The organism is Amycolatopsis bartoniae (genome assembly GCF_014191255.1).
Lineage (GTDB): Bacteria > Actinomycetota > Actinomycetes > Mycobacteriales > Pseudonocardiaceae > Amycolatopsis_E > Amycolatopsis_E bartoniae.
The window spans coordinates 1-57,671 of sequence record NZ_JACHWH010000016.1; the positions used below are offsets into that span (position 1 = coordinate 1).

50 protein-coding genes and 1 pseudogene (1 of these 51 running past the window's edge) are annotated in these 57,671 nt (G+C 68.6%); 20 read left to right on the forward strand and 31 right to left on the reverse strand.

All coding sequences use genetic code 11. From position 1 onward, the window contains the following. Both FHX82_RS34950 and FHX82_RS34955 read right to left on the reverse strand, forming a co-directional pair. Positions 1–388 (reverse strand): cbb3-type cytochrome c oxidase subunit I (locus tag FHX82_RS34950; protein WP_311733437.1); only part of this gene is annotated, 388 nt, incomplete at its 3' end. Then, positions 385–1,008 carry a cytochrome c oxidase subunit II gene (locus FHX82_RS34955; RefSeq protein ID WP_229880226.1) on the reverse strand — a complete coding sequence of 208 codons (624 nt, stop codon included), beginning with the start codon at positions 1,006–1,008 and terminating at the stop codon, positions 385–387. The genes FHX82_RS34950 and FHX82_RS34955, both read right to left, overlap by 4 nt. Positions 1,009–1,143: 135 nt before the next feature. On the opposite strand from FHX82_RS34955, the gene FHX82_RS34960 reads away from it, so the two are divergent. The 7 genes from FHX82_RS34960 to FHX82_RS34995 all read left to right on the forward strand — a co-directional run bounded on the left by FHX82_RS34960 (position 1,144) and on the right by FHX82_RS34995 (position 9,728). Then, positions 1,144–1,440 carry a hypothetical protein gene (locus FHX82_RS34960; protein WP_145933607.1) on the forward strand — a complete coding sequence of 99 codons (297 nt, stop codon included), beginning with the start codon at positions 1,144–1,146 and terminating at the stop codon, positions 1,438–1,440. Positions 1,441–1,443: 3 nt separating this feature from the next. Continuing rightward, positions 1,444–4,725, forward strand: a complete 3,282-nt coding sequence (gene fdh / locus FHX82_RS34970; protein WP_191303878.1) for a formate dehydrogenase — start codon at positions 1,444–1,446, stop codon at positions 4,723–4,725. Position 4,726: 1 nt separating this feature from the next. After that, positions 4,727–5,611 (forward strand): 4Fe-4S dicluster domain-containing protein, encoded by an 885-nt coding sequence (locus FHX82_RS34975; protein WP_145933610.1) that lies wholly within the window; start codon positions 4,727–4,729, stop codon positions 5,609–5,611. After that, positions 5,608–6,579 (forward strand): NrfD/PsrC family molybdoenzyme membrane anchor subunit, encoded by a 972-nt coding sequence (gene nrfD / locus FHX82_RS34980; RefSeq protein ID WP_145933611.1) that lies wholly within the window; start codon positions 5,608–5,610, stop codon positions 6,577–6,579. Before FHX82_RS34975 ends, nrfD begins: the two co-directional genes overlap by 4 nt. Positions 6,580–6,724: 145 nt before the next feature. Continuing rightward, entirely contained in the window at positions 6,725–7,942 is a 1,218-nt protein-coding gene (locus FHX82_RS34985) for a cation:proton antiporter (protein ID WP_145933612.1), read from the forward strand. Between the two features lie 39 nt (positions 7,943–7,981). Then, on the forward strand, positions 7,982–8,422 hold the full coding sequence (locus FHX82_RS34990; RefSeq protein ID WP_145933613.1) for a CBS domain-containing protein: 441 nt from the start codon (positions 7,982–7,984) through the stop codon (positions 8,420–8,422). A gap of 13 nt (positions 8,423–8,435) precedes the next feature. Next, positions 8,436–9,728: an ArsB/NhaD family transporter gene (locus tag FHX82_RS34995; protein ID WP_145933614.1), complete on the forward strand. Its 1,293-nt coding sequence runs from the start codon at positions 8,436–8,438 to the stop codon at positions 9,726–9,728. A 256-nt stretch (positions 9,729–9,984) separates the two neighbouring features. On the opposite strand, the gene FHX82_RS35000 is transcribed toward FHX82_RS34995, so the two are convergent. Next, positions 9,985–10,845, reverse strand: coding sequence for a LysR family transcriptional regulator (locus tag FHX82_RS35000; RefSeq protein WP_145933615.1), 861 nt, complete (start codon positions 10,843–10,845; stop codon positions 9,985–9,987). A gap of 68 nt (positions 10,846–10,913) precedes the next feature. Between FHX82_RS35000 and FHX82_RS35005 the strand changes: the two genes are divergently transcribed. Beyond that, positions 10,914–11,918: an EamA family transporter gene (locus tag FHX82_RS35005; protein ID WP_229880225.1), complete on the forward strand. Its 1,005-nt coding sequence runs from the start codon at positions 10,914–10,916 to the stop codon at positions 11,916–11,918. Between the two features lie 80 nt (positions 11,919–11,998). Here the strand turns inward: FHX82_RS35005 and FHX82_RS38135 are convergent. From FHX82_RS38135 to FHX82_RS35030, 5 genes and pseudogenes are all read right to left on the reverse strand, one after another. Next, positions 11,999–12,113, reverse strand: a pseudogene (locus FHX82_RS38135) (transposase family protein); the annotation flags it as partial. Between the two features lie 46 nt (positions 12,114–12,159). Then, positions 12,160–13,131 carry an alpha/beta fold hydrolase gene (locus FHX82_RS35015; RefSeq protein ID WP_308431532.1) on the reverse strand — a complete coding sequence of 324 codons (972 nt, stop codon included), beginning with the start codon at positions 13,129–13,131 and terminating at the stop codon, positions 12,160–12,162. Continuing rightward, complete coding sequence (locus FHX82_RS35020; RefSeq protein WP_145933616.1) at positions 13,128–15,347, reverse strand: alpha-N-acetylglucosaminidase; 2,220 nt, start codon at positions 15,345–15,347, stop codon at positions 13,128–13,130. The genes FHX82_RS35015 and FHX82_RS35020 overlap by 4 nt, the downstream gene beginning before the upstream one ends. Then, positions 15,344–15,910, reverse strand: a complete 567-nt coding sequence (locus FHX82_RS35025; protein WP_145933617.1) for an MFS transporter — start codon at positions 15,908–15,910, stop codon at positions 15,344–15,346. Before FHX82_RS35025 ends, FHX82_RS35020 begins: the two co-directional genes overlap by 4 nt. Then, on the reverse strand, positions 15,799–16,584 hold the full coding sequence (locus FHX82_RS35030; RefSeq protein ID WP_261377134.1) for an MFS transporter: 786 nt from the start codon (positions 16,582–16,584) through the stop codon (positions 15,799–15,801). Before FHX82_RS35030 ends, FHX82_RS35025 begins: the two co-directional genes overlap by 112 nt. A 349-nt stretch (positions 16,585–16,933) precedes the next feature. Here FHX82_RS35030 and FHX82_RS35035 point away from each other — a divergent pair, with 349 nt between their 5' ends. After that, a complete protein-coding gene (locus FHX82_RS35035) occupies positions 16,934–18,514 on the forward strand; it encodes a carbamoyltransferase C-terminal domain-containing protein (protein ID WP_145933619.1) in 1,581 nt (526 codons plus the stop codon). Between the two features lie 151 nt (positions 18,515–18,665). Here FHX82_RS35035 and rhaI read toward each other — a convergent pair whose 3' ends face one another. From rhaI to FHX82_RS35085, 10 genes are all read right to left on the reverse strand, one after another. Continuing rightward, positions 18,666–19,829 (reverse strand): L-rhamnose isomerase, encoded by a 1,164-nt coding sequence (gene rhaI, locus FHX82_RS35040; RefSeq protein WP_145933620.1) that lies wholly within the window; start codon positions 19,827–19,829, stop codon positions 18,666–18,668. A 174-nt stretch (positions 19,830–20,003) separates the two neighbouring features. Continuing rightward, positions 20,004–20,984, reverse strand: a complete 981-nt coding sequence (locus FHX82_RS35045; protein WP_183177026.1) for a Gfo/Idh/MocA family oxidoreductase — start codon at positions 20,982–20,984, stop codon at positions 20,004–20,006. Continuing rightward, positions 20,981–22,231 (reverse strand): ABC transporter substrate-binding protein, encoded by a 1,251-nt coding sequence (locus FHX82_RS35050; RefSeq protein ID WP_145933622.1) that lies wholly within the window; start codon positions 22,229–22,231, stop codon positions 20,981–20,983. The genes FHX82_RS35045 and FHX82_RS35050 overlap by 4 nt, the downstream gene beginning before the upstream one ends. Positions 22,232–22,307: 76 nt before the next feature. Then, a complete protein-coding gene (locus tag FHX82_RS35055; protein WP_183177027.1) occupies positions 22,308–23,783 on the reverse strand; it encodes an ABC transporter permease in 1,476 nt (491 codons plus the stop codon). A gap of 154 nt (positions 23,784–23,937) precedes the next feature. Beyond that, entirely contained in the window at positions 23,938–24,735 is a 798-nt protein-coding gene (locus tag FHX82_RS35060; protein WP_145933624.1) for an ABC transporter ATP-binding protein, read from the reverse strand. A gap of 24 nt (positions 24,736–24,759) precedes the next feature. Further along, positions 24,760–25,377, reverse strand: coding sequence for a helix-turn-helix domain-containing protein (locus tag FHX82_RS35065; protein ID WP_145933625.1), 618 nt, complete (start codon positions 25,375–25,377; stop codon positions 24,760–24,762). After that, positions 25,374–26,453, reverse strand: coding sequence for an ABC transporter substrate-binding protein (locus FHX82_RS35070; RefSeq protein WP_145933626.1), 1,080 nt, complete (start codon positions 26,451–26,453; stop codon positions 25,374–25,376). The genes FHX82_RS35065 and FHX82_RS35070 overlap by 4 nt, the downstream gene beginning before the upstream one ends. 11 nt (positions 26,454–26,464) lie before the next feature. Then, on the reverse strand, positions 26,465–27,538 hold the full coding sequence (add, locus tag FHX82_RS35075) for an adenosine deaminase (RefSeq protein WP_221216936.1): 1,074 nt from the start codon (positions 27,536–27,538) through the stop codon (positions 26,465–26,467). A gap of 345 nt (positions 27,539–27,883) precedes the next feature. After that, entirely contained in the window at positions 27,884–28,489 is a 606-nt protein-coding gene (locus FHX82_RS35080; RefSeq protein ID WP_145933627.1) for a TetR/AcrR family transcriptional regulator, read from the reverse strand. 180 nt (positions 28,490–28,669) lie between these two features. Next, positions 28,670–29,221: an SDR family NAD(P)-dependent oxidoreductase gene (locus tag FHX82_RS35085; protein ID WP_145933628.1), complete on the reverse strand. Its 552-nt coding sequence runs from the start codon at positions 29,219–29,221 to the stop codon at positions 28,670–28,672. Positions 29,222–29,722: 501 nt separating this feature from the next. On the opposite strand from FHX82_RS35085, the gene FHX82_RS35090 reads away from it, so the two are divergent. The 8 genes from FHX82_RS35090 (at position 29,723) to FHX82_RS35125 (ending at position 37,440) form a co-directional block, all read left to right on the forward strand. Then, entirely contained in the window at positions 29,723–30,187 is a 465-nt protein-coding gene (locus FHX82_RS35090; RefSeq protein WP_145933629.1) for a MarR family winged helix-turn-helix transcriptional regulator, read from the forward strand. Next, positions 30,184–30,999, forward strand: coding sequence for an NAD-dependent epimerase/dehydratase family protein (locus FHX82_RS35095; protein ID WP_145933630.1), 816 nt, complete (start codon positions 30,184–30,186; stop codon positions 30,997–30,999). Before FHX82_RS35090 ends, FHX82_RS35095 begins: the two co-directional genes overlap by 4 nt. 97 nt (positions 31,000–31,096) lie before the next feature. Further along, positions 31,097–31,774 carry a GntR family transcriptional regulator gene (locus FHX82_RS35100; protein ID WP_183177028.1) on the forward strand — a complete coding sequence of 226 codons (678 nt, stop codon included), beginning with the start codon at positions 31,097–31,099 and terminating at the stop codon, positions 31,772–31,774. A gap of 80 nt (positions 31,775–31,854) precedes the next feature. Beyond that, positions 31,855–32,907 carry a TauD/TfdA family dioxygenase gene (locus tag FHX82_RS35105; protein ID WP_183177029.1) on the forward strand — a complete coding sequence of 351 codons (1,053 nt, stop codon included), beginning with the start codon at positions 31,855–31,857 and terminating at the stop codon, positions 32,905–32,907. A 2-nt stretch (positions 32,908–32,909) separates the two neighbouring features. Continuing rightward, positions 32,910–34,334 (forward strand): MmgE/PrpD family protein, encoded by a 1,425-nt coding sequence (locus FHX82_RS35110; RefSeq protein ID WP_183177030.1) that lies wholly within the window; start codon positions 32,910–32,912, stop codon positions 34,332–34,334. Next, positions 34,331–35,701 carry an acyclic terpene utilization AtuA family protein gene (locus FHX82_RS35115; protein WP_145933634.1) on the forward strand — a complete coding sequence of 457 codons (1,371 nt, stop codon included), beginning with the start codon at positions 34,331–34,333 and terminating at the stop codon, positions 35,699–35,701. The genes FHX82_RS35110 and FHX82_RS35115 overlap by 4 nt, the downstream gene beginning before the upstream one ends. Then, positions 35,698–36,003 (forward strand): DUF4387 domain-containing protein, encoded by a 306-nt coding sequence (locus tag FHX82_RS35120; RefSeq protein WP_145933635.1) that lies wholly within the window; start codon positions 35,698–35,700, stop codon positions 36,001–36,003. Before FHX82_RS35115 ends, FHX82_RS35120 begins: the two co-directional genes overlap by 4 nt. 81 nt (positions 36,004–36,084) lie before the next feature. Continuing rightward, the gene (locus FHX82_RS35125; protein ID WP_145933636.1) at positions 36,085–37,440 is read left to right on the forward strand and encodes an MFS transporter; all 1,356 of its coding nucleotides are present in this window, start codon (positions 36,085–36,087) and stop codon (positions 37,438–37,440) included. 15 nt (positions 37,441–37,455) lie between these two features. Here FHX82_RS35125 and FHX82_RS35130 read toward each other — a convergent pair whose 3' ends face one another. Both FHX82_RS35130 and FHX82_RS35135 read right to left on the reverse strand, forming a co-directional pair. Then, the gene (locus FHX82_RS35130) at positions 37,456–39,018 is read right to left on the reverse strand and encodes a GMC family oxidoreductase (protein ID WP_145933637.1); all 1,563 of its coding nucleotides are present in this window, start codon (positions 39,016–39,018) and stop codon (positions 37,456–37,458) included. 119 nt (positions 39,019–39,137) lie between these two features. Next, positions 39,138–40,010, reverse strand: coding sequence for a helix-turn-helix transcriptional regulator (locus tag FHX82_RS35135; protein WP_145933638.1), 873 nt, complete (start codon positions 40,008–40,010; stop codon positions 39,138–39,140). Between the two features lie 133 nt (positions 40,011–40,143). Here FHX82_RS35135 and FHX82_RS35140 point away from each other — a divergent pair, with 133 nt between their 5' ends. Continuing rightward, a complete protein-coding gene (locus tag FHX82_RS35140) occupies positions 40,144–41,616 on the forward strand; it encodes an MFS transporter (protein ID WP_145933639.1) in 1,473 nt (490 codons plus the stop codon). A gap of 23 nt (positions 41,617–41,639) precedes the next feature. After that, a complete protein-coding gene (locus tag FHX82_RS35145) occupies positions 41,640–42,746 on the forward strand; it encodes an FAD-dependent monooxygenase (protein WP_145933640.1) in 1,107 nt (368 codons plus the stop codon). A 129-nt stretch (positions 42,747–42,875) separates the two neighbouring features. Here the strand turns inward: FHX82_RS35145 and FHX82_RS35150 are convergent, their stop codons facing one another. The 10 genes from FHX82_RS35150 to FHX82_RS35195 all read right to left on the reverse strand — a co-directional run bounded on the left by FHX82_RS35150 (position 42,876) and on the right by FHX82_RS35195 (position 55,969). Continuing rightward, positions 42,876–44,498: an AMP-binding protein gene (locus tag FHX82_RS35150; RefSeq protein WP_145933641.1), complete on the reverse strand. Its 1,623-nt coding sequence runs from the start codon at positions 44,496–44,498 to the stop codon at positions 42,876–42,878. Positions 44,499–44,505: 7 nt separating this feature from the next. Next, positions 44,506–46,221 (reverse strand): CocE/NonD family hydrolase, encoded by a 1,716-nt coding sequence (locus tag FHX82_RS35155; RefSeq protein ID WP_145933642.1) that lies wholly within the window; start codon positions 46,219–46,221, stop codon positions 44,506–44,508. A 54-nt stretch (positions 46,222–46,275) separates the two neighbouring features. After that, entirely contained in the window at positions 46,276–47,862 is a 1,587-nt protein-coding gene (locus FHX82_RS35160) for an AMP-binding protein (RefSeq protein ID WP_229880224.1), read from the reverse strand. A 68-nt stretch (positions 47,863–47,930) separates the two neighbouring features. Next, positions 47,931–49,019, reverse strand: a complete 1,089-nt coding sequence (locus FHX82_RS35165; protein WP_145933644.1) for an LLM class flavin-dependent oxidoreductase — start codon at positions 49,017–49,019, stop codon at positions 47,931–47,933. A gap of 32 nt (positions 49,020–49,051) precedes the next feature. After that, positions 49,052–50,164, reverse strand: a complete 1,113-nt coding sequence (locus FHX82_RS35170; RefSeq protein ID WP_183177032.1) for an acyl-CoA dehydrogenase family protein — start codon at positions 50,162–50,164, stop codon at positions 49,052–49,054. Further along, the gene (locus tag FHX82_RS35175) at positions 50,161–51,324 is read right to left on the reverse strand and encodes an acyl-CoA dehydrogenase family protein (protein ID WP_145933646.1); all 1,164 of its coding nucleotides are present in this window, start codon (positions 51,322–51,324) and stop codon (positions 50,161–50,163) included. Before FHX82_RS35175 ends, FHX82_RS35170 begins: the two co-directional genes overlap by 4 nt. Beyond that, the gene (locus FHX82_RS35180; RefSeq protein WP_145933647.1) at positions 51,321–52,088 is read right to left on the reverse strand and encodes an enoyl-CoA hydratase-related protein; all 768 of its coding nucleotides are present in this window, start codon (positions 52,086–52,088) and stop codon (positions 51,321–51,323) included. Before FHX82_RS35180 ends, FHX82_RS35175 begins: the two co-directional genes overlap by 4 nt. A gap of 10 nt (positions 52,089–52,098) precedes the next feature. Further along, positions 52,099–53,022, reverse strand: coding sequence for an alpha/beta hydrolase (locus FHX82_RS35185; RefSeq protein WP_145933648.1), 924 nt, complete (start codon positions 53,020–53,022; stop codon positions 52,099–52,101). 169 nt (positions 53,023–53,191) lie between these two features. Beyond that, a complete protein-coding gene (locus FHX82_RS37935) occupies positions 53,192–54,946 on the reverse strand; it encodes a sigma-54-dependent Fis family transcriptional regulator (RefSeq protein ID WP_183177033.1) in 1,755 nt (584 codons plus the stop codon). A 126-nt stretch (positions 54,947–55,072) separates the two neighbouring features. After that, positions 55,073–55,969, reverse strand: a complete 897-nt coding sequence (locus tag FHX82_RS35195; protein ID WP_183177034.1) for an SDR family NAD(P)-dependent oxidoreductase — start codon at positions 55,967–55,969, stop codon at positions 55,073–55,075. 146 nt (positions 55,970–56,115) lie between these two features. On the opposite strand from FHX82_RS35195, the gene FHX82_RS35200 reads away from it, so the two are divergent. After that, positions 56,116–57,261: an acyl-CoA dehydrogenase family protein gene (locus FHX82_RS35200; protein ID WP_145933651.1), complete on the forward strand. Its 1,146-nt coding sequence runs from the start codon at positions 56,116–56,118 to the stop codon at positions 57,259–57,261. Positions 57,262–57,351: 90 nt separating this feature from the next. Here the strand turns inward: FHX82_RS35200 and FHX82_RS35205 are convergent, their stop codons facing one another. Further along, positions 57,352–57,671, reverse strand: partial view of an aldo/keto reductase gene (locus FHX82_RS35205; RefSeq protein WP_221216937.1) — the final stretch only. Its footprint extends 601 nt past the window's final position; only the last 320 of its 921 coding nucleotides appear in the window; its start codon lies off the right edge, out of view — the gene reads right to left on this strand; its stop codon occupies positions 57,352–57,354.

The following is a 57,671-nucleotide window of genomic DNA, read 5'->3' on the forward strand; positions in this document are numbered from 1 at the left end:
TCAGGAAGCCCGACAGCTCCGTCGCGGCGCCGAACACGTACAGCCAGAACCCGAGCATCGTCAGCCGGGGCGCGGCCACGTTCGGTGCGCCGACCTGCAACGGCACCAGGTACAGCCCGATCGCGATCGCCAGCGGCGTGATGACGAGGTAGATCATGCCGGAGCCGTGCATCGTGAACAGCTCGTCGTAGGTCTCGTTGCTGATCCACTGTTCGTCCGGTTGCGCCAGCTTGGCCCGCATGACCAGCGCGAAGGCACCGAACGCGAAGAACAGCACCAGCGCCACGGCGGTCATCAGCAACGCGATGCGCTTGTGGTCGGTGGTGCTCAGCCAGGTCCGCGCCGGCTCCGGACGGCTGACGACCGCTCTCGGCTCGGTCGCCGTCACGCCTGTCCTCCCTGGGCCAGCCACTGCTGGTACTGCTGTGGCGACACCACCCGCACCCAGAAATGCATCTCGGTGTGGTAGGAGCCGCAGAACTCGGCGCACCGGCCGAGCCACTGACCCTCATGATCGAACGTGAGCGTCACCGCGTTGGTGTGGTCGGGAAAGGCGTCGACCTTCACCCGCAGGTCCGGGATCCAGAACGAGTGCTGGACGTCGCTGGAGCTGATGTTCAGCTGGACCGGTTCACCCGCCGGGACCACCAGCGTCGGCAGGTCGGTGTTCCGGTCGCCGCAACTGCCGGTGACCGACTTCTCCGGTTCGTGGTATTGGAAGCGCCAGCACCACTGGAAGGCATCCACGTCGACGCGCGCCGCCGGGGGTGTCGTCGCGGACTCGGGCTTCACCTGAGCGCTCAGGTCGTTGTTGGCCGAGGCACTGACGTAGGCGATGGCTCCCGCGATCGCAGCCAGCACCACGGCGTAACCGATCTCCACGACGGGGTGAGAGCTGCGGCGGCGCGTGTCACCCGACCGTTTGCGGCTCAGCAACAGTGCCAGCGCGACGGCGATCCCGACCAGCACGAAGACGATGCCCGCCACCAGCCCCTCGAAGCTGATCATGCGCTGGAATGCGTCGCGGAACTCCACGCCGGCCCTCCGGTTCGTGATCACATGCCGCACAGGACAAGTTTTGCGTAGGCCAAAGATAGCGGTGATACTGAGCATCGGCAGTGCGAGACAGGGACGGGAGAAGCGATGGCCACCCGGAAGCAGGTGCGGGACCTCCTCGCCTCGGGCCTGGACTTCGCCGAGATCGGTCGGCGGCTCGGAATTCCGCCCGGTCTCGCCCATCTCGTCGGTACCGGCCTGCCCGCGGACGGCTCGGACGCGCCGAGCCCCGAAGAGCGGCGCAGCCGCGGCCTTCCTCCCACGGCACAGGACCTGGTCAACCCCCCGCACGAGAACCCGACGAGCCGCGAAACGGTGCACCGCTGGATCGGCGAACGGGTACGCGCCGACGCGCAGATGCGCGCCGCGGGAAAGGAGAGCTGAGCGATGGGCCTGACTCGACGGATCCGCGACTGGCCGGTCTACCGGCAACTGGCCGAAAAGGATCTCACCGGCCGTGGTGCCGCGGCGAAGAGCCGGATCAGCCTGGAGCTCACCCCGCGCACCACCGGCGCGGACAAGGTCGTCAAGTCCGTCTGCCCCTACTGCGCGGTCGGTTGCGGGCAGAACGTCTACGTGGAGAACGACAAGGTCACCCAGATCGAGGGTGACCCGGACTCCCCCGTCAGCCGCGGCCGGCTGTGCCCGAAGGGCTCGGCGAGCCTGCAGCTGACCACCGGTTCGGCCCGGCAGCACCAGGTGCTCTACCGGCGGCCGTACGGCACGGAGTGGGAGCCGCTGGATCTGGACACCGCGATGGACATGATCGCCGAGCGCACCATCGCCGCGCGGGCGAAGGGCTGGCAGTGGGAGGTCGACGGGGCACGCACCCGGCGCACGCTCGGGATCGCGAGCCTCGGCGGCGCGACGCTGGACAACGAAGAGAACTACCTGATCAAGAAGTTGTTCACCGCGCTGGGCGCGGTGCAGATCGAGAACCAGGCCCGTATTTGACACTCCGCCACGGTTCCCAGTCTGGGAACCTCCTTCGGTCGCGGCGGGGCCACGACGTTCCAGCAGGACCTGCAGAACTCCGACTGCATCCTCATCGAGGGCTCGAACATGGCCGAGTGCCATCCGGTCGGGTTCCAGTGGGTGATGGAGGCCAAGGCGCGGGGCGCGAAGGTGATCCACGTCGACCCGCGGTTCACCCGGACGAGCGCACTCGCGGACATCCATGTGCCGCTGCGCGCCGGGACGGACATCGTGTTCCTCGGCGGGATCGTCAACCACGTGCTGCGCGAGGAGCGCTACTTCCGGGAGTACCTGCTCGCCTACACCAACGCGGCCACGATCATCGCCGAGGAGTTCGCCGACACCGAGGACCTCGACGGGGTCTTCTCGGGCCTGGACCGCGAGAACCGCAGCTACGACACCGAGACCTGGCAGTACGACGGCGCCGAGGTGCAGGCCGCGTCCGGCCAGCGGGACCAGGAGTGGAACCGGCGCACCGGTAAGGGCGCCTCGGTGAGCCAGGCGGGCCGCGGGGAGGCCCACGGCTCGGGCGGTGCCGAGATCCAGTCCGAGCCGCAGGTCGATCTCACGCTGGAGCACCCGCGGTGCGTGTTCCAGATCCTCAGGCGGCACTTCGCCCGCTACACCCCGGAGATGGTGGAGCAGATCTGCGGCGTTCCGCAGGACACCTTCCGGCAGGTGTGCGAGCTGCTGGCGGAGAACTCCGGACGCGAGCGCACCACGGCCTTCGCCTATGCCGTCGGGTGGACGCAGCACACCGTCGGTGTGCAGTACATCCGTACGGCGGCCATTCTGCAGACGCTGCTGGGCAACATCGGCCGGCCCGGCGGGGGCATTCTCGCGCTGCGCGGGCACGCGTCGATCCAGGGTTCGACGGACATCCCGACGCTGTTCAACCTGCTGCCCGGCTACATCCCGATGCCTCACGCGCACACGAACGAGGACCTGGACACGTTCGTGCAGGCCGAAGGCACCCGGAAGGGCTACTGGGGCAACCTGCGGTCGTACCTGGTGAGCCTGCTCAAGGCCTACTGGGGTCCCGCGGCCCGCCCGGACAACGACTTCTGCTTCGACTACCTGCCCCGGCTCACCGGCAGCCACAGCACCTACGAGACGGTGCTGGCGCAGCTGGAAGGCAAGTGCAAGGGCTACTTCCTGCTCGGCGAGAACCCGGCGGTCGGCTCGGGGAACGCGAAGATGCAGCGCCTGGGCATGGCGAACCTCGACTGGCTGGTGGTACGGGACTTCTCCCTCATCGAAAGCGCGACCTGGTGGAAGGACGGGCCGGAGATCGAAAGCGGGGAGCTGCGCACCGAGGACATCGCCACCGAGGTCTTCTTCCTGCCCGCCGCCGCGCACACCGAAAAGGACGGCAGCTTCACCAACACCCAGCGCATGCTGCAATGGCACCACCAGGCGGTCGAGCCGTCCGGCGACGCCCGCAGCGAGCTGTGGTTCACCTACCACCTCGGCCGCAAGATCCGCGAAAAGCTGCTGTCGGCGACGATGGACGAGTCCACATCGGACGAGCAGCGCGAGCGCGACCGGCCGGTGCTCGAACTGACGTGGGACTACCCCACCAAGGGCCCGCTGGACGAGCCGGAGGCCGAGGCCGTACTGGCCGAGATCAACGGCTGGAACGCCAAGGCCGAGCCGCTGTCCAGTTACGAACAGCTCAAGGACGACGGCTCGACCGCGTCCGGCTGCTGGATCTACTGTGGTGTCTACTCCGGCGGCGTCAACCAGGCCGCGCGGCGGAAGCCGGGCGGCGAGCAGAACTGGGTCGCCCCGGAGTGGGGCTGGGCCTGGCCCGCGAACCGCCGCATCCTCTACAACCGCGCCTCCGCCGACCCCGACGGCAAGCCGTGGAGCGAGCGCAAGGCGCTCGTGTGGTGGGATGCCGAGCAGGGCAAGTGGACCGGCCACGACGTGCCTGACTTCAAGGTCACGAAACCGCCGGACTTCCGGCCCGGCGAGGACGCCACCGGACCGGACGCACTGACCGGCACGGACGCGTTCATCATGCAGGCCGACGGCAAGGCGTGGCTGTACGTCCCGGCGGGGCTCACCGACGGTCCGCTGCCGACGCACTACGAACCGCAGGACTCGCCGTTCGACAACCTGCTGTATCCGCAGCAGCGCAACCCGGTCCGCCAGGTGCTGCCACACGAGCACAACCGCTTCCAGCCCAGCGGCACCGAGCCGGGCGCGGAGGTGTTCCCGTTCGTGCTCACCACCTACCGGCTCACCGAGCACCACACCGCGGGCGGGATGAGCCGCTGGCAGCCCTACCTCGCGGAGCTGCAACCGGAGTTGTTCTGCGAGATCTCGCCGGAGCTGGCGCGCGAACGCGGCCTGGAGCACCTGGGCTGGGCCACGATCGTCACCGCGCGCGCCGCGATCGAGGCGCGGGTCCTGGTCACCGACCGGGTGACGCCGCTGAAGATCCAGGGCCGGACGCTGCACCAGGTGGGGCTGCCGTACCACTGGGGCCCGAACGGGCTGACCACCGGCGACGCCGCCAACGAGCTGATCTCGCTCAGCCTGGACCCCAACAGCCACATCCAGGAGACGAAGGCCGCGGCGTGCGACATCCGGCCGGGCCGCCGCCCGCGGGGCCCGCGCCGGGTCGAGCTGGTGCGGGACTACCAGCGGCGCGCCGGGATCACCGCCGAGACCGGAACGGAGATGTGAGATGACCACGACCGATCCCGCCTCGGCCACCGGCTACCGCGACCACCCGCCGCGCATGGGGTTCTTCACCGACACCAGCGTGTGCATCGGCTGCAAGGCCTGCGAGGTCGCGTGCAAGGAGTGGAACGCCATTCCCGAGGACGGCATCGCTCTGTCCGGTATGTCCTACGACAACACCGTGGGGCTCGGTGCGGACACGTGGCGGCACGTCGCGTTCATCGAGCAACGCAAACCCCTCGCCCGGCAGGATCCCGGGCTGTACCACGACGTCGACGTGCTCGCGATGGCCGGCGCGGAGTCCTCTCCGGACTTCCGCTGGCTGATGGCCTCCGACGTGTGCAAGCACTGCACCGAAGCCGCCTGCCTGGACGTGTGTCCCACCGGCTCGCTGTTCCGCACCGAACTCGGCACCGTGGTGGTGCAGGAGGACATCTGCAACGGCTGCGGCTACTGCATCCCCGCCTGCCCCTACGGCGTCATCGACCAGCGCAAGGACGACGGCCGCGCCTGGAAGTGCACCCTGTGCTACGACCGCGTCGGCCAGGGTCAGGAACCCGCCTGCGCCAAGGCTTGCCCGACCGACTCCATCCAGTTCGGGCCGCTCGACGAGCTGCGCGAGCGCGCGCAGGGCCGCGTCCGGCAGCTGCGGGACGCCGGAGTCACCGACGCCCGCCTCTACGGCGAGGACCCCGGCGACGGCGTGGGCGGTGACGGCGCGTTCTTCCTGCTCCTGGACGAACCCGAGGTCTACGGCCTGCCCCCGGACCCCGAGGTCACCACCCGCGACCTGCCGGCGATGTGGCGGCACGTGGCCACCGCCGCCGCCACCCTCGCCGGCGGCGCACTGGCCGCGTTCCTTGGCACGACACTCGGAAGGCGGAAATGAACGCACGTCCTGGACGCGAAGCGCTCACCGGCGTCGCCACCGGCCGCCGGCGCGAACGCGGCGAGCAGCCGATGGTGCCGGATGCCGAATTCACCTCCTACTACGGCAAACCCGTCATCAACGCGCCCGTCTGGCACTCCCCCGACATCCCGGGCTACCTGTTCCTCGGCGGCCTGGCAGGAGCCTCATCGCTGCTGGGCGCCGGAGCGCAGGCCACGGACCGGAAGGCACTCGCGCTGGCGGCCAAGACCGGGGCGTTCGGCGCGATCAGCCTCTCGCTCGCCGCGCTCGTGCACGACCTCGGCCGCCCCGCCCGGTTCCTGAACATGCTGCGGGTACTGAAGGTGACCTCCCCGATGAACGTCGGCTCCTGGCTGCTCGCCGCGTACGGGCCGCTCGCCGGAGCCGCCGCGTTCTCCGCCGTGACCGGCAAGCTGCCCCGGATCGGCGCGCTGGCCACGGCCGGTTCGGCCACGCTGGGCCCCGCCGTCGCCGCCTACACCGCCGCGCTCGTCAGTGACACGGCCGTGCCCGCCTGGCACGACGGGTACCGCGAGATGCCGTACGTCTTCGTCGGTTCGGGCGCGAGTGCCGCGGGCGGTCTCGGTCTCCTCGCCGCACCCGGCCCGGAAAGCGCTCCCGCGCGGAACCTCGCCGTGCTCGGGGCCGCGCTCGAGATCGGCATGCTCAAGCGGATGGAGCACCGCCTGGGCATGGTCGCCGAGCCCTACCACACCGGCAAGGGCGGCAAGTACCTGCGCGCCGCCGAAATCCTGTCGGCCGCCGGGGTCACCGGCGCGGTGTTCGGCCGGGGCCTGGTGCGACGGTTGTCCGGAGCCGCGCTCATCGCCGCCTCCGCCGCGACCCGCTGGGGCATCTTCCACGCGGGCAGGGACTCCGCGAACGACCCGAAGTACACCGTCGTCCCGCAGCGGCAACGGCTGCGGGATCGCGCGACCTCCCGATGACGGAGTCCACTACCCGGGTGAGCTCCGCGGCGCGTTTGCACTGTGCAGGTTTTTGCGGCATCTTTACAGGCAGGAGTGCCGGGAAGTCTGGTCGGCGGCCCGTTCCGACCGGAGCGGGTTCTTCGCCGACGCCTGGAGCTCACTCGTGGTACTCGTTCTCGCGTTCGGCGTCGTCCTGCTGCTGAGCGTGTCGTTGTCCGGGCTCGCGGCCCGGACCGTGCTCTCGACCGCGCTGCTGTTCCTGCTCGCCGGGGCCCTGATCGGCCAGGGCGGCCTGGGCCTGATCACGGTCCATCCCGCGGATCCGCTGGTCACCTCGCTCGCCGACCTCGCGCTGTTCACCGTGCTGTTCACGGACGGCCAGCGTGCGAACCTGCCCGCGCTCCGGGAGAACTGGCGGCTCTCCGGCCGGGCCCTGGGCCTCGGGATGCCGCTCACGATGGCGGGCATCGCGATACCCGCGCACTTCCTCACCGGCCTCGACTGGCCCACGGCGTTCCTGCTCGGCGCGATCCTGTCCCCCACCGACCCGGTGTTCGCCTCGGCCATCGTGGGCCGCTCCGACGTCCCGTTGCGACTGCGCAGGCTGCTCAACGTCGAGTCCGGACTCAACGACGGGCTGGCACTGCCGTTCGTCCTGATCTTCCTCGCCACGGCGAGCCACGAGCACTCGCACCTGGGCATCGTCGCGCTCGAACTGGTCGGTGGCCTGGCCCTCGGCATCGTCGTGCCGCTCGTGGTCGCGCTGGCCTGGCGGTTGCGGATCCTCACCGCCGAACCGCGCCTGCAGGCACTCGGCCCGCTGGCGATCGCGGTGCTGCTCTACGCGACCTGCCACCTCACCGGCGCCAACCCCTACCTCGCGGCGTTCGCGGCCGGATCAGCGCTGGCGACCGTCGACAAGACCGCGGCCGAGTGCTTCGAGCCGTTCGGCGACCTGCTGTCCGAGATCACCAAGTTCGCCGCGCTGCTCGTCTTCGGCGCACTCATCACCGTCGACCGGCTCTCGCACCTCACCTTCGGCGGCTGGGGCCTCGCGGTGCTGGCGATCCTGCTCGTCCGCCCGGCCGCTCTGCTGCTGTCGTTGCTGCGCACCCCGTTGACCCGGCAGGAGCGAGTGACCGCCGCATGGTTCGGCCCGAAGGGATTCGCGTCGGTGGTGTACGGCCTGCTGGCGCTGCAGTCCGGCATCCCCGGCAGCGAGACCGTGTTCGACCTCGTGGCGGTCACCATCGCGCTGTCGATCGTGCTGCACTCCTCGACCGATGTGCCCGTGGCCCGCGCGCTCCGGGTCGAGCCGCCCGACAACCTGCCCGGGGGCCGTACCGGCAGCGACGACCTCCAGGCGAACGAAAGGAGCTGAACGTGCCGCAGGCTTGGCCGCGGGCAATACTCTGGACTCATGCACGCGAAGCAGATGGCCGAGGAGTTCCCGGCCGTCGACATCGACTCGGACGCGCTGGCCGCGGCCCGGCTGCTGGCCGAGCACGGGCTGCAGGGCCTCGTCGTCACCAAGGGGCCGGGCTGCCCGCACGCCGTCCTGCCCGCGGCCTCGGTCGTGGCGTTCCTGGTACCGCGCTACATCCAGGACGACCCTTCCCTGGCGGGCGTGCTGTCGGAGTCGGCCGCCGACCGGATCGCGGAGAAACTCGCCGGCCGCACGGTCCGGGAGCTGCTGCCCGACCACCCGCCGGAGCTGCCGGTGGTCCAGAGCGACGACACCGTCGTCGAAGTCGCGGCCACGATGGCCCGGTTGCGCTGCCCGCTGGTCGCCGTCCTCGAATCCGGCGAGCTCATCGGAGTGATCACCGCACCCCGGCTGCTGGAGCACGCCCTGCGCTGACCGGAGGGGCGCGGTGAGCGCGGCGATCGCGATCGCCGTCTTCGTGGTGGCTTACGCGTTCATCGCGACCGAGAAGATCCCCAAGATGGTGGCCGCGCTGGTCGGGGCAGGCGTCATCCTGGCCATCGGGGTCGTGGGTTCGGACGAGGCGTTCTACTCCCGGGACACCGGGATCGACTGGGACGTCATCTTCCTGCTGCTCGGCATGATGATCATCGTCGGCATCCTGCGCAAGACCGGCGTGTTCGAGTACACCGCCATCTGGGCCGCGAAACGCGCCCAGGGTTCCCCGCTGCGAGTCCTGCTCCTCCTCGTCCTGATCACCGCGCTCGCCTCCGCCTTCCTCGACAACGTCACCACCGTGCTGCTCATCGCCCCGGTCACGCTGCTGGTGTGCGACCGGCTCGACACCAGCCCGGTCGCGTTCCTCATCGCCGAGGTGTTCGCGTCCAACATCGGCGGCGCGGCGACGCTCATCGGGGACCCGCCGAACATCATCATCGGCAGCCGCGGGGGCCTGACCTTCAACGACTTCCTGGTCAACGTCGCCCCGATCGTGCTACTCGAAGTCGCCGCGCTCGCCCTGGTGCTGCCCTGGCTCTTCCGCGGCTCCTTCACCACCGACCCCGCCCGTGCCGCCGAGATCATGGCTCTCGACGAACGCGAGGCCATCCGGGACCCGAAACTGCTGATCAAGAGCGGCGTCGTGCTCGCCGCGGTCTTCACCGGTTTCGTCGGCCACTCGGTCTTCCACCTCGCACCGTCGGTCGTCGCGCTCGTCGGCGCGGGTCTGCTGGTCCTGATCTCCGGCACGCGGCCGGACGAGTACCTGGCCGGGGTCGAATGGGAAACGCTGCTGTTCTTCGCCGGGCTGTTCGTGATGATCGGAGCACTCATCCACACCGGGGTGATCGACCACCTCGCCCGGCTCGCCGCCGACGCCACCGGCGGCAACGCCCTCCTCGCGACGATGCTGATCCTGTTCGTCTCCGCGCTGCTGTCCGGCGTCGTCGACAACATCCCTTACGTGGCCACGATGAGCCCCCTGGTCGCCGGGCTCGCCGCCGACCTGCCGAACCAGACCCACGCCCAGGCCCTGTGGTGGTCGCTCGCCCTGGGCGCGGACTTCGGCGGCAACCTCACCGCCATCGGCGCCAGCGCGAACGTGGTGGTGCTCGGCATCGCGCTGCGGGCCGGTCACCCCATCTCGTTCTGGGAGTTCACCCGCAAGGGTGCCGTGGTCACCGCAGTCACCGTTCTGCTGGCCGCGCCTTACTTGTGGCTGCGGTACCACGTTCTGGCCTGACAACTGTCGCACTGTGCTCATGCGTCATGGGTCGCCGGGACCGGGCTGCCGTGGCGAAGCAGTCCGGTCCCGGCGTGGGGCGCTGCCGTCAGTGTCCCCATCGGAAGCAGCGCTCGAACCAGATGATTCCCGAGAGTTCGCCGCCCGCACCTGACGATTTCCTGACGTCCACGGCGGCGCCGTCCCGGAGGTGGCTGCTCCGCGTCCTGCCCGCGAAGTCCGGCCCCCTCGGCGCAGCGGCTGGCGGGACAGGACACTAGTTCGTCGCGTACAGCTGGGTGACCGCGTCGACCAGGTCACTCAAACCGTGCGCTTGGTGGCCGCGCCACCACGCGAGCCGCACGGGAATCCGGGGACCGTCCTTGATCGGCCGGTAGCTCACCCCCGGGCGCGGGTGGTGGTGCGCGGTGGCCTCGGCAGTGGTTCCCACGCCGCGCCCGGCGGCAATGGCGTCGAGCCAGCTGTCGACGTCGTTCGACTCGACGAATTGCGGGGTTTGCTCGGCCCCCTGCCAGAGGCGGCCGCTGGTGGTCCCGGCCCGGGGATCGATGATGACAGTGCGGCCGGCGATCTCGGCCATGCTCAGCCGGCGCCGGCGCGCCCATTGCGGATCGTCGGAGGCGAACGCGACCAGCCGGCGTTCCAGCCCGACCACGAGCGAGTCGAACTGCTTCTCGTCGACCGGCCTCCGCACGATCGCCACGTCGCACACGCCCTCGGCCAGGCCGGCCGTAGGCGAGTTGTGCCGGACCAGCTCCAGTTCGATCGCATCATGCCGCTGAGCCCAGTTCCGTTGCAGGCGCGCGGTGTGCTTTCCCAGCGCCGCCCACGCGTACCCCAGCCGCAGGACGCCGTGCCGGGAGCTCAGGAACTCGGTGAACCTCTCCGCCTCGGCCAGCACCCGCCGGGCATGGGGCAGGAGCAGTTGCCCGGTACTGGTGAGCTCACACCCTTGAGGCACCCGCCACAAGAGCCTGTCGCCGACAGTCTTCTCCAAGGCCGCGATCGTGCGCGAAACCGCTGCCTGCGAGACGAACAACCGCGCCGCGGCTTCCGTGAACGACCCCGCCTCGGCGGCCGCGACGAAAAACCGCAGCTCTCGAAGACTCCATTCCATAACCGAAGCGTATGGCAGGGCCGGAACATGCACTAGGTCATGAACGGGTGCGGACCTACCGTCGTCGTATGGACACCCGCTGCAGGACACGTGCGCACCACGCGCCCGCCGGGCGGCAGCTCTCCGCCGCGACGGCGACTCCGGGCCAGCGCGGCACTGGTATCGCGATGATGCTCGCCAGCTCCGTGTCGAACCAGGCCGGCGCCGCACTGGGGGCGATGGCGTTCCCGGCCATCGGTCCGGTCGGCGTTGTCGCCGTCCGTCAGTTCGTGACCGCACTCGTCTTGACGCCGATCGTGCGGCCAAGGCTCCGCGGACTGCGCGGCGACCAGTGGCGGCCGATTCTCGGCCTGGTGCTCGTGTTCAGCGTGATGAACCTCAGCCTGTACACGGCGGTCGAGCGCATCGGGCTGGGCTTGGCCGTCACCCTCGAGTTCCTCGGCCCGCTCACCGTCGCCATCGCCAGCTCGCGACGGGCGCTCGACATCGCCTGCGCCGTTCTGGCCGGAGCCGGCGTCGTGGTGCTGACCGATCCGGGCCCGACCTCCGACGTCGTCGGCATCGCACTGGCTCTCCTCGCGGCGCTGGCCTGGGGTTCTTACGTCCTGCTCAACCGCACGCTCGGCCAGCGCCTTCCCGGGTTGCAAGGAACCGCGGTGGCCGGCCTCGTCACCTCGGCCGCCTGGGCACCGATCGCAGTGGTCTGGTTCGCGTTCCACACCCCCACCGCGGCGGCCATGGCACTCGCTGTCGCGTGCGGGTTGTTGTCCTCGATCGTGCCCTACGTCACCGACCTGCTCGCCCTGCGGCGGGTGCCCGCCCAGATGTTCGGCACCTTCACCAGCGTCAACCCGGTCTGGGCGGCACTGGCGGGCTGGCTCCTGCTCCACCAGGCGCTCCACCTCGACGAATGGATCGGCATCGGGTTGATCGTCGTCAGCAACGTGGTCGTGTCCGCGCCAGGATTCGCCGCGTCCCAGCGACAGGTGCGAGCCAAGCCGCCTCAGGATGCCCAGAACGAAGGCCAGGCAAGTTCACGCCCCGACTTGCCGGCACTGCCGGAGTCGCGGTAGACGGTGCAGTCGTTGCGGTTGCCGGGTGGTGGGTCGCGGTGGCGATGACCAGGCGAGTGCCGAGGTCGATCCGGCGAGATCCCGAACAGCGCCGATCTGGCGCATGGTCAGGTTCGTCCGCCAATACACTGCTACCAGCAGCACCCGGTCGGCCAGCGGCAACGCCCACTGCCTCTCCGGTCGCCCATCTGCGATCCGGATTGGCGCGGGGCGATCAGGGTGGAATTTCGCGTCGAAGGAATCAGGCCCTGGTGGCGTTCGCCGCGATGGCGTCGGCGATCCGGGTCCACGCGGCCTCGGGCAGGTCGTGTCCCATGCCCGGGATCACCAGCAACTCGGCGCCGGGGACCGCTTCAGCCGTGGCGCGTCCACCGCTCACCCCGACCAGCGGATCGCTGTCGCCGTGGATGACAACAGTCGGAACGTCGACAGCACGCAGGTCCTCGGTGCGGTCCTCAGCGGTCGCGTTGGCCGCGATCTGGCGGAACGTTCCGGCCGGGTGGAAGGCGCGGTCGTACTTGGCGGCGGCGCGGCGCGCCAGCTCCTCGTCCGCGGTCTCCAGGCCGGGCGAGCCGATGAGCCGGTAAAGAGCGACCTCCGCGGCGATGGCCGCCTCGCGGTCGGCACCGGGCACGGGCACCGCGGCGGCGGGGTTGTCGAGGCTGGTTCCGCCGACGGCGGGATCGCTCGTGGTCGACATGATCGAGGCGAGGCTGGCCACCCTTTCGGGACTGTCGATGGCGAGTTGTTGCGCGATACCGCCACCCATCGAGGCGCCCACCAGATGGACACGGGGCAGGTCAAGAGTGTCGAGCAGGCCGGCGGTATCGGCCACCAGGTCGGAAAACCGGTAGCGCGCGGTGGAGAGATCGCCCGCGAGCAGCCGGTTCAGGTCGACATCGCCGAGCTCGTCGAACCAGGTGGACAGGCCGACGTCGCGGTTGTCGAACCGGATCACGTGGAAGCCACGTGCTGCGAGGAGCTCGCAGAACCCGTCGGGCCACCCGAGGAGTTGTTCTCCCACACCGTGGATCAGCAGCATCGCTGGATCAGCGGGATCGCCGGTTGTTTCGTAGCAGAGCTCGATGTTGTTGGAGCGCGCGAAAGGCATGTCAGTTCCTTTGTCCAAAGTATTCGGCGGTGAAGGGGTAATGGCGCGAATGCCGAAGCCGCCGTCCTTGCCGGTCGTCCGCGATGCCTGATCTCCCCTCATGCTGCCCGGAGGATCCGGACCGCGAGATCGAGGACGACGGACGCCGCGGCGCGGACGTCACCCTGGGGGCGGTGCGGGTGGATGGTGTCCGCCCGGTTCCACCGATCTGCGTGCACGTACCAATCGACCGGATTCGTCGGCTCGCCGACGAGGGTCGCGCGGACCTCGCTGAGCCACCGCGCCCAGCGGGAGCGGTAGTAGTCGCCCACGAGACCGGCCCAGGACCGGTTCGCGTACTCGGCCAGAACCGTCGAGTCTTCGTATCCCCAGGAAGTCAGGATTCGCTTGGCCTCCATGACGAGGTAGCCGCGTTCGTCCTCCGTACCACCCCACGCGCGGGCGTCGGCCAGCCAGCGGCCGAGCAGGAAATGCTCGTTCGTGCCGAGCACGGCGTCCTGCGCGTCGATCAGGTCGAGCAGGCGCCGCACGGCCGTGTCGTAGGCCTGGAGGTCGCACGCCCGTGCCGCGGCCTCGATCTGGCGCAGCGCCGTCCGGGCAACATCGTCCGCCACCTGGCGCGCCAGATCGACCAGGTCATAGGACAACCCCGGGGTGTCCAGCCGCTCCGCGGCGTCGAGCAACGCCCGCAGCGCCGGGATCAGGGCGCCGTCCGGATACGCGGCCGCGCGCGGACCCACCAGGCTGGCCTGATTCGCGTCCAGGCTCGGCACGGCCGCGATCACCGAGTCGGTGCTGGCGTACGGCGACGCGACTTCGGACATGGCGTCCGCCAGCTGGTCGATCATCGCCGAGAAGGCGGGCACACCACGAACATCCGCGGCGTCGACCGGCAGACCAGCCAACGCCTGCGCGGTCTCGGCGGGCAGGCGCCCGCTCTTGTCGTGCCGCCACGGTCCGTAGGCCGTCCGCAGCAAGACCCGCCACGCCTCGTCGGCCCGCGCGTCGGCCGCGCCGTACCGGGACGTGGTCCACTCGCGCACCCACGCGCCGAGGTCCACGGGCTCCGTCGCCCAGGTGAGGTCGTGGAACAGGTCCCACAGCACCGGGTTGTTCGCCACGCCTTCAGCCATGTCGGCGAGTCCGACCAGCCCGGGTGGCCGGGTGCGGTCCCGCCAGCGGCGTGGGAGGGCGGCGACGTCCGCCAGGTCACCGTAGAGCGTGGTCCGGCCGCCGTAGTTGGGCAGGATACCGAGCACCCAGTCCGGCCCGCCGAACCCATCTTCGCGGTGGTCCTCACCGGTGAGGTCGATGACCAGGACGCGGTCGGTCCCGACGGCCTCGAGCAACTCGCGACGCGGGTTACCGCCCCAGGCCTGCATGACCCACGTGGCGCCCGGGTCGGCGGCCGTCATCGCCCGCCGCACGCCGCGCGCCGCCGCACCGAGGTCGGTGCCTCCGGTGTGCCCACCCTCGTGGACCAGGTCCACCGCCCACATTCCGGTGGCGCCGAACGCGGCACGCTGCTCGGCGTAGAACATCGCCGCGACCGCGGCGTAGGCGTCGGTGGTCGAGTCGAGCCAGTCGGGCCGCACCGGCCCCACGACGTCCTTGAACCAGCGGCCTTGGGGAACCGTCCTGGCACCGGCCCAGTGCGCGGTGAAGCCAGGCGGCACCGTGCCGCTGAACCCCGGCAGCACCGGGACGATGTCGAGCGCCCGCATCCGCTCGATCACCCGCCGCGCCAGCGCGGCCCGATCGTGGACGAGGGTCCTGGTCGTGCCGCGGCCGAAGCTCTGAATGTTGTTCAGCCACAGCCACGGTTGGTGCGACGGCGGTCCAAGCCACCGCAAGAGCTCCTCCTCCTCGTACCCGCACCGCAGGAAAGTTTCGAGGTACACCAGTTCCTGGCCGACCGTGAGGTGCGCCGCGGTCACCCCGGCGGCCGCCAGCAGATCGATCTCGTGTTCCCACTGCGCCCAGTCGTAGTACGGCGTCGTGTATCCGCCGACGGTCAGGTTGTAGGCGATCCGGCGGCCGATCGCCGCGTTCCCGGAAACCTCCGCGCCGTCCGGCAGGTCGCGGTCGACCGGCCGGGTCCCGAGCCGCGACACGTGGGCCACACCGGTCCGGCGGGCGTATGCCGCGTAGCCGGCGACCGCCGCGCCGGCACCGGACGCGGTGACGGTCAGCACGCCACCGGCGGATCGGACCCGGAATCCGTCGTCGACCTCCGGGGCGAGGCGGACCCGGACGGCAGACGCGGGCAACCCGCTGAGCCTGCGGATCGCGGCATCGGCGGGCTTGCTCCCGGTCATGCGATCTCCCCACGGGCAGGGCGCTCGGACACGACAACCGGACGGACCCGCAGGACCGCGACGGACCCGAGCAGGGCAATGGCACCGCCGATGAGGAACAGCGCCGGATAGCCGCCGAGGGTCGTCACCGCGAGCGACGCGACGAACGGGGCGACAACCTGGGGTGCGGTCAGTGCGATGTGGAACACGCCGAGGTCGCGGCCACCGTCACCGCTTTCCGGCAGCACCAGGGTGGCCAGCGCCAGATCGACCCCGAGGTAGAGGCCCAGCGCGAGCCCGCTCAGCGCGGTGCAGACCAGGAACCCCGTCCACGTCGGCCATCCCAGCGGCACTAGCAAGGCCACCGACAGCAGCACCGACGACGCGAGCACGAAGCCACGATGCCTTCCGTAGCGGTCCACCAGCGGGCCGGCGACGGCCGTGCCCACCGTGACGAACACCAGGCTGATCGTCAGTGCGGTGGCCACGCCGTCGGCCGCGGTCGACCCGGGCGGCGGATCGATGAAGTCCTGCAGGATGTAGAGGCTGAACCCGTTGACCATGGTGTAGCCCAGGTAGAGCACCGCCCGGGAGAGAAAACCCAGCGATAGTCGCGAAACCGGAGGCTCGCGAACGTCCTTCGCAAGTCCGCGCGCACGGTCCGCAGCTCACCCGGCGAAGCGTGCCGCGCTTCCCGAGCCAGCCACGCCGAGACCGCGGCGGCGAGCGCGAAAGCCACCGCCAGCACCACGTAGCCGAGCAGTACGGAGTCCACCAAAAACGCGCCGAGCTGAACTCCAAGCACACTCCCGACCGGCAGGCCCAGACCTTGCACGGTACTGGCAAGGCCATGGCGGCGCGGCGGGATCCGATCCGGGATCATCGCCAGGACCACGTTGAGCCCGACGTTCACGGTGCCCTGGACCAGGAACCAGCCCACGAGCAGTCCGGCGACCGAGCCCGCGGCGCCGAGCAGCAGCAACGAAGCCGCCGTCGCCAGGCCCCCGAACAGGATCCACGGCGTCCGCCGTCCCCAGCGGCTGCGCGTGCGGTCCGAAAGCAACCCCACGACCGGCGGCACCGCCAGCGACGCGATCGCGCTGACGCCGGTTACGAGGGCCAGCGCGGAAGGCGCCCCGTCCCCGGCGACGAGCCGGACCTGGCTCGGCAACAGCACCGACAAGACGCCGCCAATGGCGGCGTAGCCGAAGACGTTGATCACGAACATCGACGCCAGCAACGGCCCGATGCGGGTCACGGCTTCGTTCGGCCGCGCATGTCGTAAAGGCATGTCAGTGTCCAAAAGCTCGGGTTCGGGAGGTGGCCCGGCGCTCGTGCACAACGTCTGTGTCGTCGAGCAGGACCGACACGAAACCGCGCCCTTCGGATACCGAACGTTCTCCTCTTTCAACAATGGCATGAGCGATGCCGCAACGTCAAGACTGAACGTTCTAGTCACCCAAGAGCCACCATGCCGACCCCGCCCCGACGGCGCGAACTCGTGTGCGGCGACGGAAAAACCGAGGTGCACAGCCTGCTACCTGAACCGGTATGCTCTGTATCGATCGCTACATCCAGGTGTCTCACACTTCCCTTGAGGGCGGCACATGCGGATCCTTTCCTTCAAACCCGGGCACGACGGCGCCGTCGCGTTCCTCGACGAGGGCCGGCTGGTGTTTTCCCTGGAGAGCGAGAAGGACTCCTACCCCCGATACGGCGACATCACCCCCGCCGTGGTCGCCGAGGCCATGGAACTCTGCGACGCTCTGCCGGACGTCATCTGCCTCGGTGGCTGGGTCAAGGGCTACAACGTCAACGAGCGTCCCATCGGCGCCGGCTACTACGGCTGGCAGGACAACAGCGTCCGGCACGGCACCACCAAGGTGTTCGGCAAGCAGGTCAAGACGTTCACGTCGAGCCACGAACGATCCCACCTGATGTCCGCCTACGGCATGTCGCCCTTCGTGAACGAACGGCCGTGCTACGGACTGGTGTGGGAAGGCTACATCGGCTCCTTCTACGAATACGGCCCCCGCGGCGAGGTCACTCTGATCCAGGAAGTGATGCGGGAAGCCGGGATCAAGTACCAGTACCTGTTCTCGCTCGCCGATCCGACCACGACGACCGACTTCGGCGGCTTCCGGTTCTCCAACGCGGGCAAGTTGATGGCGCTGGCGGCCTTCGGCGCGCCGGACCGGGTGGGACCGGAGGGCAGAGCGCTCATCGAGTTCATCCTCGACCAGCGGGACATCCTGCAGACGGTGCCGAAGGCGAACCTCGCCGACTCCCCCTACCACGACATCGGCGTGCGTTCTCCCGAGTTCACAGACCTGGCCGCGGCACATTCCCAGCGGATCTTCGAACAGTTCCACGACGTCGCCGCACGGAAACTGACGAAGGGCTACCCCTTGATCATCTCCGGGGGCTGCGGCCTCAACTGTGATTGGAACAGCCAGTGGCGGGAGAGTGGACTGTTCGAAGACGTCTTCATCCCCCCGGTTCCCAACGACGCCGGCTCCGCGCTCGGCACCGCCGTGGACGCGCAGCGCCACTTCACCGGCGACGCGCGGATCGAATGGGACCCCTACGCCGGCGCGGAATTCCGCCACGACCTCGACCGGCCGGGCGCCCGGTTCGAACACGATCCGTCCGGCCTGGACGGAGCCGCCCGGGTGCTGGCCGACGGCGGGATCATCGCCTGGGTGCAAGGCCGGTGCGAGATCGGGCCCCGCGCACTGGGGAACCGGTCGATCCTCGCGTCCGCGAGCGTGCCCGACATGCAGGCGCGGCTGAACCACGTCAAGGGCCGCGAAGACTACCGGCCCATCGCCCCGGTGTGCCGGGCCGAAGACGTCGAGGAGTTCTTCCACTGGTCCGCGCCCAGCCCGTACATGTTGCATTTCCAGAAAGTTCGGGATCCCCGGCGATTGCCCGCGGTGACCCATGTCGACGGCACGGCACGCACCCAGACGGTCACCGCCGAGGAGAACGCCGCCCTGCACGACTTGCTGGGCCGGTTCGGGACACTGTCCGGAGTACCCGTGCTGTGCAACACGTCCCTGAACTTCAACGGGACCGGCTTCATCAACCGCACCTCGGACCTGGTCGACTACGTACTGACCCGGGACTTGGCCGGGTTCTGGCTCGACGGCTCCTTCTACCGGACACGGAAGACCGGCAACAGGTAGGAGTCGCGACACAGGTGGAGCCGGCAAAACGCCCGAGCGGACCGAAAACCCGCATCATCGCTCCCCCGGTCGCTGCGGCAACGGTGTCGATCCGGTGGCAGGCGTCTTCCGGCCCCAGCCGGAACCCGCTCAACGTCCCGGCCAAGTACACCTAAGCGCCCCAGCCGGCCTGGGTGCCGCCGACGCGGTCGGCGACGATGCCGGCGGCGTAGCCCGAGTCCGCATAGGCGCGCATGGGGTCCTCGGGGAGACCCCGGGACGCGCGCCACTCGGCGAGGGCGGGGCGCACATCCGTCTGGAAGGCGTCCATCAGGATGGTGTTGGCAGTGAGCACGTCGCCGACGGCCTGAGCCGCCGACAGCGCGTCGCGATCGACGAGAAGGGCTCGCGCCGTCATCTCCTGCACGTTGAGCACGCTGCGGATCTGCCCGGGGATCTTGTCTTCGATGTTGTGGCACTGGTCGAGCATGAACACGGTGCCGGGGCCGGCGTAGCCGCCGCCACGGATGACCTCGACGAGGATGCGGAACAGCTGGAAGGGGTCTGCCGCCCCGACGATGAGGTCGTCATCGGCGTAGAAGCGGCTGTTGAAGTCGAAAGCGCCGAGTTTCCCGAGCCGCAGCAGCTGCATCACGATGAACTCGATGTTGGTGCCCGGGGCGTGGTGACCGGTGTCGAGACAGACCATCGCCTTCGGCCCGAGCGCGGTGACCTGGGCGTAGCTGGTGCCCCAGTCGGGAACGTCGGTGTGGTAGAACGCGGGCTCGAAGAACTTGTACTCCAGCACCATGCGCTGGTCACCGCCCAGACGCGCGTAGATCTTCTCCAGCGAGTCGGCGAGGCGGTCCTGGCGGGCGCGCATGTCGTCCTGGCCGGGGTAGTTGGTGCCGTCCGCGAGCCAGATCTTCAGGTCGCGAGACCCGGTCTGGTCCATGATGTCGATGCACTCGAAGTGGTGATCGATCGCCTTCTGCCTGATCCGGTCATCGGAGTGCGTGACCGAGCCGAGCTTGTAGTCCTCGTCCTGGAACGTGTTCGAGTTGATCGTGCCCAGCGTCACGCCGTTCTCCTCGGCGTGCTTCGCCAGCGCGCCGTAGTCCTCGACCCTGTCCCACGGGATGTGCAGCGCCACCGTCGGCGCCAGCCCGGTGTGCTTGTGCACCTGCGCCGCATCGGCGACCTTCTCGAACGGATTCCGTGGCACCCCCCGCTGCGGGAACACGCGGAACCGCGTACCTGAGTTGCCGAACGCCCACGAGGGCAGCTCGATGGCGAGCTTCGAAAGCCGGTCGGCGACCGGGCTGAGGATGGTCATGCGCATCTCCGTGTGAATCGTTTCGGTGGAAGATCGAGCGTGGGACGTGAAGCGCGTCTCTTCGAGGCGATGAGGTAAAGAGGTCGAGCGAAAGCACCAGGACCGCGCTGCCGGCCCAGCCGATCACCTGCAGGATGACGCCGGTCATCGATCACCCGGAGACCGGCTCCCCGATCACCCGTGACGAAGTACCGCCCACGACGGCTCGAGCCGATGCCAGATGAGTTCGGTGGTCTCGAGAGTCCGCGCGGCACTCTCCAGATCGGACCGATTGTCGGCGAGGCCCGCCACCACGTCCCGGAAATGGTGCAGGGCGGGGACGAACCCCAGCACGGTCCAGCTGGAGTTCGACGACGTCGGCAGGGTGTAGTTGGGGCGCCGGACCTCCGCCGGACGATCGGCCGGGCGATACGTGCAGGTGTCGACGTTGTCGACCTGCACGGCGTCCCCTTGCCCGTAGACCTCGACGAACTCACCCCGGTGCGTGAAGGAGGCCGTCGTGCAGAAGTCGAACGAGCAGGCCGCACCTCCCTCGGCCCGGGCGACGACACTCACGCTGAGGCCGACGGCCGGCACGACGTTCAGGACGGCGGAGATCTCGTCCAGCTCACCCACGAGGTACCGCGCGAGATCGATCATGTGTACCGGGTTGTCGATCAGGTAGTGGCGAAGATCGGCGAGGTACTCGTCGAAGCGGCCCATCGCGAACGTGAAGTGCGCCAAGGAAGGCGAGCCGAATCCCGCGGAACCGATCACCTCCCGGGCACTCTGGTACGCCGGTGCGAACCGCTTCATGTAGCCGACGACGACCTCGGTCCGCGCCTCGGCGGCGAGCACGGCGAGATCCCGGAGCTCGGAAGCGCGCTGCCCGCCCGGTTTCTCGCAGAAGACGGGCATCCGGGCCTCGATGCAGCGGGCGAGGATCGGCCGGTAGGCGGCTGGTGGGACGGCCACCACCACGCCGTCGAGTCCGCCCGCCGCGAGCATGTCCTCGACCGAGGTGTGGTGCCTGCCGGCACCCCAGCGTCCGGCAGTGCTCGCCGCGGACGCCGGCGTCCTGGCGCAGACCGCGACGAGATCGAACCCGGCCTCGAGGATCGACGGGTACAGGGCGTTGTTCGCGTGCCGGCCCGCGCCCACCACACCGACCCTCACGACGCGCTGGTCCGATCCCCTTGCAGGAGCTGATCGATGCGGCTCGCGGCCTCGCCGAAGACCTCCGCCAGGCCATCCGGCTGCTCGTACGCCCGCACGATGGCCGCCGACCACAGGCTCGCGACATCGAGGTACTCCGGCATGGGAGTGGGCAGCACCCGGGCGGTCGTACGGAGGATCTCGAGGCTGTTGTCACCGAAACCGTTCCACCGGGAGGCGGCGGCGCGGAACGCGTCATCGTCCCAAGTGCTCTGCCGCGTCGGGTTCATGTTCCCCTCCAGCGCCGCCCGCGCGAGAAAGGCCGGAGAGCTGGCCCATTCGATGAACCTCCAGGCACCGGCCTTGTCGCGGGAGGCGCTGTTCATCACCAGCGACCAGGTCCACATGTTCGCCTCTCGCTCACCGCCGGGTCCCAGCGGCGGCCTGGTGTACGCGACCCGCCCGCGAACCGCCGAGCCGGCTCCCTCGAAAAAGGCGACGTAGTGGTCGGAGTCGACGATCATGCCGTACCGGCCGGCCGCGAAGTCGCGGGCGACGTCGAGCCAGTGGCCGCCGGGGAACCGCGCCGGCCCGGACGCCCTCGCCGCCGTGAGGAAGTCCCGGGTCGCGGCGAGCACTGCCGGACTGGCCAGCGCGCTGCGGCCCGCGTCGTCGAAGTCCGTCGCGCCGTACGACCACACCTGGGTCGCGTAGCCGGTGTACATCGTGTGCCAGGTGTCGGTTCCGCGCTGCGCGAATCCGCGGACGCCGGGCACGCTTTCCGCGATCCGCGCGGCAGCGGCGAAGTACTCCTCCCACGTCGCCGGCGGCTCGCTGAGACCTGCCTGCTCCAGCACGTCCGGCAGGTACGCCAGGTTGTAGGTCTCCCAGTTGACCGGGATCTCCAGCAAGGGACCGGATCCGAGGGAGTCGCCACGCCGCCCCGTCCAGCGGTTGCCGGCCAGCAGGGACGGCAGGAAGTCGTCCGGCCGGTAGTCGTCGCCGCACGAGTCGAGGTACGAGTCGAGGGGTTCGACGATGCCCTCGCCGGCGAGCTTCCACATCGAGACGGGTCCCGACATGAACACATCCGGCGCGGACTCCCCGCGAAGCCGGCTGCGCAGCGCGTCGAGCGTATTCGTGACGTAATCCGTTTCGGGAATGATCTCGAGCGCCACGGAGTCCCCCGTGAGCTCCTCGTACTCGCTGACGTGCCGCGCGAGAGTGGCGACATACGCGTCGTTGTCGGGGCCGATGAAGCGGACCACGTTCTGATGTCTCCTTCGAATGCTTCGGCATTGGTGCCGAGAGGAACGGTGGAGGGAGGTCGGTGCACGCCGGTCGTCAGACCGAGAACCGGCGGCGCGCACGTTCATGGAGTACCGCGACGATTTCGTAAAGCACGATCACGGTCACCGTCACGACGACCACGTCGGCCCAGAGCCGGGTGTAGTCGAAGGTCGAGGTGGCGGTCGTCATGGCCTCCGATATCCCGTTTCCGGTGACGAGCCACTCGGCCACCAGCGCACCGAAGAGCGCGAGCGGGATGCTGATCCGCGCCGCGTTGAGGATTCCCGGCACGGCTCCGGGGATCCTGACGAAGCGCAGAACCGCCCATCGGCCGCCGCTGTAGACGCTGACGACGTCGATCGTCGAGCGCGACCGCTCCTCGAGCGCGGTGACGATCACGATCATCGCCGGGAAGAAGACCACCAGGAGTCCGGTGACGACGATGAACGCGGCCCCTCGGCCGCAGATGGCCACGAGCAGCGGGATGAACGCGATCTGCGGCACGCACTGCGAGGCGATGAGGAGCGGGAGACCCAGCCGCAGCAGGACCGGGAAGCTCACGAGCACGCAGCCGGCAATGAACGCGGCGACCATCCCGGCCGTGAAGATCATGCCGGTGTCGCGCATCGTGAGGAGCCAGTCCGAGACCAGGGCCTCGCGGTGCGCGGCCGCAGCGCGATGGCTGGTCAGGTAGTTCAGGACGGCCACGGGGGACTTGAACACCAGCCGGCTCGCGCCGCCGAACAGGACCAGCCCCACCCAGATCACGATCAACGCGATCACCGGGGTGAGCAGCTCGATCACCGTCCGAAGAGGACCGGTGCCTGGCGCGCCCGTGGTGGCGGCCTGGCCCTCCACGGGATCCACGTGCAGCCGGCGACCGACAGCCGTGATCGCCCCGTAGAGAACACCGCCGATCAGGGTGGCGACGATGGCCACGCCCCAGGTCTGGGCGGTCTGCAACTTCTGCTGGCTCACGACGAGCGCGACTCCCAGGCCGTGGTCGGCACCGCTGAACTCTGCTACCAGCGCTCCCAGCAGCGCCCCGGGACCGGCGATGCGCATGCCGGCGATGATGTTGGGCAGAGCCGAGCGGAGCCCGACCTTCAGCAGGATCTGCAGCCGGCCGCCGCCCGCGACATGCACGATCGCGGCCGTGTCCGCCGGGGTGGCGCGAAGCCCGGCCAGGACGCCGATGAGCATCGGGAAGAACGAAAAGAGGACCGCCATCGTGATCCGTGTCGGCGGCCCGGAGCCTTCGAGGCTCGAGATGAGCGGGAGCAGCGCCGGCAGGGGAAGGCAGTAGATCGCGAGGGCGATGCGTGACACGGAACGTTCGAGGAGACCGGTCAGCGACCCCACCGCGCCGAACACGAGGCTGATCACCAGGGCGATCGCGAAGCCCTCGAGTGCCGTGACCACCGTGGGGGCGGCGTTGCCGAGGTAGTAGGAGACGTTCGAGATCAGATCGTCGATCACGCTCACCGGCGTCGGCACGGAGCCGGCAGGGAGAAGGCCCGACGCCGCCACGACCCACCACAACGCGATGGCGAGCGCGAATCCTCCGACTGTCCACACGGGACGCGGGATCTGCCGTACCGGACGAGTCCGGCCGCGCGCGATCAGCGAGGTCTCCGGTCCGGCGGCGGCCTGGATCGTCTGCGTGGTCTCCAGGCGTGTCATGTCAGGCGCTCCCCACGGCGGCCGGCTGAGCCGAATCGTCCTCGAACAGAAGCTGGCTGAGCTCGTCGACGAGGTGATGGAACTCCGGGCTCCGCATCATTTCCGGCACGCGGGGGCGAGGCAGGTCGATGGGAACGATGCGCAGGATGCGACCGGGACGCGGCGTCATGACGACGACGACGTCGGACAGGAAGATCGCCTCCGAGATCCCGTGCGTGACGAGCAAGGTCGTCGATGGCCGCTCGGTCCAGATCCGCTGGAGCTCGAGGTTCAGCCGTTGCCGGGTCATGTCGTCGAGCGCTCCGAACGGCTCGTCGAGCAGCAGGATCTCGGGTTCGAAGGCCAGGGCGCGCGCGATCGAGACGCGCTGCCGCATGCCCCCCGAGAGCTGGCTGGGGCGAGCCTTTTCGAACCCCCGGAGACCCACCAGATCGACGATCTCCTGAATGGCCGCCTGCCCGGGTCGTCGTCCGGCGACTTCGAGCGGCAGACTGATGTTGTCCGTCACGGTCCGCCACGGCAGCAGCGCGGAGTCCTGGAACGCCACGCCCAGCCGGCCCCGCTTGCGCACGACGGACGGATTCTCCCCCCTGATCTCGACTGTTCCGCTGCTCGGGCGGTCGAGATCGGCGAGGAGACGCAGGATCGTCGACTTCCCGCACCCGGAGCGCCCGATCAAGCTCACGAACTGGCTCTCCGCCACCGTCAAGCTGACACCGCCGAGCGCGTCGACGCGCTGTCGCCTCGTCATGAAGGTCTTGGTCACGTCGTCGAGCTGAATCCCCGCGGTCGCAGCCATTCGGTCCCTCCTTCTGTTCTGTGGTCAGTGCTGGAAGTTGCCGACAATGAGAACTTCCGCCGTTTCGCCGCCCACCAGCTGCCAGCGGTGTGCGATGTCGCCGTCGTGGTTCAGCGCGTCACCCGGACCCAGTTCGATCGGGTCCCTTCCCTCGAACTCGACACGGAGCTGGCCGCGGATGACATAGACGAAGTCCTCGCCGTCGTGCGTGAACCAGTCCTGCGGCGGATCCGACGGGGTGATCAGATAGCGATGCGCCTTCAGCCGGCGGCCGGGGCCGCCTCGCGTCAGGAGCCTCGGCCGCTGGGCGTCCTCGCGCTGCGCTGCGGGCATCTCCTGGCCCGTTCCGGCGCGGGTCACCATGATCGAGGCCGAGCTCACGGGGAGAAGTCCGTTCGGTGTCGTCCCCAGCACTTCGGCGAGCCGGTAGAGGCGGGGCAGACTGATGGAGGACTGCCCCTTCTCCACCTGCGTGATGAACGAGGCGGAGACGCCCAGCCGAGCGGCGAGCTCCTTGCCCGTCATGCCCAGTTCGCGACGCCGGCGCCGCACGGCGGCGCCGACGTCGCGGGCGAAAGCATCCGTCGCGCCGTCGGAGGCGCTCGGCTTCATCGGTCCGGGGGTGGGTTCTTCGGTGCTCACGACAGCGTCTTGAGTTCCGGGTGTTCCTGGTAGACCGCGGTGAGCAGGGAGAGATCGAACAGATCCGCCGCCGTCGTGTGGACGCCGCTCAGCGCCAAGGTCCTGACCGTCGCCTGCTGCAGTTCGTCGGTGACGGTGAAGATGCCGTTCTTTTCGGTGTCGGCCGTCTTCATCAGGACGATTTCGGCTTCGTTGCACCCCAGCTGGTTGTCCAGCGAGAACTTCAAGGACTTCCCGTAGTTGTCCACCGCCAGGCTTGCGCCCTCCTTCGGATCGGCGATGTTGTCGCGCCAACCCATGATGTCGGCCCGCAACGCCGCCTTGAGCAGGTCCGCGGACTCGGAGATCTGGTCCGTGGACGCGACGTAGGTCTGGGTGACGGTGGACCAGTTGAATTCCGCGAACATCATCACGGCCGGCTCGTGCCCGGACTGCTGGAGACTGATCGGTGAGTTCGTCGAGTAGTCCAGGATCCCGTCCACCTGACCGGCGACGAGCGGGGCCGGGTCGTACTGGAACGGGACGATCGTCACCTCGCTCGCCGTGACTCCGTTGACATCGAGGAAGGCCTGCATGAAAGGCTTGTCGGCGTCGGCGACGGCGATCGTCTTCCCCTTCAGGTCGGCGGGTGTCTTCAGCGGTTTGCCGGCCAGCGAGACGATGCAGCGCGGATCCTCCTGGTACATCGCGCCGATGATCCGGAACGAGGCACCGTTCGCGTTGGCTCCGACGATCTCCGTCGGCGACGACACCCCGAACTGCGCCGACCCGTTGGCCAGTTGTGTCAGCACGGAGACCGCCGACGGGCCTCCGGGGATGAACTTGACCGACGTGAAGCCGACCTGCTTGTAGTACCCCTTCGTGTCAGCAACGTACGAACCCGCCTGCGTGACGTCGTACAGCCAGGAGAAGGCGTAGTTGAGCTCTCCCAGACCTCCGTCCGCGGTGCCACCCGAACCCGAGTTCGCCGGCGTGCCGCAGGCGGCGAGCGCGAATCCGGCGGTCGTGGCGAGGCCGAGCCTCAGCATTCCGCGACGCGACATCGTGCCGCGGGAGAGGTCCAGTTGATCGGTCATGGCCTTCGTCCCTACTGGTTGTCGGCGCCATAGGCGACCGGGCGGAGACGCTCGAGCTCGGCAGTGAACTCGGCGCGGAGGCGTCCGACGGTGGCGTCGTCCGCGAAGCTGGCATCGATACCCGCCAGCGCGTACTTCTCGGCGTCCTCGACTGTCCATTCGAGATGGACGGCCGCGTCGATGAAGTCCTCGTGCAGCTCCGGGCCGATGAGGGCCGGGTCGTCGGAGTTGAGGCACATGTTGAGCCCGGCGGCAGCCATGGCCGCGACATCGCGCCGCCGGCCTTCGACCTCGAGCTCGGGGTAGTCGATGAACCAGCACGCCGAATACGGGATCTGCGAGGCCACGGTCCGGGCGAGCAGCGCGGGGTCGAGCAAGGCCGCGTACCCGTGGTCGATGCGATCCACCCCGAGGAGGTCCAGGCACTCGACCATCTCGGTGAAGTCGCCGTGCTCGCCGGCGTGCGCGGTGAGCTTGAGGCCCGCGGCGCGCGCGAGGTCGTAGGCCGCGACGAACTCTGCCGGCCGTCCAGCTTTTTCGTCGCCGTCGAGCCCGATGGCGACGACCTCGGGGTGGGGGTGTGCGAGTACGTCGCGGACGAGGTTCAGCGCAGCCTCGCCGCCGAACTGACGGTTGATCGCGACCACGATCCGCGAGACGACGCCGGCCTCTTCCTGGGCTGCACGCGCCCCGGCGAGGATCCCGCCCACCATCTCGTCGTAGGTCAGTCCGGGATGGTTCTGCGGGTTGAAGGCGATCTCGCGATATCGAAGACCTCCCTCGGCCGCCGTCACGAGGCTCTCGTACGTGACGGCCTCGAAGTCGCCGGCCGTCTGCATCGACCTGCACACGGCGAGGTAGATCTCAAGACCTTCGTCGAAGTTCAGGAAGCGATAGCGGTCGCCCCCGTCCCGAGCTCCGGCGGGGAGAGCGACGCCGTGTCGCTCGGCGAGACGGACCGCTGTCTTCGGCGGGACACACCCCTCCAGGTGGCAGTGGACCTCGGCCTTCGGCAGCGCGCGGAGGTAGTCCGCGCTCAGACGGCGCCGGACGATCGATCCCGTCGGGTTGGGCACTGCGCTCACACCGTCTCCTCTTCTTCAAGGTGCAGTGAGATTAAGTGGCACTGAATTCTTTGTCAATGAAACGATTTAACCTAGTCTCGGTGCGAGCAGTGGGTTCCCGTCTCCGTGGAGTGCCGAGCCCGCTGGGTACCGAATCACCAGCTCGGCACGAATGAAGCCAGGCTTAACCGCCAGCTCAGCAGCCGCCGGGTCGCCCGGCGATTCCGGCCAGGCAGGCGCGGATCATCAGGCGTCCCGAGCGGTGCAGGTGAACTGACTGTTGGCGGCACGTTACCAGATCTGACCGACAGGTTGGTAGGTCTGTTATCGGCGCTGCCGGAAGTCTCCGGGAGCAGCACCGGAGAGCTACAGGTGAGCCGCGATACTTCCTCGAAGCAGCTCGTCGAACAACGCGACTCCGGCCTCGACGTCGATCTCGCCGGGGTCCTCGAGCCACTGCATCTCCAGGCCCTCGATCACCGCCAGCAGTAGCGCGGCCAGTAGTCGCGGATCGACGTCCGACCTGAGCTCTCCACGAGCCGCAGACGCCTCGAGAGCCGTCGTCATCGCAGCCCGCAGGCGACGCGAGCGGCGCACCAGCCAGTCGTGAGCGGGGTGTTCCGGATCCACGGCCTCGGCTCTGAGGGCATGAGCGAGGAGAATCAGATCGCGCTGGCCGAGGATGCGGCGCAGTCGCGCCCGCACCCCGGCGATCAAGGTCGCCACCGAGTCGGCCACGGCGTCCTCGTCCAGCGCCAACTCGGCGTCGCGTTCGTCCAGCAGAGCGGTGAGGATCGCTTGCTTGTTGGCGAAATGGTGCAGCACGCCGGCGCGTGACAGCTCCGAACGTCGAGCAATCGCGTCGACCGTCGCGGCGCGAAATCCGCGGGCAGCGAAGACGGCGTGTGCGGCGTCCAGGATCCGCCGACGAGCGAATTCCCCATCGCTCAGAGAGGAATGCGTGCGTGCCATGGCGTCCAGAGTAGCGCCAGGCGGGCGGCCACCCCGGTCCCTCTCGGATCCGGACCCACGTGGTCGACGGTGCCGGCGACCCGGTCACCCGGGCGAGCGGCTGTTCGGCCGGTCCTGCCCGGACCTGATCCTCGTTGAGGTCCACGAGAAACAGGCAAAGCCCGATTACCCTCCAAGACCCTAGAAAGTGGCCAGTAGTCCACCGTCGACGGGGAGAATGGCGCCCGAGATGTAGGAGTCCTCATCCGACGCAAGAAAGGTGATGGCGGCCGCGACCTCCTCCGGAGTGCCTATTCTTCGCGCGGGAATCGCCGGTTCCAGAGACGCGAGAAGGTCCGCATCGTCGTCGTGCAGCGGGGTACGGATCGTCCCCAGGTCCACGGCATTGACCCGGATAGCCGGCGCGAACTCGGCGGCCCACGTCCGGGTGAAGGACGCCACCGCGGCTTTCGCCCCTCCGAAGGCGCTCACTCCCGGGAAGCCGCGATGGGCGGATATCGCGAGCACGTTGATCACTGCACCGTTTCCCTTCTCCGTCATCGCGGGAGCGAGAGCGGCCGTGAGAAGAAACGGTGCGCGCGTGTTCAGTGCGAAGAGTTTATCGTATTCATGGGGTGTATCGCGTCCACTGACGACCACGAAAACTCCTTGGCGCGCCAGCGCAACTGCGGTCGCTTGACCGATCCCACTGGTCGATCCGGCCACCAGGGCCGTGCGCCTGCTGTCGTTCATGATCCACGTATAGCACCAAATCAACCCTTCGCGGTTCTTCCCGATCCGGCTTTCAACGTGGCCCAGCAAACCCGTTCCCTGTCATGTCCCCAAATCCGGCGCGCCAACGGTCGATGATCCGCTCCACCGCCGGACACCGGAAATCGTCTTTTCGGAAGCCAGCTCCTGGACCCGCTCCGCCAGCCGCAGCAACCGGTCGTGCCACTGCTCACCAGGTACTCGGCTTCGGCCAACATGTTCCGCGCCGGCCAGCGGCGCCGCGACGTCGGCACGAGCGCGCCTGCCACCCGGGGAGGAGCATCACCGGACTGGAGCACGACACCCGCACAAGCCCGCGTGCGCGGCCAGCACCGGCACCTTGGCACGCGCTTTGGCAAGCAGAGCGTCAACCGCCTGCGGCGCAAGATGAACCGGCGTCATCAGCAAACCCTCCCCCCTCCCCCGGCTCGAGGCCCGCACTCTCGCTTGACAGATCGTTAGGTACCTAGCTATATTTGCTAGGTGGCTAACAATCCGGTGGATCCCGAACACCAGTCCGCGGGCGCCTGGGCGAAGAAGTACTACTTCGCGACCCGGGTCGTGATGGAAGCCGTCCTGCGCCCGTACGGCGTCGGGCCCACGCAGTGGTACGTCATGCACCAGCTCATGACCGTGGGGCCGACGTCACAACGCGACCTCGCACGCATGCTCCAGATCGAGCGCGCGACGCTCACGGGCGTCGTGGCCGCCCTGGTCCGCAAGGGCCTGGTCGAACAGAAGCCTGATGCCACCGATCAGCGCCAGAAGGTGCTGAACGCCACCCCCGCCGGTGCCGCGCTCTGGCAAGAGCTGCCCGACCCGATCGCCCTCATTCTCGAGACGGCTTTCGACGGCATCGCACAAGCCGAGATCGACACGACCGCCCGCGTGCTGCGCGAGGCGACCGGCAAGCTCACCGCCCTCTTTCCGAAGGGAAACGAATCATGACCGTCCTCATCACCGGCGGAACCGGCCTCGTCGGCACACGCCTGCTCCGGCGTCTCGTGGACGCGGGCATCGACTGCCGCGCGATCGTGCGCCCCGGCAAGGAACTCCCGGCGGGCGTGACACCCATCGAGGGCGACCTGCTCGACCCCGCGACACTGCCGAAGGCCGTCGAAGGCGTCTCCGCCGTCATCCACCTCGCCGCGGTCCTGCGCACCCCCGACCCCGCTTTGATCGAACGGGTGAACGTCGGGGGCACGAAGAACCTCATCGAGGCGGTCCAGGCCCACGCTCCCGAAGCGCGCGTCATCATGGCCAGCACCAACCTCGTCTACAACGACGACCTCTCGCGACCGGCCCGCGAAGAGGACCCGGCCAACGCGCAGCAGCCCTATCCGGCGACCAAGATCATCGCGGAGCGGCTCCTGCGCGAAAGCGGACTGACCTGGACCGTCCTGCGGTTCCCCTTCGTCTACGGCGACCGCGACGGCCACCTGGAATCCGCACCGCAGCTGCTGGGCTCCTGGGGCTGGCACCCCGCGGCGACGATGAGCCTCATCCACCACCGCGACATCGCGACCGCGATGCGGCTCGCCCTGACCGGCACCATGGACAACCAGGTCGTCAACCTCGCCGACGACGCTCCGACCTCGGTCTACGAGATCGCCCGCATCGTCGGAGCGGAATACAAGGAATCCGCCGAACCCCTGGCAAACCCGTGGAAGGGGCACGTCGACGCGACCCTCGCCCGCGAACTCGGATTCCGGCCGCTCGTGCGAAGCGTCCACCAGGCAGCCGCCGAAGACGCGTTGTAACGACGCGGCGTTCTCACGCTACTACAGGTTGGCTATAGCATGTGGCCAAACTCGCGCCGCTCGACGATCGCGGCGCCGGACCGCAAGGAGCCGCGCAGTGACCGACTCGGCCGGGAACCCCCTGTCGTCCCTTGAGCGACACGAGTCTCTCGCCGATCGGGCGTACCAGCAGATCCGCGAAAGCATCGCCAGCGGAGCCCTCGCCCCCGGCCAGAAGGTCACCGAGCGCAACCTGGCCTTCCTGCTCGGCGTGAGCCCCACCCCGGTCCGGGAGGCGCTGCGCCGGCTCGAGCAGGAGCACCTGATCGAACGCCACTCGGCGCGCTCGCTCGCCGTCGCCCAGCACTCCACGGAGACGATCCAGGAGCTGCTCTACGCCGAATCGTTGTTGCGCGGCGCACTGGCTCGGTTCGCCGCACAGAAGATCACCGACGACCAGGTCGACGAGCTGGCCCGGATCGTCGACGAATTGGCCCGGTCCGGGACTGACCCCGAAGTCGCTCAGCAGGCCGCCGACCGCTTCGACGCCGTGCTCCGCCGGGCCGCGGCCAATGCCTCCCTCGACTCCCTGGCGTCGAGCGCCGGCGTGTTCGGGCGGGCACGCCGCATCCGGCTGATCGAGCAGTGGTCCCCCGAAGAGCGAATGACCCGCCTCCAGATCCATCGCGAGATCGTCGACGCCCTCCGTGCCCGGGACGCCGATCGCGTCGAACTGCTGACGCGCGAGCAGCTCGAGTCGTCCCGGCGTCTGCTGCTCAGCGCCGACCTCGACTGATTCGCCTCTTGACAACAAACCCTCGGTCGACTTCTATTTGCTATAGCATCTCGCAGATACCACAGTGCAAGGAGACGCCTGTGACCTACTCACCGCTGAGCAAGGACCTGGCTTGGTTGCCCGCCGACCTGGAGGACCAGAGCCGATGGATCTACCGGCTCACTCCCGCGGACATCAAGGACATCGAGAACGCGCTCGCCGCGTCCAAGGCCGCCGGGGCCACGATCGAGACACTGACCAAGGAGACGTTCCCCCTCGACATCTTCGACGACGCGCTGGCCCTCACCCTCGATCGGCTGGAGAACGACCTCGGCCTGTTCGTGCTCCGGGGCCTGCCCGTCGAGCGGTTCACCAAGGACGAGCTGCGGTTGATCTACTGGGGCATCGGCCTGCACATGGGCACCGCGCGCTCGCAGAGTTTCAAGGGCGACGTGCTCGGTGACGTCCGGGACTTCGGCCAGTCCGCCGTCACCCAGACCGGCCGGGGGTACATGTCGCGCGAGGGCCTGGGCTTCCACACCGACAGCGCCGACATCGTCGCGCTGTTCGTGCTGCGGACGGCCAAGAGCGGCGGGCGGAGCCTGTTCTGCAGCTCGGTGGCCGTCGCCGACGAGATCGCCCGTACCCGCCCCGACCTGTTCGAGGTGCTGCAGCAGCCCTTCTACCACTCCTGGAAGGGCTCCGAGCGGCCCGGCGAGAAGCCGTACTACCGACAGCCGATCTTCAGCATCGAAGACGGCCGCTTCTCCTCGCGCTGGGTCGCGCCGCACATCTGGTCGGCTCAGGAGTTCGAAGACGTGCCGCCGCTGACCGACGCGCAGACCGAGGCGATGAAGCTGCTGATCTCACTCAACGACGACCCGCGGTTCCACACCTCGATGATGTTCGAGCCCGGCGACTTCCAGTTCCTCAACAACCACGTGGTCTACCACGCACGGACGGAGTTCGAGGACTGGGAAGACGAAGACCGCAAGCGGCACCTGCTGCGGCTGTGGCTGGCTCCTGCCAACTCGCGTCCCCTGAGCGAGGGCATGCGGGAGTTCTACGGCGACGTCCGGCCCGGCGTCCCCCGCGGCGGATTCCCTGCGCGCGTCGACGATCCCGTCTTCGTCACCCAGGACCAGAAGGCCTGAGCGTGCCGACCAACACCGAGACGACCGCCGAGGCCACCGTCGCGATCCTGCCCGCGCTGGCCGGGCGGATCAGCGCGTACCGGATCGAGGACCTCGACGACCACGCCCGCCGGCTCGTCCGCACGGCGTTCACCGACACCCTGGGCGTTGCCCTCGCCGGCTCCGGATTCGCCGGGATCACCGCGATCCGCACGGCCGCCGGAATCGCGGCGAGCGAGAACGGGAGCCTCGTGCTCGGCACCGCCGAGCGCGTCCCCGCCCTGGACGCCGGGCTCCTCAACGGTGTCGCCGCGCACGCCCTGGACTTCGACGACGGCAACTCGGCCCTGGGCGGGCACCCCTCGGCGATGCTCGTGCCCGCGCTCCTCGCCCTCGGCGAGGAGACCGGCGCGTCGGCGCCGGACGTCGCCGTCGCCTACGCGGCCGGCTATGAGGTGATGATCCGGCTGGCGTACGGGCTGAACCCGGCGCACTACCAACGCGGCTGGCACCCGACCTCGACCATCGGCGTCATCGGAATCGCGGCGGCGGCCGCGCGGCTGCTCCGGCTGTCCGCGGAACGCACCGCGATCGCGATGGCGGTCGCGGTGTCCCACGCGGCGGGAGTGAAGGCGAACTTCGGCACGATGACCAAGTCCCTGCACGTCGGGCAGGCGGTTCGCAACGGCATCCTCGCCGCCAAGCTCGCGGCGGCGGGCTACACGGCCAACCCCGGCGCGCTCGAACACCGGCAAGGCTTCCTCGCCGTCTACAATGGACACGGCGACTTCGACTCCGGGCGAATCGTCGCCGGGCTTTCCGGGCCGCCGCTGGCCTGCTCCGAGCACAACCCGATCAAGCTCTACGCCTGCTGCCACAGCACCCACGGCGCGATCGAGGCGGCCCGGGAGATCCGCCGCTCGCCGGGCTTCGACGCGGGCCGCGTCGAAGCCGTCGAGATCACCGTGGATCCGAATCGCCTGCCGCACACCGACCGCCCGGTGCTGACCGAAGCCCTGTCGGGAAAGTTCAGCCTGCAGTACGTGACGTCCCGGGCTCTGCTCACCGGAACCGTCGCGTTGGCGGACTTCGACGGCGACGCCCATCACGACCCCGCCACCCTCGCGCTGATGAGCCGGGTTCGGGTGATGCCGGCCGCTCCCGGTGGCCGGAGCAACTCGTTCACCGCGACCGTCCGAATCAGACAGTTCGACGGGACCGTGTTCACCGCGACACGCGGTCCGCACGGTTCTGAAAGCGACACGCCGGTCGACCCGTCCCTGCTCCGGCAGAAGTTCACGGACTGCGCCGGGCGGGTGCTGCCCGCGGACCGGGTGACCGCGCTGAGCGAGGCGCTGCTGCAGTTCCCCGACACCGGCACCACCGTGCGCGAGCTCATGCGGCTCGCCGAAGTCCACCGTCCCACCGAAGCGAGGGTGACACCATGACCGACCCGATCCGGGTGCTCTTCCCGGTGGGCATGCTGGGCGGTGGCTTTCCGCCCGAGACCGTGACCCGCGGCATCGAACTCGGTGCCGACATCATCGCCGTCGACGGCGGCTCCACCGACTCCGGCCCCCACTACCTGGGGACCGCGACGGCCAAGACCGCCCGGGCCGCCGTCGAACGGGACCTGCGGGTGCTCGTGCCCGCGGCGCACGACGCGAACATTCCCCTCGTCGTCGGATCCTGCGGCACCTCGGGATGCGACGCCGGTGTCGAGTGGATCTACGAGATCGTCCAGCGGATCTGCGCCGACCTGGGGATCAGCCGGCGAATCGCCAGGGTCTACAGCGAACAGGACCCCGCCCGGATCGCCGATCTGCTCGCGCAGGGCCGGGTGCACCCCCTCGGTACGGCCGAGCCGCTGCGGCAGGAGACCGTGGCCCGGTGCCGGCACATCGTCGGGCTGATGGGACACGAACCGCTCGCCGACGCGCTCCGCGACGGCGCGGAGATCGTCCTCGCCGGCCGCTCCACCGACACGGCACTGGCGGCGGTGCTGCCCTTGCTGCGCGGGCTGCCCGCGGGCCCCGCGTGGCACGCGGCGAAGATCGCCGAGTGCGGCGGCCTCTGCACCGAAAACCCCAGGGCTGGTGGCGTCCTGGTGACCGTCGACGACACCGGCTTCACCGTGGAGCCGCTCGCGGTGCACGCCCGGTGCACCACGCGCAGCGTCGCCGCACACATGCTGTACGAGAACGCCGACCCCTTCCGGCTCCGCGAGCCGGCCGGCACGCTGAACACGAGCGACGCCGTCTACACGGCGCTCGACGAGCGCCGGGTGCGGGTCGAGGGCTCCCGGTTCGAGCCGGCCGAGCAGCAGACCATCAAGCTGGAAGGCGCCGCCTCGACGGGTTTCCAGGCTCAGCTGATCACCGGTATCCGCGACCCGGAGATCCTCGGCAGGCTCGACGACTGGTGCCGGCGACTGATCGCCTACCTCGACAAGCACGTTCCCTCGACCTTCGGGCTGGCTCCCGGGGAGTACGACTATTCGCTGCGCCGTTTCGGCCACGACGCCGTACTGGGTGCGGCCGAGCCCGAACGGGGCACCCCACCCCGCGAGGTCGGCCTCGTGCTCACCGTGACCGCCCCGGACCAGGCCACGGCCGACGACCTGGCGAAGTTCGCCAACCCGATGATGTTGCACCTCCCGCTCGACGACGACAGCCCCTTCCCGACGTTCGCGTTCATCGACTCCCCCGCGGAGACCGCGCGGGGCGAGTCCTTCGAGTTCGTGCTGCAGCACGTGGTCGACGTGGCCGACGAGCGAGACCTGTTCCGGACCGTTCATTCGGAGGTGGGAGCGTGACCCGGCTTCGAGACATCGCGACACACGTCCGCTCGAAGAACGCGGGCCCGTTCTGGCTGACCGTCGACGTCTTCCTGCCCGACCGCGCTTCCTTCGACCGGGCGGTGGCCTCCGGCCTCACCGACCGGGCGGTGGTCGGCCGGACCTACGACGTCGACCCCGCGACCGTGCTCGTCTTCCCCGTCCCCGGCCTGCACGTCGTCAAGGTCTCGTTCCCGCGGCCCACCACGCAGGGCGCCCGCGACGACCGCGACATGCACGGCGGTCAGCAGTTCGTCCCCCTGCTCGACCTGGCCGTCTGAGCCCCGGAGAGCCACTTTCGAACCGGCGGCGCCACCATCGCCCGGCCGGCCGGCCCCCATTCCTCAACGAGGAGGATTCTCGTGGACGTTCCCTCTGCCCCTGCGACACCCGGAACCCGCGGCGCGGACCTCATCGCCCGGTTCGACCGGCTCCCCCGGATGACCCGGCCCCACTGGAGATGGCTGCCGCTGCTCGGTCTGCTGTCCTTCGGCGACACCACCGACAACAGCGTGCTCGCCTACGCCGCCCCGGCGATGCGCCGGGACTGGGGGCTGTCGATCTCCCAGATCGGCAACCTGACGTCGTTGTCGCTCCTGGGTTCGTTCGTCGGGGCCCTCGTCGGGGGCCGGCTGGCCGACCGGTTCGGCCGGAAGCGGATCATCATCGCCGGGACGCTGCTCTACTCCGTCTCCTCCATCCTGTGCGGGCTCGCCCCGAACTTGGGGGTCCTGGGCCTGTTCCGGGTCCTGTCAGGCCTCGGGATCCAGGCTGTCATCGGCGTACTCAGCGTCTACGTGGCGGAGATGTACCCCACCAGGGTCCGAGGGCGCAGTCAGGCGGCCGTGCTGGGGGTGGGTCTGCTGGGGGTGCCGTTCGCCGCGGTGACCGCCAAACTGATCATCCCGCTCGACCCGCAGGCCTGGCGCTGGGTGTTCGTCGTCGGCGCGGTGGGCCTCGTCCCCGCCATCCTTGGCATGTTCCTGCTGCCGGAGTCCGTCCGCTGGCTGATCGCCGGCGGCCGCGACGAGAGGGCCTCCCGCATCGTGTCCGGTCTGGAAGCGCGCTACTCCGGCGAACTGCCACCGCCGGTGCTCACCGCCCCGTCGGCGCCGCCCGCACGCGGCAAGACGGCGGAGCTCTTCACCGGGTCCCAGCGCCGCATCACGATCGTCACGGCGCTGACGCTGGTGTTCGGCATCGTCGCGTTCTACGGGTTCAATTCCTGGGTGCCGACCCTGCTCGCCGAGCGCGGCCACTCGACCGACACCGCGCTGACCATCACGACGATCCTTTCCATCGCACCGCCGTTCGGTGCGCTCGCCGGCATGCTGGTGACCGACCGCTGGGAGCGCCGCCACGTCCTCGCCGCCACCTCCCTCACCATCGCGCTACTGATGGCGGTCTTCGCCTTCACCGACGCGCTCTGGCCCACCATCGTCGTCGGATTCCTCATCACGATGTTCCTGCAGTCGAACGCGGTCACGATCTACGCCTACCTTCCGGAGGTCTTCCCCACCACGCTCCGCGGATTCGGCGCGGGCCTGTCCAACGGGGCCGGGCGGCTGGCGGGCGTCGGCGGCGCCGCGCTCGTCGCGGCGATCTACGGCGTGGCGGGGTTCGTCGGCGTCTTCCTGACCACAGCTCTGTTCTCCCTGGCCACGGCGGTGGTCATCGGCCTGTTCGGCGAGAACACCCGCAACCGCTCGCTGCGCTGATGCCGGTTCGGGGCGTCAGTCATCGAGCCGGTCGGCCATGCGTTCCGCCATCATGATCGTCGCCAGGTTCGTGTTCGCTCGGGGCACCGAGGGGAAAACGGAGGCATCGACCACCCGCAGCCCTTCGGTTCCCAGGACTCGGCATGAGGAGTCGACGACCGTGTCGGCGGCGTCGGGCGCACCCATCCGGCACGTGCTCGTGCCGTGCTGGGCGTCTGCGACGGTGGACAGAAGATGATCGTCCAGAGCCCGGTCACTCGACAGCGCGTCGAACAACGGCTGGTTGCTCTCCCGCAGCGGATGGGACAACAGACGGGAAACGTCGTCGTGGCCGGCAAGCTCGACGACGGTGCGGACGCCCTCGCGCAGTACCGACAGGTCGCGTTCGTCGGAGAGCATCCGTTCGTTGATCCGCGGCTGGACGGTCGGGTCGGTCGAGACGAGAGTGAGGTCACCGCGCGAGTGGACCTTGTTCAGGATGACGCCGAACGCCCCCGCCCGTGTCCCGGCATCACCGGCGGCCATGGCCCAGACGTCCTGGTTGAGTGCGATGAGAAGCAGGTCGTTCGCATGCGTTCCGCCGGCGCTCGACCACCGTACACAGATGTTGGTGTGCCGATCGTGCGGGGACGAGACGGCGTGTGCGGACAGCAACGGCAAGGAGAGCAGGGCGATCGGATGATCCTGCATAGCGAGTCCGACCGGGAGATCCTGCCGCACCTCGATCCCCAGGGCCCGCAGTCGCCGAGCGGGCCCGACGCCCGAACGCATCAGCACGGCTGGCGAGTGGACCGCTCCCGCGCTGAGTACGACCTCGTCCGCGTGCTCAAGGACAGGGCGCCCGTCGACGACCACGCGGACGCCGACGGCGCGTCGCCCCTCGAAGACCACCCTGTCCACGAGGGCGTCACCGCGGACGGTGAGGTTCTCCACGTCACGTACGGGCTCGAGATAACCGTCATTGACGCTGACCCGCCGGCCCCCGCGCGAGTTGATCGGATAGGGAGACACGCCGAAGGCACCTGGTGCGTTGACGTCCGCCTCCCATGGGAAGCCCGCGGCGAGAGCTGATTCGACCAGCGCGCGGTCCACCGAGCCCCAGGCTTCCTCCGGGGCGCGGTGGATGGGGGTCGGGCCGCCGCGGCCGTGATAGGGCAGGTCTCCGAACACTTCGTCGTCCTCGAGCCTGACGAAGTACGGCAGGACGTCGTGGGGCGCCCACCCCTCGCAGCCGAGCCGAGACCAGTCCTCGAAGTCCTCCATCGGGGGCCGGATCGCGATCTGCCCGTTGACGACCGAGCTGCCTCCGACTCCCCGACCGCGCGCATACAGAAGGGGCGGCTGCTTGTCGGTCCGTGAGGAGGTCACGTCCCACCAGAGCATCTCCGAGACAGTGCGGTCCAACAGGCCGGCCATCGGGTTCGGTGACCGCCACGCTTCCGGCAGTTCCGCCGAGCGACGGTCAGGGCCGGCCTCGAGCAACAGCACACGCCTGCCCCGGGCGGCGGCACGAGCCGCCAGCACCGAACCGGCCGTGCCCGCACCCACCACGATGACGTCCCAGGTGGACTTCCGCATCTGTGTACTCCCGAGAACTCGTGCTGCCCCAAGCCTGGAGCTTACGTTCCGCGCCGCGCTCGAAACGGGCGGCTCAAGATCGCTTGAATCCAGACTCAGAACGAGGTGGACGTCGGCCGCTATTCGCGAGTTCCGATTTCCGGGCGGCCCGAGACCGCCATCGAGCCGAGAATCCGCAGGGCCTCCGCCGATTTCGAGCCCGGCTCGGCCAGGTAGGTGACCAGCATCTGGTCGGGCGCACCAGGCGTCGCCCAGGCGATGTAGGACAGGTCGATGTCCCCGACATCCGGGTGCCGCATGAGGTTGACCCCGGTGGTCTTCTCGAAGACGTGGTGCTCGGCCCACAGCCGCCGGAACGTCTCGCTTCGGACAGCCAGTTCCCCGACCAGCGCGGCCAGTCGAGGGTTGCCGGGGTCTTCGCCCGCGGTCTTCCGCAGGATGCCGACGGTGCCGCGTGCCGACGCCTCCCAATCCCGGTGCCGGGCCGCGATCTCCTCGTCGAGGAACAACAGCCACGCCGAGTTCCGTTCGGCTTCGGGCAGGGCCGCGTAGTCGGTGAAGACCGCACACGCGAGGGGGTTCCAGCCGATCACCTGCATCGTGCGAGTCATGACCAGTGCCGGCACGGTGAGGGTCTCCAGGAACTGGCGCGTCAAGTCGGGCATGCGGTCCTTGACCGCGCGCCGGGCGGGGCGCGGCCGGGGACGTGCCAGGTCGTACAGGTGGGCGCGTTGGGTGTCGTCGAGCAGGAGGACGCGGGCGAGGGAATCGAGCAGGGATTCGGTGGGGCGGCCACCGCGGCCCTGTTCGAGCCGCACGTAGTAGTCCGTCGACACGCCGACGAGGGCGGCCAGTTCCTCGCGGCGCAGCCCTGGCACCCGGCGTCGACCGGTGTCCGGTATTCCCGCCGAGCCCGGCGACACGGCGGCCCTTCGAGCTTGTAAGAACTCCCCCAGCTCGGACTTCCAGTCGCCAGGCGTGCTCGCGGTCATTTCGTTAGTCTGCCACCGGGAACACGAGGTCGGGTGGTCCTACGAGTACCCAGGCTCGCCGGTACCCAGGTCGGGCGACCCCCGGTACCTACCGGCCCTGAATGGATGTTCGCGGGTCCTCCAACCTCGAAGCATGGCTTCTGATCCACCTGCGCCGGCGATCTCGGCGACTGCGACTCGAGCGTCGATCGGCGCCGTCCTTCTCGCTTCCTTTTTCCTGCCGTTCGCCGTGACGGGACCGGCGATCGTCCTGCCCGACATGGCGGCCGGCCTGAACGCTTCGTCGGCCGGCACCCAGTGGGTGCAGAACTCCTACAACGCGATCTTCGCCGCGACCGTGCTCGCCACCGGCAGCCTGGCGGACCGCTTCGGGCGGCGGCTCGTGTTGCGTATCGGCATCGCGACGTTCGGGCTGGCGATGGCGCTCATCGCGGTCTCGTCCGACATCCTGGTCATCGACGTGCTGCGAGGCGTCCAGGGTCTGGCCGCCGGCGCCACGGTCTCCGCCGGCTCGGCCGTGCTCGCGCACGCCACCTCGGGCGCGCGGCGAGTTCGCGTGTTCGGCTTGCTCGGCGCCAGTTTCGGTGGCGGCACCGCCGCCGGCCCCCTGGTCGCCGGCGCACTCGCTCCGCTGGGCTGGCGAGCGATCTTCGTGGTGATCGCACTCGGAGCCGCCATCGCCTTCGTCGCTTCCCGGTACACACAAGCCTCCAGCGACCCGTCCGCGCCTCGCCCGGACCTGCCCGGCATGGCCTGTTTCGGTGGCGCGCTGCTCGTGCTGTCCCTCGGGTTCATCCAGGCCGGCGAGGCCGGGTGGTCGAACGTGTGGACTCTGCTGGCGTTCGCGGCGACGATCCTTCTGCTCGGCGCGTTCGTCCTGGTCGAGCTCCGCGGCAGCCAGCCGATGTTCGACGTCCGCTTGTTCCGCCGTCCTGCCTTCACGGCGCTGATGTGCCTGCCGTTCTCGGTGACGTTCGGTTTGGCCGCGTTGAACGTGTTCCTTCCCGTGTTCCTGCAGAGCGGCGGCGCCAGCCCGTGGCGAGCCGCGGTCGAGCTGACGCCACTCGAGATCCCGGTGCTGCTGGTGCCGTTGGCGGCCCGATGGCTGACGTCCCGGTGGTCGATGCGGACCTTGCTGGTCGCCGGTCCGGTCCTGATCGCCGGGGGAAGTTGCGGGCTGGTCGTGGTGGATCGCGGTACCTCGACGTGGGTTTCCGCACTGCCCCTCCTGCTCTTCGGCGTCGGCGTCGGCATGGCCTTCTCGGTGATGGACAACGCCGCTGTCAGCACGGTCCCCGTGGACAAGGCCGGATCGGCGGCGGGAATGTTCAACACGATGCGGATCACCGGCGAGTCGCTCGCCGTGGCGGCCACCGCCGCGGTGCTCATCTCGGTCACCGCCGCCCGCACCTCGACCACGCAAGCGGTCGCGGCGGTCCAAGGCCGGCACGTGCCGGTGACCACCGGACACGCGTTCGCCGACGCACTGCACGTCGTCGTCATCGGCCTGGGCGTGCTCGCACTCGTCGGCGCCATTCTGACCGGCTGGGCGTTGCGCCGATCCCACGACACCGAAGCCGACGAAATGCGCGCGGGAACGCGATGACCGGCAGTTCCAGGAGACAGCACATGACAAAGGACCACCAGTCAGGGACACGTGGTTCCGCCATCGTCGTCGGAGCCTCGCTGGCCGGACTGATGAGCGCACTGGCCCTGTCCCGCATCGGGCTGCGGGTGACGATGCTGGAGCGCTCGACCCGGAAGGTCCGGACGGGCGCCGCCCTGCCCGTGAGCGACGGGCTGCTGGAGCGCCTGACGGGCCGGCGCTCGCCCGACGGGAAAGACATCCTCCCGTCGGGCGGCCAGGCCTGGGCGGACGTGCACGCCGGCCTCAGCTCCGCCGCACAGGCCGACCCCGGTATCTCCCTCCGGTCGCCGGTGCGAGTGACCGATGTGGGCCAGGACGAGCGATCGGCGTGGGTCGTCACCGACGACGGCGAGTTCGTGCGCGCGGATCTCGTCGTCGGGGCCGACGGACACGCGAGCGTCGTCCGTCGCCACGTCGTCCCCGAGGCGCCCGACGCGACCTTCTCCGGATACGTGATCTGGCTGGGGCTGGTCGACGAACGCGAGATCCGGTCCCGCCCGTGGCCGTCGGACCTCGCGATCCTCTACGAACGGGACTACTGCCTCAACGCCTACTACCTGCCGGGAGCGGACGGATCCGTCGCCCAGGGCAGGCGGCGAATCGGCTGGGGATGGTACGACTCCGGTCGCAACGACCTTCTGCGCGCCCGCGGAGCCGTGATCGACGATGTTGTCCAGCGCACGCTCCGAGCGGCCGACGTGCCCGACGCGACCTTCGACGAACTTGCCGACGAGGCACGGGAAATCTGGCCCAGCCCGTGGCGGGAAGCCATCGTCGACTGCATCGGCCGGCGAGCGGTGATCGGCACGCCGATCGGCGAGTACCTGCCGCACCGACTCGTTTCCGGGCGTGTGTGCCTTGTCGGTGACGCTGCCCATCTGCCCTCACCGATGACCGGCAGCGGCTTCGACGCCTCGGCGCAAGACGCCCTCGCCCTCGCCGAGGCGCTCGGCGGCAACGGGAACCGGGGCAGCATTTCCGATGCACTGCACCGCTACGAGGCGGCGCGGCTCGATGCGGCTCGGCGACTCGTCCGCTCGGGTCAGAGCTTCAACAACTCGTTCGCGCCCCGTGGCGCCGCACAATGAGCGGACCGCGCCCGCGATGCCGCACGGGTCGCGAGCGCGCTCCACCGGCATCGCCCGGCGCGCCACCGGCGACAAGGGCCGCTCCGCCTCATGCCACACCACAACGTGCTGGAGCCGTATCGGAAGAGCTCATTTCGACCTCTGTCCGGCCTCCGCCCGTCGGCGGAGCACCGCCCGCTGCACCTTGCCGCTTGGTGTCTTCGGCAGCTCCGCCACGAAATGCACCCGCCGTGGATACGCGTGCGCCCCATATCGCTTCCGCACCAGGTCCTGGAGCTCCCCGGCCAGTTCGCCGGGAGGCTCGATCCCCGCTCGCAGCACGACGAAAGCCTCGATCACCTCGCCACGGAGGTCGTCGGCAGCCGCGACACAGGCGGCCTCGGCAACCACGGGATGACTGATGAGCACCGACTCGACATCGAAGGGACCGATGCGGTAACCGGCCATGATGATGACGTCGTCGTCACGGGACGAGAAATAGAAAAAGCCCTCCTCGTCGCGCTGGGCGACGTCGCCCGTCAGGTACCAGCGGCGATCTGCGCTGAACCGCTCCGCGGTGGCCTCCGGACGATCCAGATACCCCTCGAACCACATCAGCGGGCTCGCGGACACATCGATGGCCAGCCGGCCGAGCCGGCCCGCGCCGAGCACCTCGTCCCGATCACCGAGAAGTATCTCGGTCGTCCAGCCAGGCAGCGCCCGTCCCATGCTCCCCGGTCTTATTTCCCCGGAAACAGACGGGTGATGGTGATTGCCGAGGACCATCCCGAGCTCGGTCTGGCCGTAATGGTCGTGAATGGCCGCGCCGAGCACCTTTCGCGACCATTCCACCACGTCCGGATTGAGCGGCTCGCCCGCGCTCGACACACGCCGCAGAGCCGGCGTCCCGCCGCCGAGGCGGGACGAGGCACGCAGGGCTCGGAAGACCGTGGGTGCCGCGGCGAAATTGGTCACGCCGTACTCGCTGAGGATCCGCCAGGTGTCCTCGGCCGTGAACTTGCCGGCAACCAACATCGAGCACCGGCCCAGCAGCAGCGGCGCGACGATCGCGTAATACAGGCCATAAGCCCAGCCGGGGTCGGCCGCGTTCCAGTAGATGTCGTCACCCGAGACGCCCAGCCCGTAAGTGAAGTAGCACTCGAACGACGCGAGTGCCCGGACTGGCACCGCAACCCCCTTGGGACTACCAGTGGTTCCCGAGGTGTACAGCACCATCATGGTGCCGTCCGGCCCCACCGCGACAGGGGCGGCGCCGGGGGGAAAGCCGATCAGATCGGCGAACCGGACGTCCTTGCCGCCGACGACCTCAGCCGTGTTCACGACCGTCCACGACGGCTGTGGCCCCAACTCGACGCCGGGTTCGAGCTTGTGGCGTTCCGGCTCGTCGCACACGACCACCTTCGCGTTCGCCTGACGGAGGCGATCACCTATCGCACCCGCGCCGAAGGCGGTGAACAGGGGCAGATACACCGCGCCAAGCCGCCAGATGGCGAGCTGTGTCGTGACCAGATCCACACCTTTGGACATCAGAGTCGCGACACGATCCCCACGGCCGACCCCGAGTGACGCCAGGCCGGCCGCAAGGCGCTCGGAGCGCTCCCGGAGCCGGCCGAACGTCAGGCCGAACGCCGAACAGTCCCGGGTGATCACCTTGAACGCCAAGGAATCCGCGTCATGTCGATCGCACAGCAGCTCCGCGACACAGGCACCGGGGAGACCGGACGGGTGATCACGGAACTCGTCGCCAACCATCTCTCGGCTACTTCGATGGGACGATCGCGGCAAGGAGGTACGACGCCCGGCTACCGCCGCCGTACAGGGTCACCTCGTTGTCGTAGACGGCTGCCGGCCGACGGAGCGGGTCGACGTGCGGCCAGATCGAGGAACCACGCAACTCCAGGCCCGACTTGCCCCACATGACCGGCTCACGGCCGTGATCGAAATCGACACCCGCGACCATCAGACCGAGCCGGTAACCCCGTGGTACGACGATGCTCGTGGGCCAGATTTCGACATCGAGCTCATAGACCTTGCCGGGGAAGAGCGGCTTCACGGTGTCGTGGCTGAGGTAGGGGCGGAACGGGAGACTCTTCGACTCGTCCAGCTTCCGCTGCGAAGCCCGCAACCAGCCGTTCGTGACGGGGACCTGCGGGTCCGCCATCCCGTGGAAAAGGACCTCTTGCCCGTGCGGGTCGAACAGCCTGAGGCTGAGGAAGAAGTCCGCGTCCGTGGTGGAGGAGGAAGCCCACAGCTTGACCGCTTGCGGACCGAGGATCTCCGTGTCGCGCTCCATCGCGGGTGTGAGGAACGTGAGGCCCTTCTTGCTGAACCCCTGGTAGCTCGCGCTCTGCTCACCGGGCGGCTTCTCGGTCAGCTCGAGGTTCCCGACATCGAGGTACAGTTTCGTCCATTCGGTGCGCGCCAGCGGCCACTCGTTTTCGGCGCGCTGTTCCAGCACCTCGTCCCGCGCACTGCGGATATCGAGCCGCACCTTTGGCTGGGTCCGCGCGAAATCCCCCTCGCCCTTGAGCACGTGGTCGAAGAACCGTCGCTGCAGTTCGACACCCTCGTTCGTGTACATCCCCGCGAACGTGCCCTGGGATTGACGTATCACCAGCCACTTCTGCGTGGACGCGGCATGCAGGAAACCCTCGGAGTTGCCCCGCAGGTGAACGCCCACCGAGCCCCAGCTGCCCACCGACAGAAGCGGAACTTCGATCTTGTCCCACTGTGCCCTTCGCTGGTCGTAGAAGCCGTCGTCGAGCGGATGCTCCATCACCTGCACGTACGGGTCCACGATGTTGGCGTCCAGTTCCTCCTGGGACAGCTCCACGTCACCCGAGATCAGCGTGCCGGTGAACTGGTTGCGGTATCCGCGCGACCCCAGCCCGTGCTGAACGGACCTCACCTGCGAATCCGACCAGCTTCGGTAGAACGTCGAGGGAATCCCGCCGTGATAGCTGAGCCCGCGGAGCATGTCGTTCCACGCCTCCCAGGCGATCATCCCGGCATGGTGCGGCGGCTGGAGACCGGCGACAAGCCACTGGGACACGGCAAGGTAGGACATTCCCATCGTCCCGATCTTGCCGGTGGACCACGGCTGCGCCGCTGCCCATTCGATCGCGTGGTAATAGTCCTGCGCCTCCCGCGGCGAGAAACTGTTCACCACACCCGGTGACCGTCCGATGCCACGGGCGTCCACAACCACGACCGCGTAGCCGTGTGGCACCCATTTCTCGGGGTCCACCGCCTCGAAGGAGATGTATTTCCCCGACGTGTCCTGGGCGAGTTCGGGCGCGATCTCGAGTGCGTTTTCCCAGGCGTCCGGGTAACCCTGGCAGAAAGGCAGATCCTTCGCGTAATTCGTGACCGCGAGGACCACGGGATACACACCCTCCGCGGGCGGCAGGAACACGTTGGCACGCAACACGATGCCGTCATCCATCGGAATCGGCTCGTCGTGCAGGATCCTCATCTCGACTGCCGGCTCTGGCCCCTGATCCATTTGTTTCCCTTCTCGAACTTCGACTCAGCTGTCGGTGCGCAACGCCGCTTGCTCGGCAGCGAGGCGTTCTTTCACCAGCTGCCGAAGGACGACCTTCTGAACCTTTCCGCTGGCCGTCTTCGGTAGCGACTCGACCAGTTCCAGCCGCTCGGGGAACTTCTGGCGCGCGGTGTCGGTGGACTCCAGGTGGCGGACGAGGTCGTCGAGGTCGAGCCTGGCGCCAGGGCGGGCCACGACGAAGGCGCACGCCTTCTCAGTGAGGACCCTGTCGGGCATCGCGACAACGGCGACCTCCCGGATGGCCGGATGTTCGCCGAGGATCTCCTCGACCTCTTTCGCGCTGATGTTCTCGCCGCCGCGGAGGATGATGTCCTTCGTGCGGCCCGTGATGCGGACATGGCCCTCGGCATCGATGACGGCCTGGTCACCGGTGCTGATCCAGCCGTCCGGGCCGATCGTGGCCTCGGTTTCCGACACGTCCAGATAGCCGAGGAATGCCTCCGGGCCACGCACGTACAGATCCCCGGCCACCCCCGGCGGAGCCACCGTGCCGCCATCCGTCAGGACGCGTGCTTCGGCAGCTCCGAGGATCTGCCCGTCGGTGGTCGCACGGCGCTCCACAGAGTCACCGGGGCCACCCGCGGACAGCGTCGGAAACTCGGTCGACCCGTACGCGCGCACCGCGACACATTTCAGTTTCTCGTCGGCAAGCCGGATCAGCTGTGGCGGCACGTCCGCCCCACCACACACGAAACAGCGCAACGAACTCCCGGCGCCGTTCTCCGGCTCGGCCTCGACGAGGCCGCTGAGGAACGGCGTGGCGCCCACGGTGAATGTGCAGTTCTCGGTTCTGATGAGGTCGCGCCCCCGTTCGGGCCGCCATTGGTCGAGCAGGACGACCTTCGTCCGCAGCGCCACCGGAAGGTGGATCCCGTAGAGCAAGCCCGAAATGTGCGTCACCGGCGACGGCATGAACACCGAGTCCCGATCGGACAGTGAGTATCGCTCGATCATGGTCCGGTTCTCGTACACGAGGCTGTTGTGACTGTGCACGACGCCTTTGGGCCGGGACTCCGTGCCGGACGTGTACAGCAGCAGGACGGGATCGTCCGCGGACCTCACCACGACCTGTTCGTCCGGCACATTCGGCCCCGTCGACGGTGCCCCCTCGCCGAGTAGGCCGTCGAACGTCAGCGCCTGGTCTCGCGCACCCCGCACCACCACCATCGTCTCGAGAGTGGCCACCTCTGCACAGAGCCTGCTCGCCAGAGCCGCATGATCGAATCCCCGGTAGGTCGAAGGGACGAACACGATCTTCGAGCGTGCCTGCCGCAGCATGAACCGCAGCTCCCGCTGCCGCAGGATCGGGACGAGGGGATTGCTGATCGCACCGATCCGGATCGTGGCGAAATGGACGACCGACGCCTCCCACCAGTTCGGAAGCTGGAACGAGACGACATCACCGGGCCCGATTCCCCGGCCACGCATGGCGTTCGCCAGGCTCTCGACCCGGCGGAACAGGTTCCCGTACGTCAGCCGCTGTGCACCGTCGACGATGGCCGTCCGCGAACCGCATGCGGCCGCCGCCTGTTCGAGCTGCCGATCCAGCATCTCATCGGTCAAATGACCCTGTTCGGCGTAGGTTCTCCGGGCGCTCGTCTGCCCCGTCGGCAGCGCGATCATCGACTGGCCGACGAGCGACGAGTCGGCAGATCCTGGAGGTGGGGCAGGACCTTGTCGACGAAGTTGCCGTGATACTCGGCAGCCTGTTCCCACGTCATCCCCGGGCGTGTCGCGATCAGCAGGAACTGGTCGGGAGCCCGCTTCTCGTGGGTGGCGCGGAACTCGGCAATCGCCTCCTCCGGCGTCATGAAGGTCTTCCGCAGATCGAGACCCGTGATCAATCCCTTGTCGCCGCCGTGGCGGAGGCTCTCGTCCGAGTACACGTGGATCGACGGCCGCGACTCCCAGGTCAAGCAGTATTCGACCGCGTCACCGTGAAGTGCGGCCGCACGCTCCGGGTCGTCGGTGACAAAACACTGTCCGAACACCGAGATGGTCACATCGTCGGGGTCGCGTTCGTGGCGGGCGCACACGTTCTGCCACATGGGCAACCAGGCGTCCCACCGCTCCTTCGAGGTCAGGCCGTCGAAGAAGCCGCCGGGTCCGCCCACATCGAACCCCATGCGTGCCACGCGATCGGCCGACTGCTCACTCACCCCGACGACCTGCATGCCAGGACACGGTTTCTGCAGGGGCTTCGGGGTTATCGTGATGTGCTTGCCCTGGTACCGCTTTCCCTCGTAGTCGAAGGGCTCATCTTCCGTCCAGCAGCGGTGCAGCAGCTCGAGCCCCTCTTCCAGGAGGCTCGGCCGGTGCTTCGTGTTCACGCCGAGCATCTCCATCTCGACGTCCCACGGCGAGCCGACCTGCCCCAGCCCCAATGCCTTCAGCCGGCCCCCGGAAATGATGTCGACGAATGCCAGCCGCTCGGCCAGCATGACCGGGTGGTAATAGGGCAACTGGATGATGTTCGTGCCGAGTGACACCCGGCTGGTCCGCTCCGCCGCCATGACCAGCGATTCCACGATATGGGGATTGAAGCCGTCGACATCCCCGTGATGCTCGCCAAAACTGATGATGTCCACACCCCGGCGCTCCATCTCGGCGATGTGCTCGAAGCCTTCCCGGTAGAACTGCTGCCATGGTGTGAACCACTCCGGGCGAGGCGGGTTGCGCCAATCGTACAACAGGCCGAACTCGATCATTTACCTCTCCACTCCCTTGTAGAGTCGCCGGGCTACCAGAGCGCGAACTCCGTGCCGACGAGAAGGTTCCCCAGCTCTGTCGCTATCGCACGCTGGTCGCCGTAGAGACCCTGCAGTCCGAGAGCGTGCACATGCCACCGATGAAGCGGGAACTCACGCGTGAAAGCGATGCCGCCGTGTACTTGCAGGGCACCCTCCCCCACCGCACGACCCACCTCGGCCGCGATCGCCTTGGCCGTCGCGGCGTCGACATAGCGGCGGGAAGGTTCCGAATACCATGAGCCGAGGCCCTGCTCACATGCCGCCTCCAAAGTCGTCTGCTTGGTCGCCAGGCCCGCCAGGAGATGCTGAATGGACTGGAACGCTCCGATCGGCCTGCCGAACTGCTCCCGTTCCTTCGCATAGAGGACTGCGCGATCCAACATGTGTCGCGCATTCCCTGCCGTTTCACACGCGAACAACAGGCGTGCGGCATCACGCAGTTCGGCGATACCGGCCGCCGCACGTGCCCTGTCTTCCGGACAGTCCTCGAAGAGCGGCTCGAACTCCGCGCCGTCGAAACCGACCGACGCGCATTCGACATACGGGTCGAACGAGTGACGACGGTGGAGGGTCAGCCCCGTCGCGGCCACATCGGCCAGTACGAGCGTGGGTTCCGGGTCCTCGACGACGACCAGGAGATGGTCGACGACCCCACCGAGCCGTACCAGATCCACCGCCCCGAAGAGCCGGCCGTTGCGGACAGCCGGCCTGGTGCCCGCGGCCTGGCCGCCGGCCGCGCCGTCAGCCAGCGAGATTCTCGTCCGGCCGGCGATGAGGTTCGACAAGTGCTCCGCTCTGGTTGCCCGGCTCACCACGAGCGGTGCCGCCACGGCGTTGTCGAAAACCGGACCCGGGACCAGGTATCTGCCCACGGCGGTGAAGACCCCCGCCATGTCCTGGAGCCCCAGGCCAAGTCCGCCGAGGTTGCGCGGGAGCATGACGTCCAACCAGCCCGCGTCGACCAGCGAGGTCCACAGCGACTCGCTCCATCCCGACTGTTCCAGCTCTTCGCGAATCGGGGCGCGGGCCAGCTGGGCTTCCAGCAACTCCACGGCCGCGGTCTCGAACTCCCTGGCAAAGTCATTTCCAGAAATCTCGATCACCTCGCCCTGGGAAGTCCGAGCAGCCGTTCCGCGACGATCGTCAGCTGAATCTGCTCGGAGCCGCCGTAGACAGAGGCGGCGCGACCGTGCAGGTAGTCCTTGACAATCTGCGCTCCGTCGAGCGATGTGCCGCGGGTGAGGGGGGCCGCTCGATGCGAACCCAGCAGATCCAGTGCCGTGCCGAACAGCTGCTGCTCGCCCTTCGCGAGAGCCAGCTTGTCGACCGAGTCCAGCGGAGAAGGTACCTCCGCGTTTCGTGCTCGCCGCACGGCGCGACGCGAAAGTGCCGACAGGCCACTCAAGGTGACGTAGGCGGTGCCGATTTCCGCGGCCACGTCGGAGCCCGAACCTTCCCGGCGAATCGCGTCCAGCAGATTCCGGTAGGAGACCTCGAGCTCGGCACGACGCCGCAGCGCGTATCCGCTGCGCTCGTGGCCCAGGGTGTGCATCGCCAGTTCCCATCCGCCGTGGAGAGGTCCCAACAGGTTCGAGCGCGGAACCCGGACGTCTTCGAAGAACACCTCGCAGAACTCGGCGTCGCCGGTGATCTGGGTGATCGGGCGAACGGTGACCCCCGGCGCGTGCATGTCCACCAGCAGGTAGCTGATGCCCTTGTGCTTGGGCCGATCAGGATCTGTCCGGGCGAGCACGGCGCACCAATCGCTGTCGTCCGCCCAGCTGGTCCAGATCTTCTGACCCGTGAGCACGAACCCGTCGTCTTCGACGACAGCGCGTGTGCGCAGAGATGCCAGGTCCGAGCCGGCATCGGGTTCCGAGAAACCCTGACACCAGGTCTCCGCGCCCGACAACAGTGGTTCGGCAAAGCGCTCCAGCTGCTGCCTGGTCCCATACCTGAGCAGGGTCGGCCCGACGACATGCAAGCCGATCGCCCCGAAGGGCTGGGGAGCCCCGGCACGGGCGGACTCCTCGATGAAGATCAGGGCGTGTTCGAGCGAAAGTCCCTGTCCGCCATGTTCCGATGGCCAGTCGATGCCCACCCAGCCCGATCGGTACAGGGTGCTGTGCCACTCCCGGAGTGCGCCGGTCCGAAGCCGGTAATCCTGCGGAAGCGGGGGCGGCGCGAAGTCCGCGAGCCAGGTTCGCGCGCTGTTCCGATATGCCTCCAGCGCCTGCGGCTCGACCGAGGCAGGGGACGTCATGTGACCTGCCCGAACTCGGGCGGGCGGCGTTCGAGCAAGGCGCGGACGGCCTCCTGGGAGTCCGGGTGCCCGGAGAACTCCCTGGTCAGTCCTTGCTCGTAGGTGTACCCCGCCTTGAGGTCCATGGTCTCGATCTCCTTGAGAGATCGCTTCGCCATCCGGATCGCGGCGCCGCTGTGGCGCACTATCCGCTTCGCCCAGCCAAGTGCGGTCTCGATCAGGTCCTCCGGCGGGCACACGTCGACGATCCCGCCCAGCGCCCGGGCAGCCGTCGCGGGCAGGGGGTCCCCGGTGAGATACAGGCACCTGACCCACGGCTGCGGCACCAGACGGGCGAGATGCCGGGCTCCCCCCATCACTCCGACGCCGATCTCGGGGGTGCCGATGCGCGCGTCGTCGGCGGCGATCACGAAGTCGCAGGACGCCGCGATCGCCAGCCCGGTACCCACCGCCGTGCCGTTGACCGCTCCGACGACCGGGACGGCGCAATCCTGGATTGCGAAGAAGGCCGTACGGACGACCTTCATCCGGGCATCGGCGTTGTCCGGAGTCAACGTCGCGAACTCGCCGAGGTCGTTTCCACCGCAAAAGTGCTTACCCGCCCCCGACAGCACGACGGCGTCGGCGAGCTCATCGGCGGTGGAGAAGAACTCGGTGATCTCGCGATACATCTCCTGCGTCACGGCGTTCACCGGAGGACGGTTGAGCAGAACGGTCGCGATCCTGTCCGCGACGGTGACTTTCAGATATTTCAAGCCGGTCATCGTGCACGCCTCACGCGTTTTCGAAGGACGGCGTCAACTTGCTCTTGAACCACTCTGCCGTGTGAGCCGCGGCGACGTTCGTGTCACGACGGTCCGAGTAGAGACTCATGTGCCCCGCGGCAGGGAGCACCTTGAGCGACTTGTCAGGCGACGGGATGCGGTTGAACGCATCGACTTCGAGGTCGACCGAGGTGATGTTGTCACCCGAGACGACGATCATCATCACAGAGCGCTCGACGATCCTTGGCAGGTAGGGAAAAACGCTGTAGGTGAGGAGGTGCTGCGTGGACTCGGTGGTACTCCAGTGCTCGTGCAGTGGCGCTTCCGTCTCCTTGAGCACCTTGAACACTTCGTACGCCTGCGGATAAGGCCAGGTCGGCCGGTCCTCGTGCGGTGCCGGCGACGACATGGCTTTCGTGCCACCCTTTCCGTCGAAACGGTCCCGAAGATCCTGGAGGAGGTCGTTCTCGAGCAGCCGAAAGTCGATCTCACCGTGGCAGCGTTTCAGGGTGGTATACCCGTCGACGACAGGGAGCACGGACACGAAGGCCTTGAGGCGCGGCTCGATCGCCGCCAGGATCAGGACGTGACCGCCGCTGTAGGAGATGCCGAACGCGCCCAGCGCATTCTCGTCGACCTCGTCCAGCCGCTCCGCGAAGGTCACGGCGTTCCGGTAGTCCTGGATCTGGGCCCACGGATCGATGTGCTGCCTGCGCTCTCCCCCGCTCTCTCCGAAGCCGCGGTAGTCGAAAGCCAGGAACTGTACGTCGTCCCGCCCGACGATCCGGGCAACGTGCGGGAGCACGATCTCCTTGGTGTAACACCAGCCGCCGGCACCGATCACCGTCGGCAATGGACCCTCGCGGCCGTCCGGCCGGTAGAAGGTACCGACGATCGTGTCTCCCTCGCTTTGAAACTCGATCCTCCGCTCCAACACATTGTCCCTTCAGGCGCTGTTCTCGGATGAGTGTCGATTCGGGGCGCTGAGGCCCGCGCTGAAGAAAGAATAAGCGCGCTGAAAGGGGTACGCGTGTCTCATCAATGGACACGAAGGCTCACCGGCGGCGACCGGGCACCGGGGTCAGGCGTGATCGGCCCTCTGGTTACACCAGATCCAGCACGACCAGGCGCCGGTAGAGCGTCGCCCTCGAGATCCCGAGATCGGCCGCGGCGGCCTTCTTGTTGCCGTTCGCGGCCTGCAGTGCCGCGATGACCGCGTCCCGCTCGACCTGTTCCAGCCTCGTCAGCGCCCTTTTGTGCCTCGGCGTTCTGAACTGCAAAGGCAGGTCAGCGACCCGGATCCGAGCGCCGTCACCGGCCCGGCGGGCCGCGTTGACGATGCGCTCGAGTTGACGGATGTTTCCGGGCCAGTCGAATGAGGACAGCGTTCGCTTGACCGCGTCATCGACACGAAGGCCGGCGGATCCCGTGGTGCCGGCAATGGTCGCGACAAGTTCCGGGATGTCCTCGGGCCGGTCGCGTAGCGGAGGCACCTCGAGCACATGAGGAAAGCGTGCGGCCAGCGATGCGGGCGCGGTGGGACGACGTGCGTCGATGGCGAACGTCCCGATGATCCACGCCTGATCGCCGAGACCGTCCATCCAGGAACAAAGCGCCGCGAGCGCGGGCTCGTCGGCTTTGTCCAGGTGTGTCAGTACCAGTGGCGCAGCGCTGTTCGCGGCTCGTGCGGCGATTTCGGCGAGCCAGGAGCTTGGCGATCGGCTGACGACCCCGCTGAGGTCAACAGCCGATTCCACGGTGCCGCTCGCGACCGCCGAGAGCCGTTGCGCACAGGTGAGCTTCCCCGTGCCCGGCTCGCCGATGAGCAGCGTGTGCTGCCTGGTCTCCCACGCGTGGGCGGCTTCCCGCACAAACCGTCGCCACACCGCGCTCTTCCCCGGCAACGTCTCCGACAGCCGCGAGTCCGCGGGCCGGCGAGTACGCCGGGACGACTCGGCCTCGGCCGTGCGCAGCTGCACAACCGCGCCCGCCAGACTGTCCGCGGTCTCGATCTTCTGGATCGTGGCGTAGACCGGCAGATCACCCTCGCGGAGGACGACCTTCCGCCGGCCGTCCGCCAGCGCACGTTCGATCTTCTCCTGCAGCAACTGCCGATCGACACCGACCAGGAGGTCGGTCGCCAGCGGATTGGCGATCAGCAGGCGATCGTTCACGGCGATGATCGGACGACGGTAACCGCGCCGATCCGCTCGGAGATAGCCGTCGAGCAGTGCCCGATCGGCTGCGGCATAGCCCGAGAGCAGGCGTGTCCCGATCTCACTGGCCGCACGGATGGCGAGCGGCATCATGAGTTCGGAGGCATCCTTCGTCGCGGACACGAAGTCGATCGCTCCCTCCAGCGTCCCGGAGACGGGGTGGATGATCGGCGCTCCGAACGCGGAGAGATCGCGGTAGACCTCGGAGAAGTGCTCCGCGCCCCGGACGGCGACGGGGTGTTGTTCCTCGAGGACCGTGCCCAGCGCCGTGGTCCCGGCGAGTTGCTCACCGCAGTCGTAGCCGGGTGCCGCGGCCACGCTGTCGAGCGCGACGAGCAGGCGCCGGGCACTCGCCCATCGCCCCACCAGCTGGCCCTGGGCATCGGTCACGAGCACCGCGACGGCGTCGGTATGCATCTCGGCGAATATCGGTTCGACCACGCCGCGTACCGCACGAAGGAACGCACTGTCCGGATCCACCTGACCACGGTGAGGAAGCTCGATCGGGCCCGCGGGGTTGACGCCGGCGGCCTTGCACCGCGTCCACGAGCGCAGGATCGTGTCCCGAACGCTACCGTCCGCGCCCTCGCCGGCCAGGAATCGCCGACGAGCCAGCTCGATGGTTCGCTGCTGGGTAGCCACTCTCGCCATAGATACCCCCCGCAGACCCTCGTTGGCCTGTCTCAGGTCTCGAACTCCACCGTCGTGTGACGACTGTCGGATGCTAACCGGCAGCAGCCACTCTCGACCACACGAGCACCGGCAGGATCAGAGGCGGGGCTTCGGTTCGCCGCTCGTCGTCCATTTGTCGTCGACCACGGAGAACTGCTGGATGACCGGCGCCATCGCCGCCTTGTTCTCCGCCGTCGCCGGGCCCATCCCGCCTGAGGCGACCAAGCCGCCATCGACGATCAGGTTCTGGCCGGTCACCCAGGACGCCTGGGGCGACACCAGGAAGAGCGCGGCGTTGGCGATGTCGTCCGGCTCACCCAGCCTCGGCACCAGCGTGCCGAGCTCCGAGACCCGGCGGCTCTCCGTGCCGGGTTCACCGTAGAACACCATCCCGGCTTCGGTGCCCACCGCGCCGGGAGTGACCGAGTTGACCCGGACCCCGATCTCGGCCAGTTCGTTGGCGAGGATGACCGTCATCCGCAGAATTGCGGCTTTCGCACAGCAGTAGGACAGGAGGAAGCTCAGATTGCCGGGATAACCCGCACCCAGAATGCCGGTCGTCGATCCGACGAATACGATCGCGCCACCACCACGCTTGCGCATGTGCGGAATCACGTGTTTGGTGACCAAATACTGTAGCGTGAGAACGTTGTCCTGCGAGAACTTCCAGTCCTCGAGCGACATGTCCTCGATCGTGCCGATCCGGAATCGGGCCGCGCTGTTGTAGAGGATGTCGATACCGCCATAGGTCTCGGCAGCGAATTCGGCGAGGCGATGCGCGTTCTCCTCGACCGTGAGATCGAGCGGGTAGAGCGCCTCCATCTCGCCACCGGCCGCACGGACCAGTTCGACGGTTTCGGCGGCTGTTTCCTCGTTGATATCGCAACCGATGATCTTGGCGCCCTCGGCAGCGTACCGGAGTGCGACATTCCGGGCGATACCCCTTCCGGTTCCCGTGACGACGGCAACCTTTCCTTCGAGCTGACCCGGCATACGCCTCACCTTCCTGCATACCTTGTGCGACTTTCTCGACCGTTGTGAGGATGATAGGTGCGACCCGGAAGCACCGTGTGTCTCAAACTTGGACAGAATGGGCGTGATCGACATTCGCGCGGAGAACGGCCGCTAACATCGGCACTGTGCCAGCGAAGAGACTTCTGCCGACCCCCGAAGCCGGCGCGATCGTGGAGGAGGCCCGCCGTTTCGCTCAGGAGGAGCTGACGCCGCGAGCCGCCAAGGAATCCGAGTCCGATTCGCTGCGGGATGTGTTCGGACGGCTGGGCGAGCTCGGCTACCTGGGCATGCCCTACCCCAAGGCGGCCGGTGGGTCGGGTCAGCCCTACGAGGTCTACCTGCAGGCACTCGAGGAGATAGGCGGCGCCTGGGCCGCCGTCGGCCTCGGACTCAGCGTCCACATCGCATCGTGCTATCCGCTCGCCACCCTGGGGACGCGCGCCCAGTGCGAACGCTGGCTCGGCGGGATGCTGGCGGGCGGGCAGCTCGGTGGTTACTGCCTCTCCGAGAAGCACGCCGGCTCCGACCCGGCGGCGATGCAGTCGCAGGCCCGGCGCACGCCGGAGGGGTTCGAGCTCACCGGCAGCAAGTCCTGGGTGACCCACGCCGGCGACGCGGACTTCTACACCGTGTTCGCCCGGACCTCGGAGGATCGCTCACACGGCATCTCCTGCTTCCTGGTCGCCGCCGACTCGCCGGGCCTCTCCGTGCGGCGGCCGGATCGCAAGATGGGCCTGGCCGGGTCGGCTACCGCCACGGTCGACTTCGACGGCATCCGCGTCGAGGCCGAGCGGCTGGTCGGCGGAGCCGGCCGGGGGCTGGGAATCGCACTCGAGGCACTGGACAGCGGGCGGCTGGGAATCGCCGCCGTCGCCGTCGGACTGGCCCAGGCGGCACTCGATCACTCGGTGGTATACGCAACGGAACGTGAGACCTTCGGCAAGCCGATCATCGAACATCAGGGCCTCGGCTTTCTGCTCGCGGACATGGCCGCGGCCGTGGCCGGCGCGCGTGGAGCTTTGCTCGATGCGGCCCGGCGCCGCGATCGAGGCCTCCCGTTCTCGCAACAGGCGTCGATCGCGAAGCTGCTCGCCACCGACGCCGCCATGAAGGTGACGACTGACGCGGTCCAGGTCCACGGGGCCTGTGGCTACACCAAGGACTTCCCGGTCGAGCGCCAGATGCGGGACGCCAAGGCGCTGCAAATCCTCGAGGGCACCAACCAGATCCAGCGCATGGTGATCGCGCGCCATCTCGGCCGCGCCAACTGAACACCACTGGCGTGGCACTCGTGTCCATTCGTCGCCAGTGAGGCGACCGAGTACTTCGATCCGCGAGGCGTTCACGGACGACGACCAGGGCTAGCCTTCGCCGCCGAGATCCGGCATGTGCTGTTCGGGGTAGCGGGTGCCCTTGGCGGCCCCCTTCGGGATGAGCTCGTCGATGCGGACCAGGTCCTCACGGTCGAGCGTGACGGCCGTGCTGGCGACCATGGTCTCGATCTGCCCAGGTCGCCGCGACCCGACGATCGGGACGATGTCGTCGCCCTGGGCGGCGACCCAGGCGATGGCCACCTGGGCAAGCGTGGCGTGCTTCGCCTCGGCGATCTCCGCCAGGCCGGAGACCAGCGCAGCGTTGTGCTCGCGGTTGCCGGGCTGGAATCGCGGCATCATCGGCAAGG

What these genes read in the sequence shown, in the direction of transcription:
- FHX82_RS34955 (WP_229880226.1), bottom strand. Translation starts at nt 1,008, where the DNA reads ATGATCAGCTTCGAGGGGCTGGTGGCGGGCATCGTCTTCGTGCTGGTC.
- FHX82_RS34960 (WP_145933607.1), top strand. Translation starts at nt 1,144, where the DNA reads ATGGCCACCCGGAAGCAGGTGCGGGACCTCCTCGCCTCGGGCCTGGAC.
- FHX82_RS34975 (WP_145933610.1), top strand. Translation starts at nt 4,727, where the DNA reads ATGACCACGACCGATCCCGCCTCGGCCACCGGCTACCGCGACCACCCG.
- nrfD (WP_145933611.1), top strand. Translation starts at nt 5,608, where the DNA reads ATGAACGCACGTCCTGGACGCGAAGCGCTCACCGGCGTCGCCACCGGC.
- FHX82_RS34990 (WP_145933613.1), top strand. Translation starts at nt 7,982, where the DNA reads ATGCACGCGAAGCAGATGGCCGAGGAGTTCCCGGCCGTCGACATCGAC.
- FHX82_RS35000 (WP_145933615.1), bottom strand. Translation starts at nt 10,845, where the DNA reads ATGGAATGGAGTCTTCGAGAGCTGCGGTTTTTCGTCGCGGCCGCCGAG.
- FHX82_RS35005 (WP_229880225.1), top strand. Translation starts at nt 10,914, where the DNA reads ATGGACACCCGCTGCAGGACACGTGCGCACCACGCGCCCGCCGGGCGG.
- FHX82_RS35015 (WP_308431532.1), bottom strand. Translation starts at nt 13,131, where the DNA reads ATGAGGGGAGATCAGGCATCGCGGACGACCGGCAAGGACGGCGGCTTC.
- FHX82_RS35020 (WP_145933616.1), bottom strand. Translation starts at nt 15,347, where the DNA reads ATGACCGGGAGCAAGCCCGCCGATGCCGCGATCCGCAGGCTCAGCGGG.
- FHX82_RS35035 (WP_145933619.1), top strand. Translation starts at nt 16,934, where the DNA reads ATGCGGATCCTTTCCTTCAAACCCGGGCACGACGGCGCCGTCGCGTTC.
- rhaI (WP_145933620.1), bottom strand. Translation starts at nt 19,829, where the DNA reads ATGACCATCCTCAGCCCGGTCGCCGACCGGCTTTCGAAGCTCGCCATC.
- FHX82_RS35060 (WP_145933624.1), bottom strand. Translation starts at nt 24,735, where the DNA reads ATGGCTGCGACCGCGGGGATTCAGCTCGACGACGTGACCAAGACCTTC.
- FHX82_RS35070 (WP_145933626.1), bottom strand. Translation starts at nt 26,453, where the DNA reads ATGACCGATCAACTGGACCTCTCCCGCGGCACGATGTCGCGTCGCGGA.
- FHX82_RS35080 (WP_145933627.1), bottom strand. Translation starts at nt 28,489, where the DNA reads ATGGCACGCACGCATTCCTCTCTGAGCGATGGGGAATTCGCTCGTCGG.
- FHX82_RS35085 (WP_145933628.1), bottom strand. Translation starts at nt 29,221, where the DNA reads ATGAACGACAGCAGGCGCACGGCCCTGGTGGCCGGATCGACCAGTGGG.
- FHX82_RS35095 (WP_145933630.1), top strand. Translation starts at nt 30,184, where the DNA reads ATGACCGTCCTCATCACCGGCGGAACCGGCCTCGTCGGCACACGCCTG.
- FHX82_RS35115 (WP_145933634.1), top strand. Translation starts at nt 34,331, where the DNA reads ATGACCGACCCGATCCGGGTGCTCTTCCCGGTGGGCATGCTGGGCGGT.
- FHX82_RS35130 (WP_145933637.1), bottom strand. Translation starts at nt 39,018, where the DNA reads ATGCGGAAGTCCACCTGGGACGTCATCGTGGTGGGTGCGGGCACGGCC.
- FHX82_RS35135 (WP_145933638.1), bottom strand. Translation starts at nt 40,010, where the DNA reads ATGACCGCGAGCACGCCTGGCGACTGGAAGTCCGAGCTGGGGGAGTTC.
- FHX82_RS35140 (WP_145933639.1), top strand. Translation starts at nt 40,144, where the DNA reads ATGGCTTCTGATCCACCTGCGCCGGCGATCTCGGCGACTGCGACTCGA.
- FHX82_RS35145 (WP_145933640.1), top strand. Translation starts at nt 41,640, where the DNA reads ATGACAAAGGACCACCAGTCAGGGACACGTGGTTCCGCCATCGTCGTC.
- FHX82_RS35150 (WP_145933641.1), bottom strand. Translation starts at nt 44,498, where the DNA reads ATGGTTGGCGACGAGTTCCGTGATCACCCGTCCGGTCTCCCCGGTGCC.
- FHX82_RS35155 (WP_145933642.1), bottom strand. Translation starts at nt 46,221, where the DNA reads ATGAGGATCCTGCACGACGAGCCGATTCCGATGGATGACGGCATCGTG.
- FHX82_RS35160 (WP_229880224.1), bottom strand. Translation starts at nt 47,862, where the DNA reads ATGCTGGATCGGCAGCTCGAACAGGCGGCGGCCGCATGCGGTTCGCGG.
- FHX82_RS35165 (WP_145933644.1), bottom strand. Translation starts at nt 49,019, where the DNA reads ATGATCGAGTTCGGCCTGTTGTACGATTGGCGCAACCCGCCTCGCCCG.
- FHX82_RS35175 (WP_145933646.1), bottom strand. Translation starts at nt 51,324, where the DNA reads ATGACGTCCCCTGCCTCGGTCGAGCCGCAGGCGCTGGAGGCATATCGG.
- FHX82_RS35180 (WP_145933647.1), bottom strand. Translation starts at nt 52,088, where the DNA reads ATGACCGGCTTGAAATATCTGAAAGTCACCGTCGCGGACAGGATCGCG.
- FHX82_RS35195 (WP_183177034.1), bottom strand. Translation starts at nt 55,969, where the DNA reads ATGCCGGGTCAGCTCGAAGGAAAGGTTGCCGTCGTCACGGGAACCGGA.